Annotated in this window: 46 protein-coding genes (1 of these 46 running past the window's edge); 15 read left to right on the plus strand and 31 right to left on the minus strand. The window is 68.7% G+C overall.

All coding sequences use genetic code 11. From position 1 onward, the window contains the following. Positions 1 to 222: 222 nt before the first annotated feature. A complete protein-coding gene (ald, locus tag AVR91_RS33040; protein ID WP_063273813.1) occupies positions 223 to 1338 on the minus strand; it encodes an alanine dehydrogenase in 1116 nt (371 codons plus the stop codon). 335 nt (positions 1339 to 1673) lie between these two features. On the opposite strand from ald, the gene AVR91_RS33045 reads away from it, so the two are divergent. Then, positions 1674 to 2384, plus strand: coding sequence for a TSUP family transporter (locus AVR91_RS33045; protein WP_228708235.1), 711 nt, complete (start codon positions 1674 to 1676; stop codon positions 2382 to 2384). Between the two features lie 428 nt (positions 2385 to 2812). On the opposite strand, the gene AVR91_RS33050 is transcribed toward AVR91_RS33045, so the two are convergent. From AVR91_RS33050 to AVR91_RS33090, 9 genes are read right to left on the minus strand one after another with little or no spacing between them, the layout of a single operon-like run. Continuing rightward, positions 2813 to 4282, minus strand: a complete 1470-nt coding sequence (locus AVR91_RS33050; RefSeq protein ID WP_076857488.1) for an isochorismatase family protein — start codon at positions 4280 to 4282, stop codon at positions 2813 to 2815. Continuing rightward, entirely contained in the window at positions 4269 to 4904 is a 636-nt protein-coding gene (locus tag AVR91_RS33055) for an SRPBCC family protein (RefSeq protein WP_063271664.1), read from the minus strand. The genes AVR91_RS33050 and AVR91_RS33055 overlap by 14 nt, the downstream gene beginning before the upstream one ends. Continuing rightward, positions 4901 to 5401: a (2Fe-2S)-binding protein gene (locus tag AVR91_RS33060; protein ID WP_063271665.1), complete on the minus strand. Its 501-nt coding sequence runs from the start codon at positions 5399 to 5401 to the stop codon at positions 4901 to 4903. The genes AVR91_RS33055 and AVR91_RS33060 overlap by 4 nt, the downstream gene beginning before the upstream one ends. Further along, a complete protein-coding gene (locus AVR91_RS33065) occupies positions 5398 to 7803 on the minus strand; it encodes a xanthine dehydrogenase family protein molybdopterin-binding subunit (protein WP_063271666.1) in 2406 nt (801 codons plus the stop codon). The genes AVR91_RS33060 and AVR91_RS33065 overlap by 4 nt, the downstream gene beginning before the upstream one ends. Beyond that, the gene (locus AVR91_RS33070) at positions 7800 to 8666 is read right to left on the minus strand and encodes an FAD binding domain-containing protein (RefSeq protein WP_063271667.1); all 867 of its coding nucleotides are present in this window, start codon (positions 8664 to 8666) and stop codon (positions 7800 to 7802) included. The genes AVR91_RS33065 and AVR91_RS33070 overlap by 4 nt, the downstream gene beginning before the upstream one ends. Beyond that, on the minus strand, positions 8663 to 10051 hold the full coding sequence (locus AVR91_RS33075; RefSeq protein ID WP_063271668.1) for an MFS transporter: 1389 nt from the start codon (positions 10049 to 10051) through the stop codon (positions 8663 to 8665). The genes AVR91_RS33070 and AVR91_RS33075 overlap by 4 nt, the downstream gene beginning before the upstream one ends. A gap of 34 nt (positions 10052 to 10085) precedes the next feature. Then, positions 10086 to 11357, minus strand: a complete 1272-nt coding sequence (locus tag AVR91_RS33080) for an FAD-dependent monooxygenase (protein WP_063271669.1) — start codon at positions 11355 to 11357, stop codon at positions 10086 to 10088. Further along, positions 11335 to 12132 carry a maleate cis-trans isomerase family protein gene (locus tag AVR91_RS33085; RefSeq protein WP_063271670.1) on the minus strand — a complete coding sequence of 266 codons (798 nt, stop codon included), beginning with the start codon at positions 12130 to 12132 and terminating at the stop codon, positions 11335 to 11337. Before AVR91_RS33085 ends, AVR91_RS33080 begins: the two co-directional genes overlap by 23 nt. After that, positions 12129 to 13175 (minus strand): M29 family metallopeptidase, encoded by a 1047-nt coding sequence (locus tag AVR91_RS33090; RefSeq protein WP_016335108.1) that lies wholly within the window; start codon positions 13173 to 13175, stop codon positions 12129 to 12131. Before AVR91_RS33090 ends, AVR91_RS33085 begins: the two co-directional genes overlap by 4 nt. 195 nt (positions 13176 to 13370) lie before the next feature. Here AVR91_RS33090 and AVR91_RS33095 point away from each other — a divergent pair, with 195 nt between their 5' ends. Next, complete coding sequence (locus tag AVR91_RS33095; protein ID WP_063271671.1) at positions 13371 to 13871, plus strand: MarR family winged helix-turn-helix transcriptional regulator; 501 nt, start codon at positions 13371 to 13373, stop codon at positions 13869 to 13871. A 110-nt stretch (positions 13872 to 13981) separates the two neighbouring features. On the opposite strand, the gene bluB is transcribed toward AVR91_RS33095, so the two are convergent. The 4 genes from bluB to AVR91_RS33115 all read right to left on the minus strand — a co-directional run bounded on the left by bluB (position 13982) and on the right by AVR91_RS33115 (position 17494). Next, positions 13982 to 14623 carry a 5,6-dimethylbenzimidazole synthase gene (gene bluB / locus AVR91_RS33100; protein WP_063271672.1) on the minus strand — a complete coding sequence of 214 codons (642 nt, stop codon included), beginning with the start codon at positions 14621 to 14623 and terminating at the stop codon, positions 13982 to 13984. Positions 14624 to 14794: 171 nt separating this feature from the next. Next, on the minus strand, positions 14795 to 16213 hold the full coding sequence (locus tag AVR91_RS44460; RefSeq protein WP_063271673.1) for a WXG100 family type VII secretion target: 1419 nt from the start codon (positions 16211 to 16213) through the stop codon (positions 14795 to 14797). Further along, on the minus strand, positions 16210 to 16548 hold the full coding sequence (locus AVR91_RS33110; RefSeq protein ID WP_063271674.1) for a type VII secretion target: 339 nt from the start codon (positions 16546 to 16548) through the stop codon (positions 16210 to 16212). Before AVR91_RS33110 ends, AVR91_RS44460 begins: the two co-directional genes overlap by 4 nt. A 109-nt stretch (positions 16549 to 16657) precedes the next feature. Further along, the gene (locus AVR91_RS33115; RefSeq protein ID WP_063271675.1) at positions 16658 to 17494 is read right to left on the minus strand and encodes an alpha/beta fold hydrolase; all 837 of its coding nucleotides are present in this window, start codon (positions 17492 to 17494) and stop codon (positions 16658 to 16660) included. A 98-nt stretch (positions 17495 to 17592) separates the two neighbouring features. Between AVR91_RS33115 and AVR91_RS33120 the strand changes: the two genes are divergently transcribed. Beyond that, complete coding sequence (locus tag AVR91_RS33120; protein ID WP_063271676.1) at positions 17593 to 17991, plus strand: winged helix-turn-helix transcriptional regulator; 399 nt, start codon at positions 17593 to 17595, stop codon at positions 17989 to 17991. A gap of 9 nt (positions 17992 to 18000) precedes the next feature. Next, positions 18001 to 18714 carry a DUF1345 domain-containing protein gene (locus AVR91_RS33125; protein ID WP_076857489.1) on the plus strand — a complete coding sequence of 238 codons (714 nt, stop codon included), beginning with the start codon at positions 18001 to 18003 and terminating at the stop codon, positions 18712 to 18714. Between the two features lie 9 nt (positions 18715 to 18723). Here the strand turns inward: AVR91_RS33125 and AVR91_RS33130 are convergent, their stop codons facing one another. Then, entirely contained in the window at positions 18724 to 20325 is a 1602-nt protein-coding gene (locus tag AVR91_RS33130) for a helix-turn-helix domain-containing protein (protein WP_063271677.1), read from the minus strand. Between the two features lie 225 nt (positions 20326 to 20550). On the opposite strand from AVR91_RS33130, the gene AVR91_RS42965 reads away from it, so the two are divergent. Next, complete coding sequence (locus AVR91_RS42965) at positions 20551 to 21777, plus strand: phospholipase D-like domain-containing protein (protein WP_063271678.1); 1227 nt, start codon at positions 20551 to 20553, stop codon at positions 21775 to 21777. Between the two features lie 138 nt (positions 21778 to 21915). After that, positions 21916 to 23481: a recombinase family protein gene (locus AVR91_RS33140; RefSeq protein ID WP_083737814.1), complete on the plus strand. Its 1566-nt coding sequence runs from the start codon at positions 21916 to 21918 to the stop codon at positions 23479 to 23481. Between the two features lie 1870 nt (positions 23482 to 25351). Here AVR91_RS33140 and AVR91_RS42970 read toward each other — a convergent pair. The 5 genes from AVR91_RS42970 to AVR91_RS33160 all read right to left on the minus strand — a co-directional run bounded on the left by AVR91_RS42970 (position 25352) and on the right by AVR91_RS33160 (position 31338). Beyond that, the gene (locus AVR91_RS42970; protein WP_143254186.1) at positions 25352 to 26023 is read right to left on the minus strand and encodes a hypothetical protein; all 672 of its coding nucleotides are present in this window, start codon (positions 26021 to 26023) and stop codon (positions 25352 to 25354) included. After that, positions 26020 to 26991, minus strand: coding sequence for a replication-relaxation family protein (locus AVR91_RS33150; protein ID WP_063823135.1), 972 nt, complete (start codon positions 26989 to 26991; stop codon positions 26020 to 26022). Before AVR91_RS33150 ends, AVR91_RS42970 begins: the two co-directional genes overlap by 4 nt. A gap of 655 nt (positions 26992 to 27646) precedes the next feature. Further along, entirely contained in the window at positions 27647 to 27844 is a 198-nt protein-coding gene (locus tag AVR91_RS42975) for a hypothetical protein (RefSeq protein ID WP_143254187.1), read from the minus strand. Positions 27845 to 28217: 373 nt separating this feature from the next. Beyond that, on the minus strand, positions 28218 to 30641 hold the full coding sequence (locus tag AVR91_RS33155) for a glucan 1,4-alpha-glucosidase (protein ID WP_063271441.1): 2424 nt from the start codon (positions 30639 to 30641) through the stop codon (positions 28218 to 28220). A 106-nt stretch (positions 30642 to 30747) separates the two neighbouring features. Continuing rightward, the gene (locus tag AVR91_RS33160) at positions 30748 to 31338 is read right to left on the minus strand and encodes a TetR/AcrR family transcriptional regulator (RefSeq protein ID WP_063271440.1); all 591 of its coding nucleotides are present in this window, start codon (positions 31336 to 31338) and stop codon (positions 30748 to 30750) included. A 99-nt stretch (positions 31339 to 31437) separates the two neighbouring features. Between AVR91_RS33160 and AVR91_RS33165 the strand changes: the two genes are divergently transcribed. Further along, a complete protein-coding gene (locus tag AVR91_RS33165; RefSeq protein ID WP_063271439.1) occupies positions 31438 to 31878 on the plus strand; it encodes a DUF6463 family protein in 441 nt (146 codons plus the stop codon). Here AVR91_RS33165 and AVR91_RS33170 read toward each other — a convergent pair. Both AVR91_RS33170 and AVR91_RS33175 read right to left on the minus strand, forming a co-directional pair. Then, complete coding sequence (locus AVR91_RS33170; RefSeq protein ID WP_063271443.1) at positions 31856 to 35152, minus strand: fibronectin type III domain-containing protein; 3297 nt, start codon at positions 35150 to 35152, stop codon at positions 31856 to 31858. The genes AVR91_RS33165 and AVR91_RS33170 overlap by 23 nt on opposite strands. A 365-nt stretch (positions 35153 to 35517) precedes the next feature. Then, positions 35518 to 36435, minus strand: a complete 918-nt coding sequence (locus AVR91_RS33175) for an aminoglycoside phosphotransferase family protein (protein ID WP_063271438.1) — start codon at positions 36433 to 36435, stop codon at positions 35518 to 35520. 91 nt (positions 36436 to 36526) lie between these two features. On the opposite strand from AVR91_RS33175, the gene AVR91_RS33180 reads away from it, so the two are divergent. Then, positions 36527 to 37498 (plus strand): hypothetical protein, encoded by a 972-nt coding sequence (locus AVR91_RS33180; RefSeq protein ID WP_143254188.1) that lies wholly within the window; start codon positions 36527 to 36529, stop codon positions 37496 to 37498. An 89-nt stretch (positions 37499 to 37587) separates the two neighbouring features. Here AVR91_RS33180 and AVR91_RS33185 read toward each other — a convergent pair whose 3' ends face one another. Then, positions 37588 to 38712, minus strand: a complete 1125-nt coding sequence (locus AVR91_RS33185) for a hypothetical protein (protein ID WP_063271436.1) — start codon at positions 38710 to 38712, stop codon at positions 37588 to 37590. Positions 38713 to 39018: 306 nt separating this feature from the next. On the opposite strand from AVR91_RS33185, the gene AVR91_RS33190 reads away from it, so the two are divergent. After that, positions 39019 to 40179 carry a glycosyltransferase gene (locus AVR91_RS33190; RefSeq protein ID WP_063271435.1) on the plus strand — a complete coding sequence of 387 codons (1161 nt, stop codon included), beginning with the start codon at positions 39019 to 39021 and terminating at the stop codon, positions 40177 to 40179. 4 nt (positions 40180 to 40183) lie between these two features. On the opposite strand, the gene AVR91_RS33195 is transcribed toward AVR91_RS33190, so the two are convergent. After that, complete coding sequence (locus AVR91_RS33195; protein ID WP_063271434.1) at positions 40184 to 43633, minus strand: indolepyruvate ferredoxin oxidoreductase family protein; 3450 nt, start codon at positions 43631 to 43633, stop codon at positions 40184 to 40186. A gap of 162 nt (positions 43634 to 43795) precedes the next feature. Here AVR91_RS33195 and AVR91_RS33200 point away from each other — a divergent pair, with 162 nt between their 5' ends. Continuing rightward, positions 43796 to 44260, plus strand: coding sequence for an Lrp/AsnC family transcriptional regulator (locus tag AVR91_RS33200; protein WP_016335124.1), 465 nt, complete (start codon positions 43796 to 43798; stop codon positions 44258 to 44260). A 199-nt stretch (positions 44261 to 44459) separates the two neighbouring features. Here AVR91_RS33200 and AVR91_RS33205 read toward each other — a convergent pair whose 3' ends face one another. Then, positions 44460 to 45416 carry a helix-turn-helix transcriptional regulator gene (locus tag AVR91_RS33205; protein ID WP_228709409.1) on the minus strand — a complete coding sequence of 319 codons (957 nt, stop codon included), beginning with the start codon at positions 45414 to 45416 and terminating at the stop codon, positions 44460 to 44462. Between the two features lie 57 nt (positions 45417 to 45473). Here AVR91_RS33205 and AVR91_RS33210 point away from each other — a divergent pair, with 57 nt between their 5' ends. Beyond that, on the plus strand, positions 45474 to 47822 hold the full coding sequence (locus AVR91_RS33210) for an excinuclease ABC subunit UvrA (RefSeq protein ID WP_228709410.1): 2349 nt from the start codon (positions 45474 to 45476) through the stop codon (positions 47820 to 47822). A gap of 63 nt (positions 47823 to 47885) precedes the next feature. Here the strand turns inward: AVR91_RS33210 and AVR91_RS43575 are convergent, their stop codons facing one another. The 3 genes from AVR91_RS43575 to AVR91_RS33225 all read right to left on the minus strand — a co-directional run bounded on the left by AVR91_RS43575 (position 47886) and on the right by AVR91_RS33225 (position 49700). After that, positions 47886 to 48455, minus strand: a complete 570-nt coding sequence (locus AVR91_RS43575) for a hypothetical protein (protein WP_076857492.1) — start codon at positions 48453 to 48455, stop codon at positions 47886 to 47888. A gap of 43 nt (positions 48456 to 48498) precedes the next feature. Further along, positions 48499 to 49275: a membrane protein insertase YidC gene (yidC, locus tag AVR91_RS33220; protein WP_063271430.1), complete on the minus strand. Its 777-nt coding sequence runs from the start codon at positions 49273 to 49275 to the stop codon at positions 48499 to 48501. A gap of 68 nt (positions 49276 to 49343) precedes the next feature. Continuing rightward, a complete protein-coding gene (locus AVR91_RS33225) occupies positions 49344 to 49700 on the minus strand; it encodes a DUF6412 domain-containing protein (RefSeq protein ID WP_016335128.1) in 357 nt (118 codons plus the stop codon). A 63-nt stretch (positions 49701 to 49763) separates the two neighbouring features. Here AVR91_RS33225 and AVR91_RS33230 point away from each other — a divergent pair, with 63 nt between their 5' ends. The 3 genes from AVR91_RS33230 (at position 49764) to AVR91_RS33240 (ending at position 53726) form a co-directional block, all read left to right on the plus strand. Further along, positions 49764 to 51383, plus strand: a complete 1620-nt coding sequence (locus AVR91_RS33230; RefSeq protein WP_063271429.1) for an ABC-F family ATP-binding cassette domain-containing protein — start codon at positions 49764 to 49766, stop codon at positions 51381 to 51383. A 109-nt stretch (positions 51384 to 51492) separates the two neighbouring features. Further along, positions 51493 to 52506, plus strand: coding sequence for a YdcF family protein (locus AVR91_RS33235; RefSeq protein ID WP_083715501.1), 1014 nt, complete (start codon positions 51493 to 51495; stop codon positions 52504 to 52506). A 398-nt stretch (positions 52507 to 52904) separates the two neighbouring features. After that, entirely contained in the window at positions 52905 to 53726 is an 822-nt protein-coding gene (locus AVR91_RS33240) for a class I SAM-dependent methyltransferase (RefSeq protein ID WP_076857493.1), read from the plus strand. Between the two features lie 4 nt (positions 53727 to 53730). Here the strand turns inward: AVR91_RS33240 and AVR91_RS33245 are convergent, their stop codons facing one another. After that, complete coding sequence (locus AVR91_RS33245; RefSeq protein WP_063276664.1) at positions 53731 to 55332, minus strand: ABC-F family ATP-binding cassette domain-containing protein; 1602 nt, start codon at positions 55330 to 55332, stop codon at positions 53731 to 53733. Between the two features lie 85 nt (positions 55333 to 55417). Beyond that, positions 55418 to 55681: a hypothetical protein gene (locus tag AVR91_RS42985; protein ID WP_143254189.1), complete on the minus strand. Its 264-nt coding sequence runs from the start codon at positions 55679 to 55681 to the stop codon at positions 55418 to 55420. A 21-nt stretch (positions 55682 to 55702) separates the two neighbouring features. Between AVR91_RS42985 and AVR91_RS33250 the strand changes: the two genes are divergently transcribed. Next, a complete protein-coding gene (locus tag AVR91_RS33250) occupies positions 55703 to 56506 on the plus strand; it encodes a DUF2382 domain-containing protein (protein WP_063276665.1) in 804 nt (267 codons plus the stop codon). Positions 56507 to 56524: 18 nt separating this feature from the next. Here the strand turns inward: AVR91_RS33250 and AVR91_RS33255 are convergent, their stop codons facing one another. Continuing rightward, positions 56525 to 57671, minus strand: the 3' portion of a protein-coding gene (locus tag AVR91_RS33255; RefSeq protein WP_063276666.1) for a serine/threonine-protein kinase. 521 nt of this gene lie beyond the right edge of the window; the window shows 1147 of its 1668 coding nt (coding positions 522-1668); its start codon lies beyond the right edge, outside the window; it ends in the stop codon at positions 56525 to 56527.

The following is a 57671-nucleotide window of genomic DNA, read 5'->3' on the forward strand; positions in this document are numbered from 1 at the left end:
CGCACTCGGCGGCCACCCACCCGCCAGCCGCGTTCCCAACCTCTCAGGTCAGTACACCTAGGCCGTGTCCTGCAAGTCATGTTCGCGGTCTTCGCGCCCAGGCGGTCCCTGACGGCACGGGCGGGCTCGGCCGAGTACGACCCCGGTACGAGGCCGATCCGCCCGCACCGCCAGGAACCACCTGGATCACGAAGCCCATCGAACAGCCTTACAGGACACGGCCTAGCCGAGCACGTCGTCGAGCGAAACGGAGTCGATTCCCAGTGCCTCACCGACCGGCGCGGAGGTCAGCCTGCCGTCCACCGTGCTGACGCCGCCGCGCAGCTCCGGGCACCGCGCGACGGCGCCGGACAGGCCGTGGTTCGCCAGCTCCAGCGCGTAGGGCAGCGTGACGTTCGTCAGCGCGTACGTCGAGGTGTGCGGGACGGCGCCGGGCATGTTGGCGACGCAGTAGAACACCGAGTCGTGCACCTGGAACGTCGGCTCGGCGTGCGTCGTCGGCCGGGTGTCCTCGAAACAGCCACCCTGGTCGACGGAGATGTCGACGAGCACGCTGCCCGGCTTCATCCGGGACACGAGATCGTTCGACACCAGGCTCGGCGCCTTGGCACCGGGCACGAGGACCGCGCCGATCACGAGGTCGGCTTCGAGCACGGCCTCTTCGATCGAGTACGCGTTGGCCGCGGCGGTGCGGATCCGCCCCTGGTACATCCGGTCGGCGGCACGGAGCTTGTCGACGTTCTTGTCGAACAGGACGACGTCGGCCCAGGTCCCGGCCGCGCCGGCGACCGCGTTCATCCCCGCGACACCGGCGCCGAGGACGACCACCCGCGCCGGGGCCACCCCGGAGACGCCGCCGATGAGCACCCCGCGCCCGCCGTTCGCCCGCATGAGCGTCTGCGCGCCGACCTGCGGGGCCAGCCGCCCGGCGACCTCGCTCATCGGGAACAGCAGGGGCAGCGATCCGTTCGGCAGCTGCACCGTCTCGTAGGCCACCGACGTCGTGCCCGCGTCCAGCAGCGCCCGCGTGCACGGCTCGCTCGCGGCGAGGTGCAGGTAGGTGAACAGCAGCTGATCGCGGCGCAGGCGGTGGTACTCCTCGGCGATCGGCTCCTTGACCTTGAGCACGAGGTCTCCGGTCGCCCAGACGTCGTCGGCGCTGTCGAGCACCTTCGCGCCGGCGGCGGCGTAGTCCTCGTCGCGCACGGAGGACCCTTCCCCCGCTCCGCGCTCGACGAACACCTCGTGCCCGGCCGAAGTGAACTCGTGTACGCCCGCGGGCGTCACCGCGACCCGGTACTCGTGGTTCTTGACTTCACGAGGGACACCGATCTTCATCTCACGCTCCCGTCTGTTCCAAAGGCAGTGACGCTGAGCGTGCGGCACGGCTGGAACGGCCAGAAGTGCCAGAACCCGCGCGTTCGACGGGTCCAGTTCGCCGGTCGACTGTCCGTGAAAGCCTCACCACGGGCCGTCGTAGATCATGACCTGCTCGCGACACGTCTCTGACTCAGACCCGCCGAGCCGGAGCCGAAGGGGACTTTCCCCGCATCGGACGCGACGAAAGCCACCTTCACAACACAAGAGGTCCTTCACCGCTCATAGCGTCGGGCTATGACGTCTTCGCCAAGCGACGGCTACCGCCACGCCGAGACCGGATCCACAATGGACTCGTGGGAACCCTGGCCATGACCTCGCTCGCGGCGGCGGCCGGGGTGGTCGCCCAGCGCCTTTCCGGGATGGGGCTTTCCCTGCTGTGCGTACCGTTCCTGGCGCTAGCGCTGGGCCCGCTCGACGCCGTCCGGCTCACCCTGCTGCTCGGCTTCCCGGTCTATCTCGCGGTCGCGATCACCCACTGGCGGGCGATCAGGTGGACGCAGGTCGCGTGGCTTACGGTGCCCGCGGTGGTGTTCACGCCGATCGTCGCGCTCGTGGTCCGCGGTGTCCCCACGCGGCCGCTGCTGCTCGCCGCGGGCGGCTGCTGTGTCCTCGCCGTCGGCGTGCTGGCGAGTGGCATCACCAGCAGACGGCTGGCCGGCCGGACGGGCGCCGTCGGCGCGGGCGTGCTGAGCGCGGCGATGAACTCCGTCGCCGGGCTCTCGGGCCCCGCCGTGGCGGTGTACGGGGCGAGCGCGGGCTGGGGCGCGGACGAGACGCGCGGGACGCTGTCGATCTACTTCTTCCTCCTCGGCCTGGTCGCGTTGCCCAGCCTCGGCTGGGTGGAGGTGCCCGCGAGCGTGCTCCTCGCGGTCGCGCTCGCCGCACTCGCTGGCGATCTTCTGGGCCGAGTGCTGAGCCGCCGGGTCGGTGAACGGTCCGTCCGCTGGTCCGTTCTGCTGCTTTCGGCGGCGGGCGGTGCGCTGACGCTGGCGCACGCGGCCTGAGGCTCGGCTCGGACCCACCCGTTGCGAAAGCCACTTTCGCAACCTTCAACGTTGCGAAAGTGGCTTTCGCAACCACGCTCGGCCGGGGAGCCACTCACGACAATCGCTGACATCCGTGAAGGGCCCCTTCACTACCCTCAGGGTAGGCAAGGAGGCCTTCACGGACACCGTCGGCCAGGGAACTGCCGGGTCCCGTTGGTCGTGAGTGGCGATTCGGCTTAGAAGCCGAATCGCCACTCACGAGACCAGACCCACTCGGTACCGCCGGGTGCTGGGCTTGGCCGACGTCGCCTCCAGCCCCAGGCCCCACAGAACGGCGGCCGGAAGCCAGTAGGCACCTAAGACACCCTCGGCTAGAACCCGAATCGCCCACTCACAACCAACGGGACCGCGCACCATCCATTGCGAAAATGGCTTTCATAACCCACTCACAACAGTTTTCGCAACGCTTCTCGCAATGCGGCCAGTGCGGCCTCGGGCTCATCCCAGAAGATCATGTGCCCCGCCTTCGGGATCTCGACGAACTCGGCCGACGGATTGCGCTCGGCGGCCTCAGCCGCACCGGCGGCCGTGACGACCGGGCTCGCGCCGCCGTACAGGAAGTACGTCGGCGCGGGCACCTTCGGCCAGTCTTCGAAGAAGTCCTCGGATTCGAACCCGCCGTGCGTGGCGACGATCGCGCCGCGGGAACACGAAGACAGCCAGCGAGCCCGCAGTTCCTGCTCCCGGCGCGGCCATCGCGGCCACGATCGGGACACCTCGTCGGCGTCGGTCCCCCGGCGGGCCTGGTCGAGTTGCCCGAGGAAGGCGTCGAGTGTGGTCGGATACGGCGCCCGCCCGGGGCCGCTCAGCGGCGGATCCGCCAGCACCGTGCCCCGAAATGGCCGCGTGGTGGCGGCACGGGCGGCGATCCTCGCGCCCATCGAGTGTCCGAAAAGGATCGGATCGCGCAGCCCGAGTCCGTCCACGACCGCGTCGACGTCCGCGGCGTAGCTCGCCAGGTCGTACTCCGCCCCGTCATCCGACAACCCGCGGCCGCGGACGTCGAGCACGAGCGGGCGCACGAGATCGGTGAGTTCCCGTGCCACGAAGTCCATCGTGACCGCCGGGCTGGTGATCCCTGGCAGCACGAGCACCGGGACACCGTCGGCGGGACCGTAGTCGAGGACGTGCAGCCGGACCGCACCCGACGTCACCCAGCGGCTGGTCGCCGGAATGTCGCCGAGATCCGCCAACGCGGGTTGCCCGAGCGTGCGGCGATCCAGATCCGCGAGATACGTCAGGGCCTCGTCGAGTCCGACGACGTCCGCGTATTTCGCTTGCAGGTCGAACAAAGCGGCATCGTGGGGCCCGGCGGCGCGGTCACCGCAGGCTTCCCGGACGACGAGCGTGTCGAAACCGGACTGGACGGCGTCGACGGCGGTCGCGCGGACACATCCCGAAGTCGTCGCGCCGCAGACGACGACGGTGTCCGTGCCCAGACTCGTGAGGAGCGCGGCCAGCGAGGTCCCGTGGAAGGCCGACGCGCCCTTCTTCAGGATGAGATGGTCGCCCTCGCGCTGGTCGAGCCGTGGGTCGAGGGCGACCGCTTCGCTGCCTTCGCGAAGTGCCCGCATCCCGGGTGCTTTCCGGAGCCACGCCACGGCGTCACCGTCCGCCTCGGCCGGTGTGTAACTGATCGCGGTGTAGATCACCGGCACACCCTGTCGCCGTGCTTCGGCGACGAGGGTGGTGGTCGCGGTGACTTCGGCGGTGAGGTCGGCACCGGACGGGAACGCGGGCTCGGTGAAGCCCCGCGTCAGGTCGACCACGACCAGTGCCGGACGCGATCCGTGCGGCACGCTCGCCCCGAAACCGGCTCGGTCGTACACGCTGTCGAGGCTTTCATCGACGGCCACGCTGCAACTCCTTGATCAGTTTGTCCTGGGTGCGGATCCGGCCCAGCAGCCAGCCCTGGAACAGCCCGAGCGCCGCGGCTGCCGCGATCACGCCGTAGCGTTTGACACCCTCCGGAAGCACCATGGCGAGCCCGTCGACGGCTTCCGGCCCAGGAGCGGCGCTTGTGGCCGCGACGGGCCCCGCTCGAAGCTGGTCCGCGAGATTGCGGGCGAATTGGTCGAGCAGCCGGGTAGAGACGGCGCCGATCGCGCCCTTGCCGAATTGGGCGAGCTTGCCGCGGATCGACAGATCGGTGCGCAGCTCGATGGTGGCGCCGCCGGGTGCCTCGCGCACGGTCAGCGTCACGTCGGCCTCGGCGTCGCCGTTGCCGTGGGCGTCCGCTCCCCTGGCCACCAGCCGCAGGCTGCGGTCGGCCTCGGTGACGTCGGTGAACCGCACGGTGCCCGAGTAGGCGGCGGTGATCGGGCCGACCTTGACCTTCACGCGGCCGAGATAGGCGTCGTCCTGCCGTCCGTCGAGGGTCGCGCCGGGCAGACAGCCCGCGACCCGCTCGACGTCGTTGATCAAGGCGAAGACCTCGTCGGGTCCGGCCGGTACGGACAGCTGGTTTTCCAGGATCACGCTGTCGCCTCCTTCTGCTTGGCGTGGCATCGACGGGTCGCGGTCGCCTCGATCGCGTCCACGACCGTCTGGTAACCGGTGCAGCGGCACAGATTCGCCGAGACGGCCTCGCGGATCTCCTCGCGGCCCGCGTCCGGCCGCTGGGCCAGGAAACCTTCGGCCAGCATGAGGAATCCGGGGGTGCAGAAGCCGCACTGCAGGCCGTGGTGCTCGCTGAAAGACCGCTGCAGATCGGAAAGTTCGCCGTCCCGGCTCAACGACTCGACCGTGCGGATCTCCGCCGCCTCCGCCTGGACGGCGAACATCAGGCACGCCCGCACCGGTTCGCCGTCGACGAGGACGGTGCAGGCGCCGCACACCCCGTGCTCGCAGCCGACGTGGGTGCCGGTGAGCCCGAGGTCGTGCCGCAGCACGTCGAGCAGGGTCTTGCGCGGCTCGACGAGGGCCTCGTGCGGCTCGCCGTTGACGTTCAGGACGATCAGATGCCGGTCGCTCATGATGGAACGCTCATTTCCTTGTGGACCCCCGCGTCGAGCGCGGCGAGCACGGTCTGCGGATGCACCGGGGTCACGTCGAGTTCGACTCCCGTGTGGCGCAACGCGTCGTTGATCGCGTTCAGCACCGCGGCGGGCGCGCCGATCGTGCCGCCCTCCCCCGCCCCCTTCGCACCGTTTTCCGTGAACGCGCAAGGGGTTTCGAGATGGGTGACGGTGATGTCGGGGACCTCCGTCGCCGTCGGGACCAGGTAGTCGATGAAGCTCGCGGCCGACGGTTCCCCGTTGCCCGCGTAGGTGATCTCCTCGAACAACGCGCCGGCGATGCCCTGCGCGATTCCGCCGCGGCACTGGCCGTCGACGACCTGCGGGTGGATCACCACCCCGCAGTCTTCGACGCACGCGTAACGCAGGATCTTGATCTGGCCGGTGCCCGGATCGGCCTCGACGACCACGGCGTGCGTGGCGTTGGAAAAGGTGCCGTCTCCGGGCACGTCGAAGCTCGCCGTGGCCGTCAAAGTCGGCTCGACGTCCTTGGGCAGCAGGTGACTGCGCAGGTACGCCACATCGGCGATCTCCTCGAACGACGCGCGGCGCTCCGGATCGTCGATCTGGACGACACCGCCGTCACCGTCGAGGCGCACGTTGTCGGGGCTCGTTTCGAGCAGGTGCGCGGCGATCTTGCACAGCAGTTCGCCGAGTTTCCCGGCCGCGAGGGACACCGCCGAGCCACCGATCGTCACCGAGCGGGAGGCGAAAGTCCCCCAGCCGTAGGCGATGCGCTCGGTGTCGCCTTGACGCAGTTTGACCTGGTCGAGGTGCAGCCCGAGCCGGTCGGCCACGATCTGCGCCAGCGTCGTCTCGTGCGACTGGCCGTGGTTCATGGTCCCGCTGGTGACCACGACGGAGCCGGTGGTGTCCATCCGGATCTCGGAGATGTCGAAACCGGGGACCACCGCCATCTTCCGTTTGGCGAAGGCGCCCGAGCCGTATCCGGTCCGCTCGGAGAAACAGCAGTAGCCGATGCCGATGTGCCTGCCTTCGGCGGCCGCACGGTCCCGGATCTCGTACCAGCCCTCGTCCCGGATCGCCGCCTCGGCGAGTTCGAGCGATTCGCGGTAGGTGCCGGGGTCGTAGGTGATGGCGTTGACCCCGGTGTACGGGAACTGCGTGATCACGTTGCGCCGCCGGATCTCGACCGGATCGAGCCCGAGTTCCCGCGCGGCGCGTTCCATGATCCGCTCGATCGCCATCACGTACTGCGGACGGCTGACCCCGCGATACGGCGCCGTCGGCGCCTTGTTGCTCGCGATGGCGCGGGCACGGACGCGATACTCGGGCACCTGGTAGACGCTCGGCATCTCGGCCGACGCCATCAGCGGCTCGATCCCCGCCGTGAACGGGTAGCAGGAGTACGCGCCCATGTCGCAGACGACGTCGACGTCCAGCGCGGTGATCCGCCCGTCCTCGTCGAACGCCGCCAGCGTGCGGTAACGCTGTTCCCTGGCGAGGAATCCGGCCGTGAGCGCCTCGCGCCGGTCTTCGATCCACTTCACCGGCCGGTTCAGCCGCCGGGCCGCCGCCGCGACGGCGATCTCCTCGCGGCCGACGACGCATTTCTGGCCGAAGCCACCGCCCATGTCCGGGACGGTGACCCGCACGGTCCGTTCGGGGACCCGCAGCGAGCGGGCCATCGCCGTGCGCACCTGATGCGGCACCTGCGTGCACATCTGGACGAGCAGCTGGTCGTCGTGGTCGTCCCAGGACGCGACCACTCCCCGGGTTTCGAGCGGGAGCGCGTTCTGCCGTCCGCTCTTCGTGACGACCTCGACCACCCGGCCGCCGCCCGCACGGGCCGCCTCGAACGCCGCGTCGACCCCGGGTGTGTCGAACATCGACACGTCGACCAGCACGTTGCCCGGCGCCTCGTCGTGCACGAGCGGAGCGCCCTCGGCGAACGCCGACTCCTCCGACACGATCGCCCCGAGCGGCTCGTAGTCCACCACCGCGGCCTCGACACCGTCCTCGGCGCTGTACGGATCGCGGGCGACGACCAGCGCCACCGGCTCGCCGGTGAACCGCACCTTCTCCCTGGCCAGGATCGGCATCGCGGTCGGCGAGAACTCCTCGGGCGGGCGGTCGAGCAACGCGACGATGTCACCGAGTGCCAGGTCTTCCGCCGTATACGCGGCGACGACGCCATCGACCGCCAGAGTCGCCGACAGGTCGATCCCGGCGAGCCTGCCGTGCGCGACCGTCGAACGGACGAAGGCCGCGTGCAGCATTCCGGGCAGCTGGATGTCGTCGACGAACCGGCCGCGGCCGGTGAGCAGGCGGGGATCCTCGCGCCGGGGCACCGACGCGCCGACCCAGCGGCCCTGGCGCCCGTCGAACCGTGCGGTCATCGCGTTTCTCCTTTCTCCCAGGCCTCGTGCAGCGCCTGGGTGACGAGCGTTCGCGCCAGCCGTCGGCGGTAGGCAGCGCTGCCCGCCGCGTCGTCGGGCGGATCGATCGCCGCCGCCGCGGCCGCACCGCACGCGGCGAACAGCTCCGGACCGGGAACGCCGCCGTCGAGCAGCGCCTCGGCCTCGGGCACCCGGACGGGCGCGGGGGCCACGCCGCCGAGCACGACCCGGCCCCCGTGCTCCGGGTCGATGCTCACCGCGGCGTCGACGATCGCGAAATCGCCGTGGCGCCGGGCGAATTCGGTCAGCGCGGCCCGGGGCGACGGACGGGTGAAACGCACCGCCGTCACGACCTCGTCCGGTTCGACGGCTGTGGTGTAGAAGCCATGGAACATCTCCGCGGCCGGGATCTCCCTGGGGCCGCGCGGGCCTTCGGCGACGATCACCGCGTCGAGCAGCAGGGCGAGCAGGCACCATTCCGCAGTCGCGTCACCGTGGACGATGCTGCCCGCCACCGTGCCCCGGGACCGGATCGGCAGGTGCCCCACCCACCGCATCGCGCGGGAGAGCACGTCGAAATCCGGTCCCAGCTCGGAGATCTCCACCGCCCGATGGGTGACCAGCGCGCCGATCGTGAGGCCGGCCCCGTCACGCCGGACGGAGTCCAGCGCCGGGTCCCGGCGCAACGGTCCCAGATCCACCAGCGCCGTGGGGCGGGCGAGCCGGAAGTTCATCATCGGCATCAGGCTCTGGCCGCCGGCGATGAGTTTCGGGTCCTCGCCCGCCGCGGCGAGCTCGCCGAGCAGGCCGACGGCGTCGGTGACGTCGTGGGCCCGGTGGTACCGGAACGCGGCGGGCTTCACAGAGCCGTCCTGGTCTCGGCGGGTGGCTCGACCGGCTCGACGATCCGGTCGAGTTCGCGGCCGCGGGTCTCCGGCGCGCCCACCTTCATGAACACGACCGCGGCCACCACGAGCAGACCCAGCACGGTGAAGGTGAGCGGCAGCCCGAGCACCGGCCACAGCACGCTGCCGAACAGCAGCGGCGCGAACCCGGTGATCGCCCGGCTCGACGACGACGCCCAGCCGAATCCCGAAGCCCGCAGTTCCGTCGGGTACAGCTCGGAGACGTAGGCGTACATCACCGGGATGACCACCAGCGCGAACAAGCCGAACGCGCCGATCGCCACGACCGCCGCGGCAGGCGTGTCGAGCAGCAGGGAGAACACCACCAGCGACAGTGCGGTGAGCGGACCGGCGACCATGATGATCCGCTTGCGGCCGACCTTGTCGACCAGGAGCACGGCCACCGCGACACCCACGATGCCGGTCGCGTTCATGAGCGCGGTCGAGGCGAAGGCGGCGATCTCACCGAATCCCTGCGCCCGCAGGATGGACGGCATCCAGCTGAGCGCGGCGTAGTAGACCAGCATGACACTGATGAACAGCGACCACGCCACCGCCGTGATCCTCGGGTTGAACGCCCACACCCGGCGCAGCTGGTCGAACGCGGCCGCGACCGCGCCGCCGCGGGTGTCCTCGACCACCGCGGGTGGGATCGAGTACGGCTCCGGAGTCGCTCCCGTGCGGCGCACGAGGTCGTCGATCACCGCCCGCGCCTCCGCCTCGCGGCCCTTGCGCACCAGGTACAGCGGTGATTCCGGGACGCCACGCCGCACCCAGAACAGCAGCAGCGCGGGCAGGATCATCAACACCAGCATCCAGCGCCAGTTCCCCTCGACCGGGAGCAGCAGCGTCGCGCTGACGGCGGCCAATGTGGTCCCGATCGGCCACCAGCCGTCCATCGCGGACAGCACCCGGCCGCGATGCTTGCGCGGGGAGAACTCGCTGACGATCGCGTAGTCGACCGGGATGCAGCCGCCCAGTCCGATCCCCGCCAGGAAACGCAGGGCGAGGAACGTCTCCACGTTCGGCGCGAGCGCGCCCAGCACGGAGAACAGCGCGAACAGCAGCAGCGTGATGCTGAACGCCTTCTTCCGGCCGATCCGGTCGGCGACCGTGCCCCAGGCGACCGCGCCCACGGCCATGCCGATCAGGTTCGCGGTGGCCACCAGGCCCTTCCCGCCGGCGGACAACCCGAATTCCGTCCCGACCAGCGGGGTGAGGAATCCGTTCAACGCGACGTCCCAGGCATCGAACATGTAGCCCAGCCCGCCGATGAGGAAGATCTTTCCCTGCACGCTCCAACGCCAGGGCAGGTCCTGGACGATCTGATCACCAGTACGCATGAACCACTCCGATGCGATTGCCGGCCAGCGCGCCTCAGCGGGCGAACTGGTAGTGGATGGACTCGGTGTCGGGGTCGGTGAGCGGGCTGCCGTTCCACAGCCAGTCGTAGGACACGTCGGATTCGCCGTCGAAGCGCCGCAGCTTCTCGTCCCGCTCGCGCTGTTCGGGACCGTCGGGCAGGTGGTAGAAGTCCATGTTCTGCAGCGAGGCGTCCTGCACCATGCCCGCGTGCTTGGCGCGCCGGTCCACGTAGCGGACCAGGGCGCCGTCGATACCGTCGCGAGTGACGCGGCCCAGCTCCTCGGCCAGCACCGCGGCGTCTTCCATCGCCTGCGACGCGCCCTGTGCCTGGTACGGCAGCATCGCGTGGCACGCGTCGCCGAGCAGGGCGACCCGGCCGTCGACCCAGACCGGGTCACGGCGACGGCGGTACATCGCCCACACCGAGACGTCCTCGTCCTTCGCCTTCGCCAGCATCGTCGGTACCCGATCGTCCCAGTCGTGGTACTCCGCGGCGAGTTCGGCGGCGGTCGCCGGACCACTCCAGTCCTTGGCCACCGATTCGGTGCACGGCACGATCGCGACCACGTTGAGGTACTCCCCGCCGCGGATCATGTAGTGCACCAGGTGTTTGTTGGGGCCGTACCAGATCGTGGAGTGATAGCGGTCCACCAGGAATCGGGTGGCGGGATCCTGCGCGATCAGGTCGCCGGAGATCAGCGCCCGGTACGCCATCTCGCCGGAGAACGCGAGGGTGTCGTCGAAGCCGGCGAGATCGCGCACCGAAGACCGGATGCCGTCCGCCCCGATCACGACGTCGCCGGTGAACCGGCGCCCGTCGGCGGTGATCACGGCGGGCCGGTCCGGCACCGTCCGGTCGAGGTCGACCACCCGCGCACCGGTCGCCACCCGCACCACCGGGCCGGTCCCGTCGGGATCCAGGCAGGCGTCGAGCAGGACTCCGTGCAGGTCTGCGCGGTGGTAGTGCCAGTAGGGCGCGCCGTACTGGTCCGTCACCCGGCTGCCCAGCTCCAGCTGGGCGATGATGCTGCCGTCGGCCCAGCGACGGCGCACCTGGTCCTGCGGCTCGGTCCGCACCCGCTCCAGCCGGGCGCGCAGCCCCAGCCCGATGAGGATCCGGCTGGCGTTCGGCGCGGTCTGGATCCCCGCGCCGATCTCGCCCAGCGCCGGGGCGGCCTCGACCACGGTGACGCGCAAACCCCGCTGCCGCAAGGACAACGCGGCGCAGAGCCCACCGAGCCCGCCACCGACGACAACGACCTCAAACGACTGACTCGCGGCCATGCCCGCCTCCCGTCTTCGTCAACGCTTCCGCGCCGCTGAGCAACCTCCCGGCGCCGGGCACCGTGGGCTCGACGCCGAGTTCCGTCAGGATCCGGAACGCCGTCGCCGTCGCCGCCGACAGGACCGGGATCCCGATCTCGTCCTCCACCGGCTGGATCGCGGGCAGTGAAGGCATCTGCACACAGGCGGACAGCACCAGGGCGTCCACATCGGACAGATTCAGTTTGCGGTGGTGCTCTCGCAGCCCGGCGGGGTCCAGCCGGGCCACGGCGAGGTTGTCCGGCACCTCCAGGGAAAGGGCGTCGGCGACCTCGACCCCGGCGTCCTCGATGTAGTCCGCCACCGCCTTGGTCAACGGCTTCAGGTACGGCGTGATGATCGCGACCTTGCGGGCGCCGAGCGCGCCGAGCCCGGACAGCAGCGCACCGGCGCTGGAGACGACCGGCGCGTCGCAGCCCTCTTCACGCAGCACGCGCGTGATGTCGTCTTCGGCGGTGCAGTGGTAGCCGGGTCCCTGTGCCATGATCGCCACGAGACACGCGGTGGCGACGACGTCGGGTTTGGCGTCGGCGAGTTCGGCCGCGGCGCGTCCGGCCTGGGCGTTCATCGCCCGCAGCTGTTCGGGTTCGACGTGCCGCATCCTCGCCCGCGCGGAATGGAAGACGAACCGGTCGCCCGGATCGGCCTCCTCCCTGGCGCGCAGCATCCGCGGCAGCTCGGTCTCCATCGTGAGATTCGAGCTGGGGACGATCATCCCGATGTGGTGGTCGGTCATCGGCGGGCCGCCGGACGCATCTCGGCGACGGTCAGCTCGCCGTTGTCGACGATCAGTTCGTCGTCCAGGTAAAGGGAATTGCCGCGCATCGGGATGTCGAAGTGGCACGGGGTGTCGTTCGGGCCGCCGAGCTCGTTGTTGGGACCGATGGAGAACATGACGTTGCCGTAGAAACTCCGCAGTTCCATGCCCATCCCGCCGGGGAACTGGGTCAGGCCGTGCCAGTGCGCGCGCTCGTCGAGCCCCCAGCCCACGTGGCTCATGCCGTAGCCGCGAGGATCGTCGAAACTCTCGATGTAGGAACGCAGCAGATCCGCGTCCAGCCCGGACGATCCGGCGCCGCCGCGGATGTCCCGGATGAAGCCCTGCTCGATGGTGATCTCGACCGGGGTCTGTACGTAGGTGTTGAACGGCAACAGGACGTCGCCCGGCGACAGCACGATCTTCCCGTCGACGCCGTCGTCGGCACCGCCGGTGAACACGAACGCCGCCGGCCAGTGGTCCCAGCGGCCGGGCGTGTCGGTGTAGCCGTATTCGGACAGCGTCGGGTACACGCCGAGCTGATAGGTGACGTCGGTACCCGCCGGGCTGGTGATGCGCATCGTGCCGGCCTTGGCCAGGAGTTCCGCGCCGATCTCCACGCGCTCGCGCAGTTCCTTCGTCGGCATGAGCCTGGCCAGCAGCTCGGGCGGCTCGACGGCGGTGAGGATCCGGGTCCCCGCGTCCTGGATGGCGAACTGTTCCTTGCTGAACAACAGGAACGTGCAGTCGACCACCATGTCGACGCTCTTGAGCGCCTCGACCGCCAGCGGGATGTTCCCGAGCCCCGAGTCGCCCACCGCCCACGCGCCCGCCGCGCTGACCGGCGAGGGCAGCCGCATGTGGTAGGCCGAAGCGCCCAGCTGCTGGGCGGCCCACAAGAAGGCGTCGGCGTATTCCGCCCGCTCACCGCCGCGGGTCAGCACCACCACGGTCTCGCCCTCGTGCACCCCCGAGAACGTCAGCTGGCGCAAACAGATGTCGTTGAACAGGTTCCGGTCCATCGCCGACCACCTCCATATTGATCCGAGCACGTACTATCCGGGTACGGAAGACCGGCCTTCATACGAACACGTACTATCCGGATACGCAAGAGGTGACGGCGGCAGATCTCGGCGGCCTTCCCGTGAGCGACCGTCCGGACACGTAGGATCACCGCGGGGGCCCGGGCAGCGGGTTGGAGCCGACAAGGAGTAGCGATGGGTGAATCGGCGCGTACGAGCAGGCTCAGGGGCGACACGCCGGTCGTCACTCCCGCGCCGCCGTCGGACCTGCTGGCGGCCCCCGGCTACGGTGCCCGACGGCTGTATCAGGCCTACCTCGCCGCGTGGAACCGTCACGTGGACCCGGTGCTGACCGGTCCGCAGTTCGCGGTCCTGTCCGCGGTCCGCGCCTACCCGGGGAGCGACCAGAGCTCGCTGGCGGGCGCGGTCGCCCTCGACACCTCGACGATGGCCGACCTGTGCCGCAGGCTGGAGCGGCGGGGGCTCATCCGGCGCGTCGAATCCCCGCACGACGCGCGGCGCAAACTGCTTTCGCTCACCGACGAGGGCAAGTCGGTGCTGAGCCAGGTCAACCGCCGCGCCCGGCGGCTGGACAAGGCACTCCTCGACGGCGACGACGACATCGACATGGCCGCGCTGCTCAACGCGCTCGGCGCGCGCTGGGAGCGGATCGCCGAAATCGACAAGCTGCGCTGACCATCGGCCGCCGCTTGCGGGCCGAGCCGTTGCCTCGCTGCGCCCACTGTGGCATTGGGGACGCCCACCGTCTCCAATGCCACATTGGGCGCGCGCAGAGCACGCTTGCGTTACTTCGAGTACTGCTCGAAGTGCAGCACCGCGTCGAGGGGAAGCCGTTCCCGCCAGCCGTGCCGTTCCAGATCGGGCACCGTCGGCAGGTCCCGCACCGGCCCGACGCACAGCCACGCCACCGGACGCACATGTTCGGGCAACCCCACCAAATCGCGCAAGTACTCTTCGCGGTAGAAGCTGACCCATCCGACGCCGAGCCCTTCGGCGGTCGCCGCCAGCCAGAGGTTCTGGATGGCCAGGCACACCGAGTACAGGCCGGCGTCGGCGATCGCGTGCCGCCCCAGGACGTCCGGCGCACCCCGTGACGGGTCGTAGCCGACCACGATTCCCGCGGACGACGCCACGATCCCTTCGATCTTGATCGGCGCGAAGACGCGGGCCCTCTCGGCATCCAGCCGTCCTTCGAACACTTCGCGTTCGGCCAGCACGTGCTCACGGAACTTCTTGCGAAGGTCCATATCGGACACGACGACGAAATCCCATGGCTGGGACAGGCCGACGCTCGGTGCCGCGTGCGCCGCGCTCAACACGCGACGCAGTACGTCCGCCGGAATCGGCTCTCCGGTGAATTCACCCCTGGTGTCCCGGCGCCGGAAGATGGTCTCGTACAACGAACGGTCGTCTGTGTCACGGGTCATGAGCCGTGATCATGCCTCACCACCATCGGTTACCCGCCAACAGGCGTTCCTTTCCCTTGCGATAAAACGCTTTCTGGTCGGCTTGTCCCGAATCGGGAGGCGGGTCACCGGTTCAACGAGGCCTGGGCCATCGAGGGGCCAGGGCGGGCCGAAGCGCTCCCCCGCCGACGATCAGGGGATCTCGTAGAACTTGTCGTAGTGGCCCGGCGCGTAATAGAACTTCCCGTTGTCGTCCTTGACGATGCGATCCGGCTTCGGCCGCTGGTTCTCCGGCAACGGTTTCCCGTTGAAGTCGGTGTACTGGTCGGCGTCCCTGATGGGTTTGTTGTCGTACCGAGGCGTCGGGTGGACGTCGAATTCGTAGTACTTGCCGTCGTACGGTTTCATCGGCTTCCCGTCCGGGCCGAGCGGCTGATCGGCGGGTTTCTTGCCGTCGCTCGTCTTGCCGTTGTGCGGCAACCGGCCCTCGTTCCCGAACTTGCCGCCGGCCTGACCGTGGTTCCCGTAGATCCTGCCGCCCCAGGTCGAGCCGGGGCCGGGGACGGGGCTGTTCCCCAAGCCGAGCGAGTTGAGCTTGTTGTCGTCCACACCGTTGTGCCAGGCGCCGAACTGGCCGCTGTCCTTGTGGTCGCGGATCCACTGTTTCATCTTGAGCGCCGCGTCCTTCTGCGCCTGGGTCAGCTCGTCGAACTTCCCGAGGTTCGGGGAAAGCCCGGGCGGCTGCTCGGGTTGCGGCTTGGAATTCTTCCCCTTGCCGCCTCCGCCGCCGCGCGTGCCGCTGTACTCGCCGCCGCCCGGTTTCGGGCCACGGGGTTTCCCGGCCGGGCCGGTCTTGCCCGCGTCGATCTTGCGGAGCGCCTTCTCCGCCTCGGCGAAGATGTTCTTCGCCTTCTTCATCAGGGGCGCGAGCGCGCTCATCGCCTTGACCAGCTTGGTGACGACGGTGGCGATCTTGGAGGCGGTCTTCGCGATGGCGGCGGTGACCTGGGGCAGGACCCAGGTCATGCCGAGGCCGAGCGTCGCCAGCACCTGCAGGGCCCAGCTGATCAACCGGCCGATCAGTTCGGCGATGGTGTCGCGGACCAGCGTGCGGACCGCGGTGACCACCTCGCCGCCGATCCGGGTGCCGGACGACGCACCACCGGCGGCCTGCTGGCAGGCGCCGATCAACGCCGCGACGTCCGCTCCTCGCGTGCGGTAGGCGTCGCCCGCGGAGCCGGCCCAGTTCGCGGTTTCGGCGACGACCATCGCGTCCAGGTCGGCACTGATGGAGCCGAGTTCGACGGCCACGTTCTGCCAGGTTTCGGCGTGCGCGGTGATCTCGTCCGGTGCTCCGGCGAGGGCGTCGAGCGCCTCCTTCAGCGGTCCGACGTGCTCCATCAGCCAGCCGACCCCGGCGGCGAGGATGGTGCCGAACGGGTCGAGGGCGGCGGACACCGCGTCCATGGCGGTGCCGACCGCGCCGAGGGCGACGGACGCCCAGTCACCGCTTTCGATCGACGCCTTGAGCTCGGTCGCGGACTCGAGCAGGGGAACGCCGGACACCGCGGTCGTGGAATCCTTCGGTGTGGCGACGAGCGGATTGGTCATCGCCGCACCTTCTCCTTCGGCGCCGCCGGGATCGCGGCCTCGTACTGCTTGAACATCTCGACACCGGTGGCGTCCTGCTCGGTGTAGGACCGTTCGGCCGTGCGCAGATTGGCGGCGGTCGCCTTGACGCCGTCGATCGCGGCCTTGATCGAGTCGATCGTCTTCTCCTCCGCCGGGTTGATGAACGGCGGGACGAACGCGCAGATCAGACCGTAGGCCTCGTCCGACATGGCCGCGGTGTTCGCCGCCGACAGCACCGTGCCCAGCCGCTCGGCGATCCCGTCGACGTTGGCCGCGTGCTTGCCGATTTCGGCCGGTACGACCTGAAAACTCATCTGCCATCCCTTCGAGGGGCCGGGGCGTCAACGCCGACACGATGCCAGCCGCCGGCCGTCCGCGTACGGGCTCTGTGCGGACAGACAACGTTCCTTGCCCGAAAGGGCACTATCCACTGTGGACACACACCGCCGTCAGCAGGCGGAGCAGCTCCCCTGGCTTGTCCAGCGGGATGATGTGGCCGCAGTCCGGCAGCAGATGTGCGGTGAGGTCGTCGGTGACGGGACGCAGCTGCCGTTCCAGCGCGCGGCCCACCGGATGGGCACCGATCGCCATCGTGGGCACGGTGAGACGGCGGGTCGCGACCGCCTCGCCGATCTGACGCGCGCTGACCGGCATGGCGCGATAGTAGGAAAAGGCGCAGCGCAGGGCTTCCCGGCCGGTGTAGGCGTCGACGAAGGCATCGCGGATCTCCGGCGCGACACCACGTCCGAGGGTGCCCGAGGCGAGAAACCAGTCGACGTACTCCGCCTCGTGTCCGATGAGGACCGTTTCGCCGAGCCCGGGAACGGCGTGGAAGCCGAACCACCACGGCGGGCCACCGGCGAGGAAGTCCTCGGCGCCGGGCAGCGAGCCCAGCATCGACTCCATCAAAACGAGCCGCCGCACCAGATCCGGCCGCCGCAGGGCGAGAAGGAAGGCGACCGGGGTGCCGGCGTCGATGGCGACCACGGCCGCGTTGGGCTCACCGAGCGCCTCGAGAAGGCCCTCGACGTCCGAGGCCAGTGTGCCCGCGTCGTAGCCGTCGGCGGCGCGGGTGCTGTCGCCGAACCCGCGCAGATCCGGGGCGATGACCCGGTGGCGCTCGGCCAGCGGGCCGATGATCTCGCTCCAGAGCCGCCACGTGTGCGGGAACCCGTGCAGCAGCAGGACCGCGGGCCCGCTGCCCGCGAGCGCCACGTTGAGTCGGATGCCGTTGACGGTGATCCGCCGTGTCGAGGGCACGTCGCCTCCAAAGTGGTTACCATTGGTTACCAGGAAACCGTAGGTAACGTCAGCGATGCCGCCAAGACGGCACTTTCGACACAGGTGGTGAGCTCCAGGTGACCACACGGCGCGGCGATCTCTTCGACCCCGAATGCCCCACCCGCCGCCTGCTGGACCGCATCGGGACGAAATGGACGTCGATGGCGGTCAAGGTGCTCGCGGAGGCGGCTCCGCACGAGGTGCGGTTCGCCGAGCTGCGGCGCCGGATCCCCGGCGTTTCCCAGAAAATGCTGTCGGTGACCTTGCACAGCCTGGTCCGCGACGGCCTCGTCGCCCGCCGGGTGGAGCCCACCGTGCCGCCCCGGGTGCATTACCGGCTGACCGACCTGGGCCTGTCACTGGAATTGCCGCTGGCGGCGCTCCGGAACTGGGCCGAGGAGCACATGGCGGCGATCGACGAGGCGAACGCGGTCAGCGACGCGGCGATGAAAGGTTCTGCCACCGGATTGGAGTAGCGTGCTCCGGTGCGACGTGCGCGAAGGGAGAGGGCACTGTCTCGGGAAACGGCTCGGATCTGGTTGTCGGAGCGGCGCCGCAGCGCCTTGAGCCTCGCGTTCGCACTGCTCGTCGCCGCGTTGGCGTTCGTGTTCGGCGACGACGTGCTTTCGCTCGCGTCGGTGGACGGCGGCGTCCTGGTTCTTCTCGCCTACCTCGTCGGCTATCTCGTCGTGACGGTGGCCGCGTTCGGCGCGGCGACCTCGGAGCAGATCCGGGACTGGGCGCGCCGGGAGAGCCGGGGCACGTTCGTGCAGCGCTACGTCTTGGGGACGGCGCCGGGGCCGGGGGTGTCGATCTTCATCGCCGCGGCCGCGCTCGCGGTGGCGGTCGTGTGGATGCCGGGGCTGGGCGGCGAAAGCCTGCCGGCGGGAATGCGCGTGGGGGTGGCGGTGGCCCTGGTCGTCGTCGCGTGGATCTGTGTCCTCGTGTCGTTCGCGATCGCCTACCACGCGGACAACGTGGTCGAGGCGGGGAAGGCCATGCGGTTCCCCGGCGACGGAGCCGCCGAGTGGTCCGACTACCTCTACTTCGCGGTGTCGGTGATGACGACGTTCGGGACGACCGACGTGGACGTCGTCTCCCGCGAGATGCGCAGGACGGTGACGACGCACGCGATCATCGCCTTCGTCTTCAACACGGTGACCGTGGCGGCGGTCGTGTCCGCCCTGAACAGCGGCTGATGCCCGGCCTCAGCCGAGCCGGAGCAGGATAGGGCTGCCGGTGACGGTGACGTCGGCACCGGGTTCTATCGGCATGCCGGTCCCGTCGAGCCGTTCGACCGAGGTGGTGCCGGGCGCCGACGGGATCCGATCGGATCGGTCGATGGTCCACCAGATCAGGAAACCCCTGCCGCCCTGGTCGAAGCGGCACTGCCAAAGATGGTCGGGCAGCCCGGCTTCGCGTCCTTGCCCGCAGGAGTGGATCCGGCTGCCCTTCAACCACTCGTTCAGGCGTTCCACGTGTCGCGCCGCCTTCGTGTGAGGACCGCCGACGGGTTGCAGCACGATCGGTATCTTGGCGCTGCCCCAGTTGTAGAAGTACATCCGGCGGTATTGCGCGTACAGCCCGGAAAGGAAGAACCGGGCCGCGTGCTGCGCTCCCCGGTCGGCGTCCACGGGCTGTTGCCTGTTCACGTCGTAGGCCGAGCCTGTGCTCCACAACCTGACGCCCGCGCCGGCTTCCTGCAGTGCCTTCTCGATCTCCCACGCCAGCGGAAGCATCGTCTCCGGCGGGTCGGAGTCGTTGCGGGGAGCCAGTTTCACCGCGGCGGCGGCGCAATGGTCGTAGCCGCCGAGCCGGGCGAACTGCCGCAACTCGTCGAACGCCGCGGGATCCCAGAGCTCACCCATGGACGGGCACACCACGGTGGCGTCCGGGTCGGCGGCTTTGATCGCCTGGCTCGCCAGCCGCGTCATCTCCACGAGTTCGGCCATCGAACCGGAGAAGAAGTCCTGGTGATTGGCCATGTCCCACAGCTCGTAGGCGTCGATGCGGCCCCGGTACTGCTCGGCGACCGCACGCACGAAACGCTCCCAGTCCGCGAGGTCGTCCGGCGGGCCCGTGCGGGAGTCGTCGGTGTAGACGGATTTCGGGCTGTTCGGGCTCGCCCAGAGCGGAGTGCCGCCGAAGGTCAGGGTGACCGGAAGGCCGGCCCCGCGAGCGCCGGTCACGAGCCGTTCGAGTGTCGCCCAGTCGTAGCGGCCGCGGGAGGGCTCCAGGTTCTGCCATCGGGTGCGGGTGTTCCACAACCGGACGGACCCGACCCCGAACGACGGCATCTGCCCGGTGTTGGAGTTCGCCGTCACCCCGACGAATTCCGGCTCGATCGCGCGTGGCGCGTTCGTCCACATCGCCGCCTGGACGACGGGGATCGTGCCGGACGCCTGCCGGTCCGGCGGATTCGCCATGGCGCCTCCGGCGAGAAGGACGACCCCGAGCACAGCGGCGAGTGCGACCTTGGGCAGCGGCCGCCTCCGATCGGGGACGGCCACGCCGGCTTCCCGGACGACGGTGTCCGTGCCGAGGGTGGTGTCCCGGATCGCGGCGTCGCCCAGGTCCGCGCGTTCCCACGACCGGTACAGCTTCGCAAGGTCGTCCCGGCTCGCGCCGCACGCCGTCGCGATCGCCTCGATCGGCGCGAACGTCGCGGGGACGTTCCGTCCCGTGCAGTAGCGGTGCACGGTCGACCGGCTCGAATGCACCTTGCGTCCGAGCTGTTCGTAGCTCAGGCCGCTCCGCTGTTTGTGCTCGGTGAGAAGTGCCGCCAGCCTGGCAGCCGCCTCACTCGCCATCCCGCTGAGCCCCCTCCGCGCCACGTTCCGACCGGTTCTCAGTGTCCCATCGCGGGCCTTTCGCCGCGCGAATTCGCGAGATCACGTCTCCCGGCTCGGTGTCGTCGCAGGTCAGCGGGCGGGTTTCGTCTCGGCCTCCCATTACGGGCGGTTCCGCTTGCCACGACGCCCCGCGGTGGAGAGCGTGGAGCCGGCAGCAGATCCGGCCATGGGGAGGAATCGGAAATGGAACCGCACAGGACGACCGCGTCCGGAGGGAAGTCGCGGCTGCGGCTCGGCGCACTGGCGGGCGCGCTGCTGATGGCGGCGACCGGGGTCCCGGCCGCCGCCGCGGCAGCGCCGTCGAAGCTCACCACCCGGGCGGACTTCAACACCCCGGGTGGCGGCCAGATCGTCGAACACCTCGAAAAGCTGATCCGCGGCGCGCCCGCGAACTCGACGATCAAGACCGCGCAATACCTGCTGCGGGACGCGCCGATCACGGACGCGCTCGCGGACGCCGCGGAGCGCGGGGTGCACGTCCAGGTCCTGGTCAACGGGAAGGCGACGGACCACCCGAACTACAAGGAGATGAAGAACCGGCTCGAGAAGACCGGTGACAGGAACTCGTGGGCGAAGCACTGCAAGAGCGGCCGAGGGTGCAACGGCGGCAACGCGATGCACAACAAGTTCTTCCTGTTCGACCGGACGATGGACGCGTCCACGGTGGTCGCGACCGGCTCGGCCAACTTCAGCGAGAACACGACGGGCGGCAAGGGCGGCTGGAACAGCTACTACACCGACGTCGGCAACGCCGCCCTGTTCGCCAGGTACAACGACTACTTCGGCGACTTGCGCAGGGTCGCGGACGGGGGCACGGCGAACCCCGACTACTACGAAGCCAACCCGCCCGTCGTCACCGGGAACACCAAGAGCTACTTCTACCCGAGGCTCAAGGACGCGGGCAACGACACCGTCGAGAACTCCTTGAAGGAGGTCGGCTGCACGAGCGAGAAGAGCAAGATCCGCATCGGGGTCTGGTCACTCACCCGCATGAAGATCATCGAAAGGCTGCGGATCCTGGCCGCGCAGGGCTGCTCGGTGGACATCGTCGCCTTGCGGATGACCGAGGGCTCGTGCGAGGCGCTGTTGAAGGGGAAGCCGGATCGAGTGCGGCTTCGCGGGTTCAAAGCCGGAAACGAGGCCGGTATCCACGAGAAGAACATGATGATCGAAGGCGACTACCTGAAGCCGGGTACCAAGGTCGTCTTCACCGGGAGCCAGAACTTCAACAACCCGTCCCTGCACGAGAACGACGAGAACGTCATCCGGGTCTTGAACGACAACGCGATCTACGAGAGCTTCGTGAAGAACTTCGAGCAGGTGGCCGATGCCACCGACCAGGAGATCAAGTCGCCCGGGGACTGCGTGAAGATGGTGCCGCGCGGCGATCCCGCCCCTGCTGAGGGTTGAGGGCCGCCGCAGGTGTGTCGTCCATCGGATCACGTGTGTCGTCCGCTCAAGCACGCGAAGCCGCCGTTCCGTACAGGTGGTCGTGAGTGGTAAGGGCTGTTCTAGCTAACCCTGCCTTATGTACCTACTGTGGATGACATGGGTTTCAGTCATCAGGTTAGTGCAGGTCAGGGCGGGCGTCAGCCGATCTTGGACTCGTACGCGCGGCTGTCGCGGAACCAGGCGGGGAAGCTGGAGAAGTGCGAGACCCAGCACGTCGACAACCGGGACGTGATCGCCCGGTTGGGCGGCGTGCTGGGTGAGGAGATCTCGGACCCGAAGCTGTCGGCGTGGAATCCGAAGGTTCACCGCCCGGGGTGGGAACGGATCATGAAGCGGGTCGCGGCGCGGGCGTCGGATGGGGTGGTGTTGTGGAACACCGACCGGGGTTGGCGACGTTCGCACGATCTTGAGGACCTGTTCACGCTGTTGGAGTCCATGGCGTACGACTCGTTCACGGTGGCGTCCTCGCACGGCCGGTATGACCTGTCTGACTACAACGACCGGTACCAGTTGCGGCAGGAGGTCGCGCACAATCAGCGTAACTCCGATGAAGCGTCCCAGCGGATCACTCGCCGCTTCACAGTGCTGCGCAAGCGGGGCATCCCTCATCACCAGGGGCGCCGATTCGGCTTCCCCGGCCTGGACCGGACTGTGTCGCGGGAGGAGGCGTTGGACGCGGATGGGAAAGACACCCGCAAGCTGATTCCGGCGGACTTGGTGGAGCGGGAACGCAGGGCGTTGCGCGAGGCCACGGACGCGATTCTGGCGGGGGTGTTTCAGTCCACGGTCGCGGATGAGTGGAACGCGGCGGGACTGCGCACGACGACGGGTAAGACGTGGTTGCCGCAGATGGTGGGTGAGGTGTTGTTGCGGCCGATCAACGCCTGGCTGATCGAGCATGACGGCGAGGTGCAGGGCACGATGGCGGGTGAGCCGATCGTAAAACCAGAGCAGTTCGCCAAGCTGCGCGCGTTGTACGCGGGGCGGACGCAGGGGCAGTGTCCGAGTGGGACCTATGTGGGGTCGGGGATCCTGCGGTGTCCGTTGCGTGGCAAGGGGTTGACCGGGCGCCCGCATACGGGGAACTACCCCGACGGGGAGCGGCGGCGGCAGTACGCGTGCGTGAAAGGTTCCGGCGGGTGCGGCAAAGTCAGTGCCGATTTCCGGCGGGTGGATCGCGAACTCGGCGCGCTGGTGGTGTCGCGGCTGTCCGATGCGAAGTACGCGGCGGCGATCCGGGCCGCGCGTGCCCGTGTCTCGGAACGGCTGGCCGAAATTCACACCGAGATCAACGAGTGTGAGCGGCTGTTGACATCGATCGCGGCGAAACTCGGTGCGGGGAAAATGACCGAGGGCGCTTACGACGCGGCGAATGAACCGCTGATGGCCACACGTGCGCGGCTGGAAGCGGAGCGGGACGAACTGACCGGCGGGAATCCGGAGGGGCCCACCGAGGCGATGAGCCGTGAGGACGCGGCAGCGCAATGGGACGCGGGTGAGTTCGACGAGCGGCGCGCGATGCTCACCGACGCGTTGGGACGCGACACCCTGTATCTCGACCCTGCCGCCAAGACCGGCAAACGGCAGTTCGACCCTAAGCGTGTGCGCATCGAGCCGTACAAGCCTGCCACGGGCCGCAAGCGCGGCCAGTACGTGGCCTGATAGAGCAGCCGACCGTGGCCACACCATCCCCGGGGCATTCCCGTCAATGTCATGGCTCCGTCGGCGTGGGACTCAACTCGCGACGATGAAATCGCGATACAAGCTGGCATCCAAGCTCGGAATTTCTCCTAATACCCCCAACTTGCAACGAATTCAGGAATTTCACATTAGCCATCAGTGTTTCACCCAGATAGACGCTGACATCGCGATCCGTGACCATTAGATTGCGAAGTGAGCTGGGGATGATCTAGGCTAATGGTCGGCATCTTGCTCCGTTTGAAACTCTCGGCTCGCGCCTTGATGCCATTTTATCGGGGAGGGAACTGATGATTCGAAGACTTTTTGTTGCCATTCCTTCTGCGCTTCTATTTTTATCTGCACTGCCTGGAATGGCAGAGGCAAGCACGAGTCAAGACGATGCCGTTGTCGTATCAATCAAAAAAGAGTCCAGGGTCAACATTTCACTCTCACACGTGAAATCGACGGTTTCCAATGGGGCACTCGCTGATATCCCACCCCAGGGTGGATGTGAATATAATGTAGGGTTCAACGGAACAGCGTACTACCTCAATGGCGTGCTGGAAAGTGTTGACATCCCGTTTTCTAGCACCATCAACTGTGTGACAACCGGCGATGGGCAATCGATGCGATATCTGTTTGCCTCCGCCGAGATGTACCTAAATGACAGGTTGCGGCAGCCTGTTCCCGACGATCGGCAATGCTCCCGCGAGAACTCCAGTCAGCCTGCATGTTTAGGTGTAGCCGCGTCTGGTCGAATGCAATGCTTCTCCATATCGGAGAATTGCTCTGGCTATTATAACGAGATTGGCGGCCTAATCTTCCTTCTTCCCGAGGGGTTCTCATGGGCATCTGCCCCCGAGGGTTGCGTGATATCCGCACCGCCCGAAATTACATGCACCCTTAAGACTGATAGCTGGTTTGTGCCGCCGACACGCTGACGACCCGTAGTCGGGTAGACTTGGCCTTGTCGCAACTACTTCGATTGCGACAAGGCCAGGCTCTTTGAAAGGGGAATCGGCGCCATGAAATTCTTTGACGAGATACACAAAAATAGATCATGGAAACTTGCGGCAGACAACATACCCGCAATGTCGTTCGCCCCGCGTGCCACATATCTCCCCTACCGGCTGCCCGAGGGGTGCGTTCTGGCTCGAACCGAAAATCTGTGCGTAGCCCTTGACTCCGTTGCCTGCTGGCCGGAACACTTTAGCTTTGAAATTGCCGTTTTCTCCAAAACCAAACCTTCGGATCCCGAAGAATTCTTCCCATTCCCCGGAGGATTAAGAGAACCAGGAGAACGCTTTAATGTTCAAGGACTCAGGCTGGGGATACAGTTCTCGGACGGGCGAACCGCAACGAATCTCATAACGCCAAGCATGCGATGGGGGGACCCGGCGGGGCGAAATGCAGGCTCCCCTTTCATGACTCCCCAGGGCGGAACAGGTGGCGGCGGCGGAAGTGCCGAATCGGGTGAATGGCGATATGTGCAACGTATCGACCTATGGCCATTGCCTCCGGCCGGAAAAACCATAATAATCCTTGACTGGCCGGACAAATCAATTTACGAGGTCGCGCACGAGTTGCCTGGGAGCCCGAATATCGAGGGATTAGGCAAGAAGTCTATTCCAATATGGTAGCCGCAGCCATGGGGCACGTCCATCGGGCTGCCTTCTATACCGATTACAGGCGGCCTGCACCGAGCCTGATAGAGCAACGACCGAGGCCACACCACACCTCGGACAAGCGGGGTGGGTGTGTCCTCGGTCGTCGGTGTGTCAGGCCGCGCGGCGGCCTTCGTCGTTCCTTTCAGTGTCGGCGGTGCGTCGGCGTTTGTCGATGCGGTTGAGGATCACCGCGAGTGAGGTGATCTGGTCATCGGTGAGCGGCGGTAGGTCGGCGACGATGGCCGCCCACCTATCGAGCGCTTCGGCGTCGAGGCGGGCTTGTTGTTCGGCGTAGGTTTCCTTCCTGCGGGTGTCTGCTTGGGTGGCCTTGAAGTGGCGGAACGGGCGTGGTTGCCGGGTGGGCATGGTGGCGGTGTCCTCTCGGCGCGTGGTGCGGGAATCGGCGGTTTGGGTTCGGCTGGCGTCTCCTTTCCTGGGGTTGCGGTGACAGGTTCGGCGGGCACATCGATGCATGCCCCGGTCGCGAGGTCGTAGACGGACAGCTGGCGGGCGGCGCGCCCGTGGTCGAGTGCTTCGGCCAGGGTGGGCACCACAATGGACACATCCAGGTAGACGCGTCCGTTATCGGGGTTGTGCCAGCCGCCGAACGCCCTTCCTGCCACGGTCAGGATGGGCGCGTGGCGGGTGAGGTAGGCGGCGAGATCAGCGGCGGTCGCGGGTGCGTCGGTGACGTGTTCGTACTGCGGGTGCACCGACACTGCGAACCCCGCACGCGGCGTGACACCGGTGATGGGGTCGACCGTGAACCCGCCGTCCGGGACGTCGCAGGCGGCGGCCAGTTCGGCCAGCCGCGCCACCGTCAGCTCGTTTTTGGCCACCGTGATGTCGTCGCTCACGCGGACCTCCGGGGCGTGAGACCGGACGGGGAGTCCCACCACACGGGTTCACGCGGCGGCGGCGCAGACGCGGCGGCGCTGAGGAGCGACACCGTCGCCGGGTCGGTCGGCGCGAACGCCGCTTCCCCGTACGGGAGTTCCGGGGCATGGTGGCGCACCCTGGGCCCCCGTTCAGGCAGGTTCGCCAGAGTGAGCCGGGTGAGCGGGCCGTGGTCACGGCCCGACCACAACCCCCACACCTGTCCGGACGGATCGTCGGCGCCCGGCAGGTCCCGCGCGGTCGTCGCGATCACCACGCCCGGATCGTGTCCACCGAGGAATTTCACCAGCCCGGCCCGGAACTCCTGTTCTCGCCGCACGGAGTGCAGGGAGAACAGCAGCACCCCGAACCGATCGGTATAGAACGCGCTGTAGGCGGTTATCTTGTGGGCCAGCACCCGCAATGACTCGGTACCGGTGTCGTATTCCAGGAAGAACCGCACCGCCCGCCCGTCGGACTCCCAGCAGCCGTAGCCGTCCGGACGTACCCGCGCTTCACGCCCGTCGGTCCCATGGTTGGTCCAGAAGAACTCTGCCGAGCGGCGTTCCGGCCACCACTGCGTCAACCGCCCCACCCCGCCGCCGGTGCGGGTGGGGTTGGAGTGCGCCGCCAGTCCGCAGAAGAACCCGTTGACCCCGAGCTGGTGGGTGAGGGTAGGCAAGAACGCGAGCCGTTCCAGCCGTTGCATGTGTGCTTTCGCGGTCGGCGGGGTCACCGCCCGCGCAGCGGCGATCAGCCGCGCCCCGGAGTAGCCGAGCGCGTAGCGGGCCTCACTGGTCCCGCCGAACATGTACGAGTCACGGAACGCGAACAGCACACCCAACGACCGCAACCGCGCCAAACGATCCTGCGCGCGGCGCCGTGATGAGAACTCCACCGACGCGATCTGCCCCGTGGTCAGGACCTGGTGTTCGGCCAGCAGCCACAACAGACGACGATCGCGTTCGACCAGGCGGAACCAGATCCCCGGATCGGGTTCGCCAGGCCTGGCCGACCTCGCCGGCGACCGTCCCGCGACCTCGCCGGCGACCCCGCGGACCCCACCTTTTTCCGGGTGGATGATGACTCACACCCACTCAGTCGGCCTCCCTCACCAGGCCGCCGAACCCACGCCGTACCAGGGGAGGCGTGACCAGCACCCCCGGCATTTGGGGCGGCGGACATAGAACGCCGGGCCGACGCCGAAGCATCCGCCGAACCAACCGCCACCCCATCCGCACCGCCGCGACCACGACCACGACCACGACCATGCGAACCATTGCCGGGCGGAACCGAGCCCTGCGGCGTGTGCGTAGTTTTCCTGTCAGACATGAGAAACAACCTCTTTCGTGAACCGTGCGACGAACCAGGCGAGACGAAATAGAGCTAATTAGTTGCCCCTCGCTATGGGCCTTCGGCGATCACCTCCTAACGCGGAAACCTGTCACCTGTTAACTCCAAAAAAACGCTGTTTTGGGACATTGCATTGGCGAATACTTCGTTTTCCCTCGAATGGGGGCGGGTCGGGCTCCCGTCTGCCGGGCCCCTCAAGCGGCCTCGCCAGCGGCTCAGCCGCCGCCTTCCCATCGGATGGAGCGGCACAGTTACGACGCCGACCATGCGCCACACCATCCGCCGGACACCTTGTTCACCAGGGCAATACCGAGAAAGCAGCGCTTCTGCGACACGGTTTGGCCAAGAACTTCTTTCACGTTCAGGCGACGCGGACGCCTTGCCACCTCCTTTCGCTGCAAAAGGCCGGTTTTCGGGCCGTTTTTCGACACCGGGTACAGCGCGATCACCCGAAAGCACCAATGCCTGGGCGCGATTGATGGCAGCGACAGTGCGGGTCGACGACGAACCGGGGGTACGCTGGTCTGGTAGTTCTCCGCGTGCGACTCCGCGGATGAGGGATGCGAAATGTCCTCACCGATCGGCAACAGGCTACGAGAGCTTCGTAAAGCTCAAGGCAAGTCGCTAGCGGTCATCTCCGGGCTGGCTGGCATTTCGCCGTTGCTGTGGTTGCTGATGCACCTGCGGCGACCCTGAGGGTAGTGAAGGCCTCGTTCACTACCCTCAGGATAGGCAAGGAGGCCTTCACGGACCTGGCGTTGCGAAAGCCACTTTCGCAACCTTCAACGTTGCGAAAGTGGCTTTCGCAACACCGGCAAGCCGTCAGGACCGCCAGGTGTCGTTCAGCGCCAACGTGCAGCCACCCGAAGCGGTACCGACACGATTCGCACCCGACTCCCAGGTCACGGCCCCGCCCTCCTTGCGAATGTACTTGTACTGGAACGCGGCACCCTTCGGCAGCGCGACCTTCCCCGTCCACAAAGGATAGTTCGCGGACGACAACGGGACGGCGTTCGCCGGGTTCCACGCACCGAGTTCCGCACGGTCACCGACGACGAAGATGTTCTGGCCCCACGAAGTCGTGGCGTTCACCGTGAACTCCGCCGAAACACCGGAGCACGCCGCGCTGTACCGCTGCTTGACCACCGACGGCGTCTCGACCGGGGCGCCGGCGTCGATCGAGTGCGCCAGCCGGACGAACTGCGCCATCGACCACGCCAGCGGCGTCGCCGCGCCGGTGCCTTCGCCGAAGGTGAAGCCCGCGGCGCTCGGCCGGTCCCAGACCTGTTCCGGGATCAGGAAACCGGCGTTCGCCGAGGCCGCCATGGTGGCCAGATGCGTTGTCGCCGGGCGGCCGTTGGCCAGTTCGTATTCGCCGCGTTCACCGGTGAGCAGCGGCCACAGCCGTCCGACACCGGCGCCGGTGTAGGGGCCGCCGGACGCCGTCTCGCCGTAGCCGTCGTGGTTGTACCGGTACCACATCGGGCCGTTCGGTGTGTCGACCTTCAGCGTGGAGTCCACTTCGGACAGTGAGGCCGCGACGTCCGGATCGGCCGCCGGCTTCACGCCGAGGCGCACGAGGTCCAGGAAGCCCGCGTCGATGATGGCGCGCTCGTCGTGGTTCCCGCCACCGTTCTGCAGGAAGATGTTCTGGCCGTCGTTCGGATTGCCGTTCCCGTCGATGCGATGGAAATACCGTCCGTCACCGAGCGGACCGGACGTGGTGAACGTCCACGCGCTCACCTGCGCCTGCCACTGGTCGGCGAGCTGGCGATAGCGCGCGGCGCTCGTGGTGTCCCCGTTGCGTTCCGCGATGTCGGCGGCGCAGATCAGGCCGGCGATCTCCGCGGCGATGGTGGACGGCGAGTAGCCGCCGTTCTCCTCCCAGCGTTCCTGCGGGGTGGAAGGACCACGCGCGACGAGGAAGTCCGCGGACTTCTTCACCTTCGCCCACATTCCCGCGTCGAACCGGTTCAGCTGCCACGCCAGCACGATCGGGAAGGCGACCTCGTCCATCTGCAGGCTGGTCCAGCAGTTGGTGCCGTCGAGCCGGGTGTTCTGCGGGAAGGAACCGTCCGGGCGCTGCTGCACGGTGAACAGGTAGTCGACCGAGCGGTTGGCCGCCGCCGAGTCTCCCGCCGCGATCTGCGCGGTCGAGACCTGGTAGAGGTCGCGAGACCAGACGGCGTGGTATCCGCAGTCCCCCGTGCCGTTCCCGTCCTTCGCCTCACCCCACGGATTGGTGAGCGAGGCGACGTTCGCCCCCGGGTAGGTCTTGTCCTCATGGGCCTTGAGGGTCATCAGCGCGACGTTGTATTGCGTGGTCAGCCCGGCACCCGAGATCGACCGGGGCACCGCGGCCAGCGAGGAGAGGTAGCCGCTCCAGCCCGACCGGTACGCGGTGTCCGCCGCCGCGAAACCGCCCGCGAGCGAGGCCGACGCGTTCGCCGACGCGGCACCGCGATCGCTTCCGAAACCGACCGCCAGCGTGAAGGTCGTGTCCGTTCCCACGGGAATCTGCGCCAGCTGCACCAGGTTCCCCGGCGTCGAGGCCGAGTCGTACTGCGCGCCGAGGACGTGGTCGCCGCTCAGGTCGACGTAACCGTCGCTCGCGGTTCCGCTGTAGCCGCTGGTCGCCTTGACGAACCCGGTGGAGGCGGCCAGCGCGCTCGACACCGGCCCGTCCGAAGCGACCAGTTGCCCGCCGGAGGTGGCACCCGTGTCCCCCATGCCGCTGTTGTTCAGCGAAGGGTTGTACAGCGCGTACAACTGCAGCGGACCACCGCTGAGCACCTCGAACCTCGTCTGGATCAGCACGGTGGACCTGGCCGGGTCGGCGGTGTGGGTCTTGGTGATGCGATACCGGCCGTTGGTGGCGGTGTTGATCTGCCGGTAGCTCAGCGAGCGCGGATCGGTGAGCTCCAGCCGTTTGGTGGTGTGATCGCGTTCCAGCTGCGTGAAGCCGGCACCGTCGGACACCACGTACTGCAGATCTTGGACGTTGGCGGTGTCCACGGTCGGGTAATAGATCTCGTGGCTGATCCCCTGGCCGAGGGTGAACCACACCTTCGACGCGGCACCGGCGGCGGTGCCGAAACCTTCCTTGCCCCCGGTAGTCCAGGCCGCTCCGGTACCCGGTGCGCCGGGCGCGTCCGCCAGTGGCGCGGCGCTCACCGGCGTGGCGGCCAGGAGCGCCGGCACGGTCAACAGCGCGACTATCGCGCGACGCCGTTTCGGTGACTTCATGAGGGTCCTTCCCACAGGCTTCATCGACGGCAGGATTTGTTGTTAGCGGCAACTTATTACCTGAACCGCCGCGTCCGGCAGGGCCGATCGGAGTAACCCGGACCAGTTACGCCGGTGGTCCGGTGAAGCGGCTGGGATCGCTGGGCGGACCACCGAGAATGAGGTCGGCGGCGCGGGCGAGAACCTGGACCCGGGTCTGCCCCGGGTGGTCCGCGGCGAGAAAGTGGTTGCCGATGGCCGCACAGAAGGCAAGCAGCGCGCGGGCTTCGATCTCGTCGGGGTCGTCGCAGAACGTGGCGATCCCGTCGCGGGCCAGCTGCATGCGCCGGTTGTCCACGCGCCGCAGGCGTTCGGCCACGGCGTCGTCGCGGCGAGCCCAGTCACGAACGGCCAGATCGATGGGCAGCAACCGGCCACCGGAGAAAGTCAGCCGGCCGGCCAGCCGGACCTTGTCCCGCGCGTCGCACCCCTCCCGCTCGACACGAGCGAGGACCTCGTCGACGCTTTCGTACTCCCAGGCGTCCAGCATCGCCTCCAGCAGAGCCGCGCGGTCGGCGAAGTAGCCGTAGAACCCGCCCTTGGTCACGCCGAGCGCCTTGGCGAGAGCCTCGACGCGCACCGCGTCCACCCCACCCTCCGCCAGCGCCCGCAGACCTTCTTCGACCCACTTCTCCCGCGGTGTGCGCAATGCGCCCATGCCGTGGCCCACCTCACCTCTCCACTGGTTGTACGCCACCGTATAACCGGTCTAGCCTGACGTTATACGCAACCGTATAACAAGACCTGGGGAGTTGACATGATCAAATGGGCGGGTTGGCTCATCACGTTCTTCGGTACGGCCCACACCTTGGGCGCCCTCACGGTGATGAAGGCCGCCGGTCACGCCGGCACGTGGTTCGGCGGAGGACTATGGCGCGACGACCTCGCCGCCATGAGTCCCGCGAACAGCGCCTTCTGGCTCAGCGCGGCCAGCTTCGGCGTGCCGCTCGTCCTCGTTGGCCTGACCGTGCTCTGGCTGGAGCGTCGCGGCATCACCCCGCCTCTGTTCCTCGCCTGGGCGCTGGGGATCTGGACTCTGCTGATCGCCGCGGTGCTCCTGTTCACTCCGTGGCCGATCCTCCTCGTCGCGACCGCGCTGCTGTTCGCCGGAATCCGGCGCAGCGATCCGGCCCCGCCGCGAGGTGCGACGGGGCCGGATCAGGTGGTGCGCGGGATCAGCCGACCGGACGCGGCTTGAGGTTCACCTCCACCGTGTTGCCGGGGCCGGAGGTGACGGCGGTGATGATGTCGTTGAGGAACCCGCAGCCCTGCAGCGGCGGCAGGGTGTAGGAGCCGGTGAGCTTGCCACCGGCCAGCGGATCGAAGCTCGCCTTCGACTGGAGCGGGATCTGGGCCGGCGTCTTCGTCTGGCACTTCGCGCTCGCCGAGACCGGGAAGCCGAAGACGCTGATCCGCGGCAGCTTGACCGTCACCGCCGAGGTCGACTTGAGCACGCCGTCGGCCAGCGTGCCGGTGGTCTTGCCCGCCGACGCGAACTCGATCTTCGCGTTGACCGGGACGAAGCCCCAGAGCGTGAGGTTCGCGCTCGTCGGGTTCAGCGTCAGGTCGGCCTCGAAGGTCCCGTTCGCCAGACTGATCGCGGCGTTGATGCCACCGCGCAGGTCGATCGGGCCGGAGAGCTTCTTCAGCTGGGTCTTGCCGGCCAGGTCGTAGCTGTACTTGACGATCGGGGACGTGTTCGGCTTCGTCTTCGCCGTGACCGGCGCGCTGGCGGCCGACTTGTTCCCCGCGGCATCCTTGGCGACCACGGTGAAGGTGTACTCCGTGTCGGCCGTGAGACCGTCCACAGTGGCCGAAGTCCCGGTCACGGACTTGACGACCTCGGTGCCCTTCAAGACGTCGTACCCGGTGACACCGACGTTGTCCGTCGCCGCGTCCCACGCGAGGCTCACGCTGGTCTGCGTGCTCCCGGTGGAGCGCGGGTTACCCGGCGCCGCGGGAGCCACCGTGTCGGGCGCGGCCTGCGTCCGGACGGTGATGGCCGCACTCGGGGTCGACGCGTTGCCCGCGGCGTCCTTGGCGACGACGGTGAACGAGTACTCCGTGTCCGGCGCGAGACCGTCCACAGTGGCCGAAGTCCCCGTCACCGACTTCACCAAAGTGCCGCCATTGAAGACGTCATAACCGACGACACCGACGTTGTCCGTCGCCGCGTTCCATTCGAGATTCACGCTGGTCTGCGTGGTCCCGGTGGAGCGCGGGTTGCCCGGTGCAACGGGAGCCTGCGTGTCGGGAGCTGCCTGCGTCCGCGCAGTGGCGGCGGCGCTGGGAGCCGACACGTTGCCCGCGGCATCCTTCGCCACCACGGTGAACGAGTACTCCGTGTCCGGCGCGAGACCGTCCACAGTGGCCGAAGTCCCCGCCACCGACTTCACCAAAGTGCCGCCATTGAAGACGTCATAACCGACGACACCGACGTTGTCGCTCGACGCGGTCCAGGACAGCGCGACGCTGGACTGGGTGATGTCGGCCGTGGCGAGACCGGCCGGAACGCTGGGCGCTTCGGTGTCCGGAGCGGTCGCGGTCCGGGCGGTCACCGGCGCGCTGGGCGCCGACTTGTTCCCGGCCGCGTCCTTGGCCACCACGGTGAAGGTGTACTCGGTGTCGGCGGCGAGACCGTCGACGGTGGCGCTGGTTTCGGTCACCGACTTCACCAGGGTGTCGCCGTTGTAGACGTCGTAACCGGTCACGCCGACGTTGTCACTCGACGCGTCCCACGCCAGCCCGACGCTGGAGGCCGAGGTTCCGGTCGAGCGCGGGTTGCCCGGCGCCCCCGGAGCCTGCGTGTCGGGCGCCGCCTGCGTCCGCGCCGTGACAGCGGCACTCGCCGCCGACGCGTTGCCCGCGGCGTCCTTGGCGACCACGGTGAACGTGTACTCGGTATCGGCCGCCAGACCGTCGATCGTGGCCTGGGGTTCGGTGACCGACTTGACGACCTCGGTGCCCTTCAAGACGTCGTAGCCGGTGACACCGACGTTGTCACTCGACGCGTCCCACGCCAGCGTCACGCTGGTTTGGGTGGTTCCGGTCGAGTGCACGTTCCCCGGCGTCGTCGGCGCCTGCGTGTCCGGGGCCTTCGCGGTCCGGGCGGTGGCGGGCGCGGTGGCCGTGGAGACGTTGCCCGCCGCGTCCTTCGCCTTGACGGTGAAGGAGTACTCCGTGTCCGGGGTGAGACCGTCCACAGTGGCCGAAGTCCCCGTCACCGACTTCACCAGAGTGCTGCCGTTGAACACGTCGTAGCCGGTCACGGCGACGTTGTCGGTGGCGGCGCCCCAGGACAGCGCGACACTGTTCTGGGTGACGTCACCGACCGTCACGGCGCCGGGAGCCGACGGCGCGGTCGTGTCCGCCGCCGCGGTGACGGTGAACGTGTGCAGCACGTTGGCCTGGCCACTCGCGGGAGTGCAGTCCGCGACGAACGTACCGAGGCCGGTCTCCGCGCCGGAAGCCGTCAACGGCGTCATGGTCAGCACCAGATCGTGCACCGACAGCGTCGCCGTCCCCGGCTGGTCGAACCGCAGCGACGGGGCGGAACCGGTCGCGTTGATCACGAGGTCGTTGCCCTTGGGCGGGATGGGTTGCTGCGGAACCGCGGTCGGCACGCCGACGGCGAGATGCCCCTGCGGGCTGGAGACCAGCGAGGTGGCCAGCGCCGATCCCTTGATGGTCTCGGCGCCGACGAGCCGGAGCCCTTCGGTCGCGGTCGAGCCCGCGTTGGAGACGGCCTTGATGTCTATCTTGGGGGTGAACTGACCGACCGGGATCGAATCGGGCAACGTCGCGTTGATGTCGACCGTGACGTCCTGGTTGCCGATCAACGGGAACGGGCAGCTGTAGACCTGCTTCAGCGGCGGGCGGTTCCCGGTGCCCACAACGGCTTCCGGGGTGACCGGCGAACCCGTCACCGTGTAGGTCTGCAGGACGGTCTCGGCCCCCTCCGCCAGCGTGCAGTCCGAGGTGAAGGTGCCGAGACCGGTCTCGGTGCCATCGGCCTTGAGCGGAGTCATCACCAGCTGCAGGTTTTTCACCGCGAGCGTCGCGGTGCCCGGCTGATCGAACCTCAGCGCCGGCGCGCTGCCCGTGGCGTTCACGACCAGGTCGTTGCCCGCCGCCGGGATGGGCTGCTTCGGCACATCGGAGTCGACCTTCACGGTCATCGTGCCCTGGCTGCCGGGCATCGTCACGGTGGAGGTCGCCTTCGCGGTGCCCTTGATGGACTCGGCACCGACGAGCCGAAGGCCTTCCGTCGCCGTCTTGCCCGCGTTGGACACGGCGGTGATCTCGATGGCGGGAGTAAGTTTCCCGGTCTCGATCGTCGAAGGTTGCGTGGTCTTGATGGTGACCGAGACGTTCTGATCACCGATCAACGGGAACGGGCACGAGTAATTCTGCGTGAGCTCACCCGGAGCGGCGGCACTGGTGCCCGAGCCGATCGTGAGACCCAAAGCCACCAAGGCCGCCGTGCTCACGACGGCGATGCCCCCAGCCAGTCTTCGACTACGTCTTCTGTGTTTCACAGGTCCCTCTCCAACACATAGACCACACCCGCCGAAACCATCGGACAAACGATTAATGCCCGCTTTCGCGGGCTCTTCCCAGCGGGCGCGTGCGCACATTTACGGGTATGCCACAGGGAATTAACACACCCGCGAGCCTCGGCAGGCAAGCAAAATCACAGCGGCCGCGCGACCATTCTTCGTCTTTGTCATACGCGGCCGATTCACCGTTCGCGAATCTGTCAGCCACGCCCCCAAAACGTCCGCCGCCACCCCCGTGGGGGTGGTTACTGGCCAACAGGGCCGCGATCAGGTCAGGCTCAGCGGGCGCCGGAAGGACCTGCCAGGATCCCCGCCAGGACGCGGCGTGCGTTCACCGCTTCCTCGTCGACGCGGCCCCGCGTCCGAGCGCAAGTGATCAAGGCCTTCCACAGCGCCCACCCACGTCCACGCTCCCATTCGGAATCGTCGACCGTAAGCCGCTCACGGAACGCTTGCCTGCCGTCGGCGGTCAGCGACGTCCACGCGACCGCCAGGTCACAGGACGGATCGCCGACGCCACAGGTGCCGAAATCGATGACGGCCGCCAGTTCCCCGCCGTCGAGCAGGAGATTCCCCGGCGCGATGTCGCCGTGGAACCAACGGTCCGTTCCGTCCCACGGGCTGTCGAGTGCGGCCTTCCAGATCTCGCGGGCCGGACCGGTGTCGATGTCGCCGTCCAGCGCCGCGAGCGCGCGCTCGGTCTGCGCGTCGTAGGTGCGCAGACCGGCGCCCCGGAACCAGTTGTGCTTGCCCGGCCGCGGGCCGCCCGTGGTGTCGATGGTCCGCAGCACCGCCAGGAAACCGGCGAGGTCGACGGCGAACCGGACCGGGTCGGTGATCCGGGCGGCGGTCGCGGGTTCCCCGGCGAGCCATCGGTAGACCGACCACTCGAAGGGGTAACCCGCGCCAGGCCGCCCCTTCGCCAGCGGAATCGGGACGGGCAACGGCAGCCGGGGAGCGAGCAGCGGGAGCCAGCACTGTTCCTTGTCCACCGCCAACGCGTACTCGGCGGCGCTCGGCAGCCGCGCCAGCATGTCGTCGCCGATCCGGAAAGTCCTGTTGTCCCATCCGGATTCGGCCACCGGCCGGACCGGGAGACCGGCCCACTCCGGGAACTGCTCGTCCAGCAGCGCGCGCACCTGCGGCGCGTCCACGGCGATCCGCCGCGGCATCGGGCCCAGGTCCGGAGTGCTCATCGCTCGACGGGAATCCACACACCGAGTCTCGTCGTGCCGTCCAGTGGATATTCGGCGGACTTCCGGCGCGGAGTCGGGCAGTCTGAAGTCCGTGCGAGAAATTCGACGCGAGGTCACCGCTGTCGCGGGTACGAAGGCGCTGGTCTGGATCGGAGAAACACTCCACCACGTGTCACCGGATTCGACGTTGTTCGGCGAGTACTGCGAAACCTTCGACACGGTGGCGATCTCTCCCCGCCGCGACCTGATCGCGCTGATGACCGATACCGGCACGACCGGGCTGATGCTCTCGCCGGACGGCCGTCCGATCCGCGAGCTCACCCGCAGCGGTTACAAGGCCGATGCCTACCGCTATCCGCTGGTGTTGTGCACCCTTCCTGACGGCAGGACGGGTTTGATCCACTGTCCCGACGAGTACAACCGGCTCGAAGTCGAAGTCGCCGCTACCGGCGAGCGTCTCACCGGCGGATCCGAGCGTGAGCCGAGCGACTTCTTCCATTCGCGCTTGGCCGTCTCGCCGGACGGCAAGTACTTGCTCAGTGCCGGCTGGGTCTGGCATCCGTGGTACAGCTTGGCGGTCTACGACCTGGAGACGGCGCTGGCCGACCCCACGACGCTCGACTCGGTGGGAGACGTGTTCAACCAGATCGGTCTCATTCAAGCCGAGGTCTCGGGCGCTTGCTTCGTCGGCGAAGACATCGTGATCAGCACGTCCACGGAGGAAAACGACCCGGACGGCCCCGACGACCTCGGCCCCACCATGCTGGCCCGGTGGTCACTCGCAGACCGGTCGTTCGCCTGGCGTAGTCAGCTGGACCAGCCCGCGGGCGACGTCGTTCCCTTCGCCGGCGATTTCCTTGCCCTGTACGACCATCCGCGTCTCTACGACGGGGCCACCGGAGACCTGATCGCCGCCTGGCCCGATCTCCCGACCGGTCACGCGGAAGGCCCGATCGTATGGGACAGGTTCTTCTCGGGGCCCAGACGCGTCGCCGTCGACGAAATCCGGCGACGCTTCGCGGTGACCGACGGAGAACGGACCACGATCGTCCACCTCGGCTGACCGGCGGAGCTGCCGATATCCGGTGTCGCGAAAGCCACTTTCGGGACATCTGACGTCTCGAAAGTGGCTTTCGCGACGCAGACCTGCCCCTAGTCGAGGGTCCAGTACACCGCGTGCGACTTCCCGGCCGCGTTCGAGGCGGTTCCGACGACACGGCCGTTGTCCGTGATCCGGTAGCCCCGGCTGCGGGTACCGCCCGGCAGCGTGCCGAGCTGCCTGCGTTCCCCGTCCCGGAACCAGACCGTCGCCTGGTTCCGGAAAGTACCCGCCACCGTGCCCTGCGAATCGACAGCTTCGGCATCGGCACCGAGACCGTCGTCGGGCAGTGCGATGACGCCGCCGTCGAGGTCCCAGAGCAGGGCCGATCGGCGCGGCGGGTTGAGGTAGCCGCTGCCGACCACGTAACCGGTGGAGCCGATCCCGTAGATCCACACCGAGTGCGGGCTCGGCCAGTCCAGGGGATCGATCACGCCGTCCCGGTCCCATTTCGCCGGGATCGGGGGTCCGCTACCGGTCTCCCGCAAGGTTCCGGCGGCCACACCGCCCTTGTTGATCCGGCTCGCACCGCTGCTCACGCCCTGCGGCGCCAGCTCGGTGATCGGCCCGCCGTTCACCCACCGCACGGCCTGGTTCGCCGCGGAGCGGACGGCGCTGCCGACGACGATGGTGCCGTCGCCGGAGATGCCGTCGGCCATGCTCCAGGTCTCGCCGGGCAACGTGCCCAGGTCGGTGGCCGTGCCATCGGGATCCCAGCGGAACCCGTGGTACTGCTCGGCCGGTGTCAGCCAGGCCCCGACGACGACGCCGGTGTCGCTGATCGCCCACGCGGTGGCGTTGTGATAACCGGGCGGAAGCTGCAGCAAGGTCGCCTGACCGGCGGCGTCCCAGCGAGCGGGTACGGCGGTGGTCGCGGTCAGGACGTACCCCGCGGACACCCCGAGGCTGTTGATGTCGCGTACCTGCCCCTCGGTGCCTCCCGGCGTGGGCAGCGCCATGATCTGGCCGTCGGCGTCCCAGCGGACCGGATGGCTGCGCTTCGGTGTCGGGCCCACGAGCGACAGGCCCACCATCTCCCCCGCCTCGTTGACCGCGAGGACCGTGCTCTCGTCGTCCCCCGGCAGCGTGCCGAGATCCACCGGCCCCGTCGTGGTGGCCCGCGCGGTCCCCGTCACCGCGCCGGTGGCCACGGCGAGCGCCGCCACCAGAGTGAACATTCGTCTTCGCGCGACCGGCACACGATTCCTCTTCACGATGACTCCCCAATCCCGAGCAGTGGATGCGCGGACCCCGCAGCGACACTAATGCACTCGCCTCACGAATCGCGCACCTTCCACACGAACAGCCGACCGGAGCCCACCGGGACGCGGAACCTCTTGACAGAAGCCAAATTTGGCGGTCGCGCAGGCCTGTCGCCGAAACCCGGCACATTTTTGACACAAGAAACGCGGACGATCCGGAAAAAGCCGTCAGGAAATACAATCGGGCCGCGGCATTGGTACGTTCGGCAGTATCCTTCGGCGATGCGTCTCTTCTTCTCCGCCGGAGCGGGTTACAGCCATATCGCCCCCTTGCTGCCGCTGGCCGTGGCGGCGCGGGAGCGGGGCCACGACGTCGTGTTCGCGACCGGGGAGAACGCCGTCGAGCACTCGCGCGCGCACGGGGTGCCGACGATCGGTGTGGACGGACGGGGCGACGAGGCGGCCGCCCGCCGGGCCTGGAGCAGGTACTCGCCCGCCGAGCTCGCCGGGATGTCGCCGGACGAGAAGCTGGCGTACGTCGTCAGCGTGATGGCCGAGACCGGGGCCGGGACGCGGGTGGACGGGATGCTGGCGTGTGTCCGGGAGCGGCGACCGGATCTGGTGATCGCGGGCGCCGCCGAGTTCGCCGCCCCCGCCGCGGCGGCCATCGCCGGTCTGCCCTACGTGGTGCACGGGATCGGCGCACCGAAACCCGCCTCGATCATGGCGGGCGGCTGGCGGGCGCTCGACCCGATCGTCGGCCGGTTCGGTCTCGACCGGTTCCCCGCGCACGACACCGTCCCGTATCTGGACATCTGGCCGGAACCCTTGCGGCCACCGGGAATCACCTGGGATCACCCGATCCGCCAGCCGCTGCGCCCCGAGGGGGTCCTTCCAGCGGACGGCCGCCGCCCCGAGGTACTCGATGGGCTGCCTTACGACAAGACCGTCTACGTCACGGCGGGAACGTCGCACAACACCCGTCCGGGCGTGCTGGAGACCATGATCTCCGCGTTGCACGACGAGCGGGTCAACGTCGTCGCGACCATCGGCCGCGACGGCGACCGGAAACGGTTCGGAGCGCTGCCCGATGGCGTGCGCGTCGAGAACTTCCTTCCGCAGCAACGAATACTTCCGTACGTCGACGCGGTCGTCTGTCACGCGGGGGCGGGCACCGTGCTCGGCGCGCTCGCGCACGGGGTGCCGATGGTGGTCTCGCCGCTGGCCACCGATCAGTTCGACATGGCCGCCCAGGTCGACGCCGCGGGCGCCGGCGTGCTCGCCGATCCGGGCTCCCCCACCCGGGCCGGGATCCGCGACGCGGTCCGCACGGTGCTCGGCGACCCCGCCTACCGCGCTTCGGCCGCATCCCTGGCCGCGTGGGTCGCCACCATGCCGGATCCCGCGTCCGTGCTGGATCGGCTGCCGGAGTACGCGAACTGACGCGTCAGGTGTTCGCGCCGAGCCGGTCCGCCTGGACGAGATCGGCCAGGAGCGCCGACCGCTCGCGGCGGTAGGCCTCGACGTTCGCCAGTTTGACCTCCTCGTAGCCGCGAACCAGGTCGGGCAGCTCGGCCAAGGCCAGGAGCCTGCCGCGATCGGCGTCCTCGGTGCCGAAAGCGGCGAGGATCGTCTCCCGGTACTGCCCCACGAGTTCCCGCTCCACCTTCCGGACGTGTGCCTTGCCGAACGGGTCCCAGCGGGTGCCGCGCAGCTTCCGCGCGGCGCGCAACGCGACGAACACCGGACGGAACTTAGGGCCCAGCGCGATCTTCCGCTTCATACCCATCGCGCGCAGGAAGGGTGGGTGCAGCCGGTAGGCGTACCGGCTCCCGACGCCGAACTCCGCCTCGATCCCGGCGAGTACGGCGGGATCGAGCGAAAGCCGCGCGACCTCGTATTCGTCCTTGTAGGCCATCAGTTTGTGCAGATTCCGCGCCACCGCTTCGGTGATGGCGGTCGAATCCCCTTCCAGCACCCGGACACGCTCGACGAACTCGGCGTATTCCCTCGCGTAGCGAACGTTCTGGTACCGGACGAGTTCGGGAACGCGGATGTCCAGCAGGCGCGCGAGTTCCGAGCCCGGCTCGGCGTGCACGAGCGCGCGGGCACGCAGGGCGCCCGCCGACGGAGTGGGGCTCGCGGCGACGGCGGGCGGGGCGACCACGGCGTGCAGCGCGCCGGGATCGGCGACGAGTTGCCTGCCGCGCCGGAACGCCTGGAGGTTGCCCGCGACGGCGACCCCGTTGAGTTCGATCGCGCGTTCCACGCTGGCCGCGTCCAGCGGGATGGCGCCGGTCTGGTGCGCCGCGCCGAGCTGGAGGATGTTGGCGAACTGGTCGTCGTCGAACAGGATCTCCGCCAGCTCCCGCGCGTCGAGCGCCACCGTCCGCGCCGCGTTGTCCGAGATCGCCCCGCGCACGGCGGCGGCATCGGGGAAGGACACCGTGGTGTCCACGACCATCCGGCCGGTCGGCACCTCGGTCGTGGAGACCACGGCCGTGGTCCTGCCGGGATCCGTCACCGTCAGATACGCGGGATCCGCGCCGACGAGGACGTCGCAGGCCAGGTAGAGATCGCACTCCCCGGCCGCGAGTTTCGGGGCCTGCGGCGTCGGCTCGGTGGTGATCTTCAGATCCGAGACGACGGCGCCACCCTTCTGCGCGAGCCCGGTCTGGTCCAGTGTCCGGACCTGTTTTCCTTCGAGCACGGCCGCCGTGGCGAGGATCTGCGCGACGGTGACCACGCCGGTCCCGCCGACGCCGGTGATGCGCACGGTGAAGTCGGTGCCGGAGGTCTCGGGGGCGGGCAGTTCGGCCGCGGTGATCTCCCCGGCCTTCCGCCGGTGTTTGCGGCCGGTGGGCACCACGGTCATGAACGAGGGGCAATCCCCCGCCAGGCAGGAGTAGTCCACGTTGCACGACGACTGGTGGATCGCGGTCTTGCGGCCGAATTCGGTGCTCACCGGCTGCACGGACAGGCAGTTCGACTTCTCGCCGCAGTCGCCACAGCCCTCGCACACCCGCTCGTTGATCACGACCTTCGTGGCCGGAGTCTCCAGCTTGCCGCGACGGCGTTTGCGGCGCTTCTCGGCGGCGCATTCCTGGTCGTGGATGAGCACGGTCACCCCGGGAACGCGGGCCAGTTCCTCTTGGGTGCTCAGCAGTTCGTCGCGGTGCCGGACCTCGACGCCGTCCGGCATCCGGACCCCGCGGAGCCGTTTCGGCTCGTCACTGGTGATGACCACCTTCGCGACGCCTTCGACCAGGAGCAGTGACGCCAGCCGGTCCACCGACAGGCCGCCGACGGCGTCCTGCCCGCCGGTCATCGCGACCGTCGCGTTGTAGAGGATCTTGTAGGTGATGTTCACCCCGGCGGCCACCGCCGCCCGCACCGCGAGGCTGCCGGAATGGGTGAACGTGCCGTCACCGATGTTCTGCACGAAATGCGAGGCGTCGACGAACGGCTCCATCCCGAGCCACTGGGCGCCCTCGCCGCCCATCTGGGTCAGGCCGACCACGTCCCCGACCTGTTCCGATTCCATGAACAACGCCATGGCGTGGCAGCCGATACCGCCGCCGACCACCGTGCCCTCGGGCACCTTGGTCGACGAGTTGTGCGGGCAGCCGGAACAGAAATACGGCGTCCTGGTCAGCAACGGTACGGAGATGCGCTCGCGGCGGCGCCGCTGCCGCCACGCGGTCACCGACGGGATCTCGTGGTGCTCGCCCAGCCGGGCGGCCAGCACCCTCGCGATGGCGTCCGGGTCGAGCTCGCCGAGTTCGGTGCACAGGGTGCGGCCGTCCGGGCCGGTCTTGCCGTACACCGGCGGCGCGCCGGCGGTGCCGTACAAGATTTCTTTGACCGCCGATTCGACGAAGGAACGCTTTTCCTCCACCACGACGATCTCGGCGAGGCCGTCGGCGAACCGGCGGACGATCGACGGTTCGAGCGGGTGGATCACACCGAGCTTGAGGATCCGGATCCCGTGCCGGGACAACGCTTCGGTGTCCAGGCCGAGCAACCGCAGCGCCTGCATCAAGTCCAAATAGGACTTTCCGGCGGTGACGATGCCGACGCGGTCCGCCTGCCCTTCCTGGACGATCCTGTTGACCCCGCTCGCGCGCACGTACTCGACGGCCAGCGGCAGGCGTTCGGTGTACAGGCTTCGTTCGAGCGCCATCAACGTGGTGCCGAGCAGCCGGGTGCTGGGCTTGTGCCGGTACTCGGGCAGCGCCAGCTCCGGCGCCGTCCAGGTCGGCCGGACCTGCGCGGTGCTCGCGGCGTCGGCGACGTTCGCCACGAGTTTCATCGACGACCACAGTCCGCTCGCCCTGGACAGCTCCACGGCGTGCAGCCCGAAGTCCAGCACGTCCTGGGAGTCGGACGGGAAGAACACCGGCATGGCCAGATCGGCCAGCGCGAGCTCGGAGGCGCACGGCACCGACGAAGACTTGGCGTTCGGATCGTCGCCGACCAGCGCCACCGCGCCGCCAGCCGGGTCGGTACCCGCGAGATTGGCGTGCCGCAGCGCGTCGGTCGCGCGGTCGAGGCCGGGTGCCTTGCCGTACCAGAACCCGGTGACCCCGCCGCGCGACGAGCCGACCGACGCGGTGAGCTGGCTGCCCATGACCGCGGTCGCGGCGAGCTCCTCGTTCAGGCCGGGACGGTGCACGACGTCGTGCTTCTCGAGCAGGTGGGAGCGGCGGCCGAGCTCGAGGTCGTAGCCTGCCAGCGGCGAACCCTCGTAGCCGGAGACGAACACGGCGGGGGCCGCCCCGGCGGCGCGATCGTGCCGCACCCGGTCGAACAGCATCCGGACCAGGGCCTGGACGCCGCTGAGGTAGACGGTGCCGTCCTCCCGCAGATACCGGTCCTCCAACGTGAACTGCTCCACCAGACCTGCCTCCTTCGGCACCCCCGCGTGACGTCACGACAGGAGACCCGACCGCGCGGGCCGTCGCAACAGGCGGCAGTCTATTGGCACCTGGCACGCAAAAAATCCGGCCCATCTCCACCGCTGGCCGATATCCGTTGCGTCTGCGTACCATCCTGGCTCATGGCGGACCAGCTCATCGACGAGACCGATCGCGAGATCCTCGAACTGCTGCGCGAGGACGCGCGGCGCACCCTTGGCGACATCGGGGCCCGTGTCACGCTGTCCACCGCGGCGGTCAAACGCCGGATCGACCGCATGCAGGAGAACGGCGTCATCGTCGGCTACACCGTCCAGATCGACCACGCCAAACTCGGCTGGGGCATCGAGGCGTTCACCGAACTGCGGTTCACCGGGACCACCAAGGTCGGCGAGATCGTCCGCACCACCACCCGGATGCCCGAGGCCCAGGCGGTGTTCACCATCGCGGGCGACCCGGACGCGCTCGTGTGGCTGCGGGTGCGGGACATGGGCCACCTGCAGCGCACCATCGACGAGATCCGGCGGCATCACCAGGTGACCGGTACGAAGACGCTGATGGTGCTGGACTCCTGGACGCGGGGGCAGCAGTGGCCTCAGCCCTCTTGAGTGGCGAGCGGTAAGTACGTGAAGGCCCCCTTCACTGCGCTAGACGCAGTGAAGGGGGCCTTCACGCGCAGTCGGTGTGACTCCTGGTGCGCGTGGGGCGCACGTGTCGGGCCCTCGTTCCGTGAAGGCCTCCTTGAGGGACCCAGAGTCCCTCAAGGAGGCCTTCACGGACTCGAGCTCGGACTGACAACAGCAGGGCCTATCGGGTGGCGCCCCGCAGCAGCCGCTCCCCCGTCCGCGCGAGGTACTCGCCGAATTCCGCCGGTTCCTCCACCGTGAACCCGATGTCGGTCAGCGTCAGGACGACCGCCAGCCACTCGAAGGAATCGACGTACGCGACATACCGGCACCTGTCGTCCCCAAGAGCCTCGAAACTCCCGTCGACCCGGTGAAGCCGGGCGGCGGCCTCGGCCGCGCCGACCTCCAGGGTCAGCGTGATCCGGACGGATTTCGGGCTGTGAAAGCGTTCCTGAAGATGCGCGGCGACATCCTCGACGGGGAGCGCGCGCGGCTCGAACACCACCTCGGTCATCGACGGCGCGCCGATCCGGTCGAGCCGGAAGCTCCGCCAATCCCGTCTGCCGAGGTCCCAGGCGTAGAGGTACCACCGCGTGCCGAGCTGGACGAGCCGCATCGGCTCGACCGTCCGTGACGACGATCCGTCCTTTCCCGTGTACGCGAACTCGAGGCACCGGCGAGCCGCGATCGCCGCGGCCAGGACGTTCAGGACGCCTTGGGCGACCCGCGGCTGTTCACCGGTCCCGAACTCGACCGCGGCGAGCATTTCGTCGGTCCGCCGCCGCAGTGCCGGCGGCAGGACACGCCGGAGTTTCGCGGCGGCGCGGTCGGCCGATTCGGCGGTCAGGTCCACGCCGGTCCCGCCCGCCGCGGCGAGCCGCAGGCCGAGCACGGTGGCGATCGCCTCGTCGTGTTCCAGCATCAGCGGCGGCAACGCGGTACCCGCGACCAGCCGGTAGTGGCCTCCCGGACCGCGGCTGCTCTCGACGGGATAGCCCAGCCCGCGAAGGTGGTCGATGTCCCGGCGCAGGGTGCGCGGCGGGACTTCCATGGCCGTCGCGAGTTCGGCGGCGGGCCACGCCCGGCCGGACTGCAGGAGCGACAACAGCCGCAGCATCCGTTCCCGTGGTGCCGTCACGACGCCTCCCTATAGTTGTGGCCGTAATCCGGCCACATCTCATCGTAGCCTCGGTTCATGGCGAAAGTTCAAGCTGACCGTGGCCGGTGGATCACCGTGGAAGGAGCCCGCACGCACAACCTCCGCGACATCTCGGTCCGGGTACCGAAGCACCGGCTGACGGTGTTCACCGGCGTGTCGGGGTCCGGGAAGTCGTCGCTCGCGTTCGACACCATCGCGGCCGAAGCCGAGCGCCTGGTCACCGGCACCTATCCCGCCTTCGTCCGGAACCGGCTTCCCCAGCATCCGCCCGCCGACGTCGACCGGATCGACGGACTGGTCTTCACCACGATCGTCGATCAGCGGCGGTTCACCGGCAACGCGCGATCCACCGTGGGCACGGCGAGCGACATCGCGCCGCTGCTGCGCCTGCTGTTCTCCCGCCTCGGAAAGCCGGGCGCCGGGTTCTCGCCCGCCTACTCGTTCAACGACCCGGCCGGGATGTGCCCGCGTTGCGAAGGGCTCGGCTCGGTCGACGACATCGACCTCGACCGGCTGCTCGACCGTTCGCGAAGCCTGCGCGAAGGCGCGGTGCGGTTCCCGACGTTCGCCCCCGGGACCTACCGCTGGAAACGGCTCGTGCATTCCGGGCTGGTCGACCCCGATGTCCCGTTGGGACGGTTGCCGTCGGCGAAGGTCGAGACGCTGCTGCACGCCGAAGCACTCCCCCTCGACGACCCCGGCCCCGATTACCCCAAGCACGGCCTCTTCGACGGCATCGTCCCGCGCCTGCGGGATTCGTACCTGCGCAAGACGCCGTCGCGGCTCACGGCCGAGGAACAGGAGGGGCTCGCCGGAGTCGTCACCCGCGGCGTCTGCCCGGAGTGCGCGGGAACCCGCCTTTCCGAGGCGGCACGCGGAAGCCTGATCGACGGGCGATCCATCGCCGACTGGTCCGCCATGCCGGTCGGCGAGCTGCGCGACGTCGTTTCGGCCGTGCGCGATCCGTCGGTCGCGCCGCTGTCGCAGGCGATCCGCGAACGCCTCGACGCGCTGGATTCCGTCGGACTCGGCTACCTCAGCCTGTCCCGGGAGTCGAGGACGTTGTCGGGCGGCGAAGCGCAGCGCGTCAAGATCGTCCGCCATCTCGGGAGCGCGCTCAGCGACGTCTGCTACGTGTTCGACGAGCCCAGCACCGGCCTGCATCCACACGACGTGCACCGCCTTCTCGAACTGCTGGCCAGGCTCCGCGACGCGCACAACACGATCCTGGTCGTCGAACACCATCCCGCGGTCATCGCGGCCGCCGACCACGTCATCGATCTCGGCCCCGCCGGCGGTGAAGGCGGCGGGCGCATCCAGTTCGAGGGCGCCCCCGGCGAACTCGTCACGGCCGGCACCGAGACCGGGCGGCTCCTCGGTGCCCCGCTTCGCTTCCGGGAGCGGACCCGCGTCGCGCGAGGCGCCGTGACCATCTCCGGCGCCACCAGCCACAACCTCCGCGACGTCACCGTCGACGTTCCGCTCGGCGTCCTGACCGTCGTCTCGGGAGTCGCCGGCTCCGGCAAGAGCACCCTGATCGCCGGCGAACTTCCCCGGCGGCATCCCGATTTCGTCGTCGTCGAACAGGCGCCGCTGCGCGGTGGCATCCGGTCGACACCCGCCACGGTGCTCGGCATCGCCGAACCCATCCGCGAAACCTTCGGGAAGGCCACCGGAAAACATCCGTCGTGGTTCAGCGCCAACGGCCGCGGGGCGTGCCCGGTCTGCAAGGGAAAGGGCGTCATCATCACCGACCTGGCGTTCCTCGACGACGTCCAGACCGCTTGTGACGCCTGCGGCGGCACCCGGTTCAACCCGGACGCGCTCGCCGCGCGCCTGCACGGCCGGACCATCGCCGACGTACTGGCGATGAACCCGGCGGACGCCGCCGCCCTGTTCGGTGAACGCTCTCCCATCGGGCGACGGTCGCGCTGGCTGCACCGGGTCGGGCTCGGCTACCTGACGATCGGGCAGAGCCTCGACACCTTGTCGGGCGGGGAAAGGCAACGGCTGCTGCTCGCCCGGCACCTCGCCGACGCCGGCCCCGCGCACGAACTGCGCCTGATCCTCGACGAACCCACGGCCGGGCTGCACGGCAGCGACGTCGACCGGTTGCTCGCGCTCTTCGACGAACTCGTCGACGGCGGCGCGACCCTCGTGCTGATCGAACACGACCAGCGGGTGATCGCGCACGCCGACCATGTCATCGACATCGGGCCGGGCGCGGGTGCCGAAGGCGGGACGGTGGTGTTCGAAGGCACGCCATCGGCGTTGGCCGAGGATCCCGTGTCGGTCACCGGACGTCATCTGCGAACGCGTTCCCGGCGCCGGACGGCGCCGGGAACACCCACCCGCCCGGGAACAGTTCCCGGGCGAGCGCGATGATTCCCCATCGGGCTTTGCCCGACACGCCGGTACCGAACAGTTCTTGGCCCTGGTTCGCGTGATCTAGCCGACAAGTTCGCAGGTTTTCTCGGCCTTCATCGCCTGATCGAGCCCCGGCACGTCGCCGGACTTGATCCCGGGCACATGTGTGACCAGGTCGATCCCGATCACGTCGAGGGACGCCTTGGCGTATTCGACCCCGCCTCGCGGCAGCAACGTGCGGGACTTGGTCACGTCCCCGTGGAGCTTCCGGTAGAACGCCAGCTCGCCGGCGGCCAGCTTGGTGGCGTCCTGAGCCGGCGGGGCGACCTGTGGGAGCTTCTCCAGCCCTGATATCGCCGTGGTCAGCGCGGTGTCCAGCTTCTTCAGCGAGTCCGCCGCCTTGGGCAGATCCGCCTCCGTCTTGATGTCGTATCCCTTGACCATGGTGTAGACGATGAACCGCATGTCCTTGACCGCGCCGCAGTATCCGCCCGCCCAGGAGACCAGCGCGGGATCCGGGCCGGTCGGCGAAGGGGGTGCCGGCGGCGGTGCGGGCGCGGGTTCCGGCGGGTTCGAACCGCAGCCCGCGAGCAGGCAGCCGACGGCCAGCGCCACGGTCACTCGAAGGCGCATCGCCGTCTGGCTCTTCATCCGGCAGAGCGTAAAGCCTTCGGATGGGACCGGTCCCGGCCGGTCAGCGGCCTGCCTCCTCCCGGTCGACGACCTTGGTGAGGAAGTGCTGCTGCCCCAGTGTCCACACGTTGGTGGCCAGGAAGTACAGCAGCACCCCGATCGGCACCGGGAAGAACGCCCCCGACACCAGCATGCCGACCGGCGCCAGGTACATCATCAGCCTGGTGATCCCGGCCGACTCGGGAGAGGCCTGCCGCGCGAGTCCCGACCGCATCGACAAGAACGTGGCCAGGCTCGCGATCAGCATCAGCGGCACCCCGACGGCGATCATGTGGACGTGGTCCGTGCCGAACGCGGCCAGTTCCGCCGCGGGTTGCGAAAGCCAGTTGCCGAGCTTCGCGCCGAACAGGTCGGCGTTCAAGAACGACCGCACACCGGCGTGGTCGAAAACGTGGTTCGAAACGGCTCCCGGGGTGAAATCGCGCAGGACCCAGTACAGCGACAGGAACACCGGAAGCTGGATCAGCGCCGGCAGACAGCCGCCCAGCGGGTTGGAGCCGGTTTCGGCGTGCAGTTTTTGGATTTCTTTCGCCATCCGCTGGCGGTCTTTGCCGTACTTCTCCTTGATCCGCCGCATCTCCGGGGCGAGCGCCTGTATACGGCGACCCGCGCGCAACGCGCTGAGCGCGGGTTTGACCAGCAGGAGGCGCAGGGTGAAGACGAGGAACACGATGGCCAGCACCCAGGCGATGCCCGAGTCGGGGCTCGACACGGCACCGAAGACCTTGTGCCAGAACCAGAGAATGGCGGAAACGGGGTACAGGAAGACATCGAACATGACCAGGTCACTCCGTCGGTCGAAGGTATGCGGGCAGGAGTGACTGCCTCACCTTCGAACGAGAAAGGTCAGGCAGTCGCGATGCCCGGTGACGGAGCCCTTGGCCGGACGCGGCCGCGCGCGTCGGGGTCGCGCAGGCTCAGGAACAGCTGCGCGCGTTCGCGCAGGCTGATGGCACGCACCCGCATCGCGGCGGCCGCCGGTTCCAGGCGGAAATGCACCGCGAGCGCGAGCAGGACGGCGGCGAGGGACGCGGTCAGGGCGGCGGCCAGCCCGAGCGGGTTGGCGACCGCCACCGACGCCGTCAGCGCGGTGGCCAGGCTCAGCGGGTTGATCCCGCCGACGACCGGGAGCACGACGAACAACTCGGGCAGGAACAGCGCAAGCATCAGCTTGAGCCGCACGCCGAAGTAGGTTCGCTCCACGTCACCGACATTACCGGAGATATTGCGTTGCGTGATTTCCGAGCGCACGGGCAGTCTGTCGCCATGGGTCATGTGGAGGTCGCGCACGTCGAGTACCACCTGCCCGACGGACGGCTGCTTCTCGACGATGTCTCGTTCCGGGTCGGGGAGGGCGGTGTCTGCGCGCTCGTCGGCGCCAACGGGGCGGGCAAGACGACGTTGCTGCGGTTGATCTCGGGGGAACTCTCCCCCAGCGCGGGCTCCGTGACCATCAGCGGCGGGCTCGGGGTGATGCCCCAGTTCGTCGGGTCGGTGCGCGACGAACGGACCGTGCGGGATCTGCTCGTCTCGGTGTCGCCGGACGCGCTCCGCGCCGCCGCGCGTGCCGTCGACGAGACCGAACTCGCCTTGATGGAACGCGACGACGAGGCGAACCAGATGGCGTACGCACAGGCGCTCGGCGACTGGGGCGACGCACGCGGCTACGAAGCCGAAGTCGTGTGGGACAAGTGCACGACGGCGGCACTGAACCTACCGTACGAGAAGGCGCGCTGGCGCGAAGTGCGCACGCTGTCCGGCGGCGAACAGAAACGGCTGGTGCTGGAGGCGCTGCTCCTCGGCGGGGCCGGCGTCCTCCTGCTCGACGAGCCGGACAACTACCTCGACGTCCCCGGCAAGCAGTGGCTGGAGGAACGGCTGCGCGAGACCCAGAAGACCGTGCTGTTCGTTTCGCACGACCGGGAACTCCTCGCGCGGGCGGCGAAGAAGATCATCAGCGTCGAACCCGGGCCCGCCGGTGGTGACGTCTGGGTGCACGGCGGCGGCTTCGACACCTATCACCAGGCGCGTGCGGAAAGGTTCGAACGCTTCGAGGAACTCCGCCGCCGGTGGGACGAAAAGCACGCCCAGCTCAAGAAACTCGTCGCCGACATGCGCCAGTACGCCGCGCGCAGCGACGAGATGGCCTCGCGCTACCACGCCGCGCAGACGCGGCTGCGTAAATTCGAGGAGGCCGGGGCGCCCGCCGCTCCCCCGCGCGAACAGAAGATCACCATGCGCCTGCGCGGCGGCCGGACCGGGGTTCGCGCCGTCACCTGCGCGGGGCTCGAACTCAGCGGCCTGATGAAACCCTTCGATCTGGAGGTCTTCTACGGCGAGCGGGTCGCGGTGCTCGGCTCGAACGGCTCCGGCAAATCGCATTTCCTTCGGCTGCTGGCGGGTGAGGACGTCGCGCACGATGGACAGTGGAAGCTCGGCGCCCGCGTCGTCCCCGGTCACTTCGCGCAGACGCACGCCCACCCCGAACTGCTCGGGCAGACGCTCGTCGACATCCTCTGGACCGGCTACGCCCGAAGCCGCGGGCCCGCGATGAACATCCTGCGCCGCTACGAACTCGACGGGCAGGGCGACCAGCGGTTCGAGAAGCTGTCCGGCGGCCAGCAGGCGCGGTTCCAGATCCTGCTGCTGGAGATCGGCGGCGCCACCATCCTGCTGCTCGACGAACCGACCGACAACCTCGACCTCGCTTCGGCGGAAGCACTGCAACAGGCGCTGGAAGCCTACGAAGGCACCACTGTCGCGGTGACGCACGACCGCTGGTTCGCGCGCTCCTTCGATCGGTACCTCGTGTTCGGCTCGGACGGGCAGGTGCGGGAAACGACGGAACCGGTGTGGGACGAGCGTCCGGTGCAACGCGCGCGGTGACCCTCTCGGGTCAGTAAGGGCGACACACCAACGGGAGGTGCCTTCGGCGGCTCTGTCGTGTGCTTGAATGCCGCCGCCCGCCCGCATCGTCCCAAGGCTGGAGTTCCCCGTGGAGGCCGCTGCCATCCCCTTCGCCATCGCGGCCCTGTGCTGCGCGGCGTTCCTGGTGAGCTTCCTGCGCGACCGGCGCAAGTTGCGGAACGGTTTCTACCTGTTCTTCGCGCTGCTCTTCCTCGGCGTGACGTTCATCGCGCTGCTCGCCTCGGTTTCTCCCGAAGCGGCGGGTTTCGTCGCGGTCGGCGTGATCCTGCTGATCATCCCGACGGTCCTCGCGCTGACCGTCTTCCTGATCTGCAACGGGATCACCATGCTCCGCCGGGAGGGGCGCAGGCTGGCCAACGTCCTTTCGCTGCTGACGGGGATCGGCATCTGCGCGCTGATCGTCTTCAACGCGACGGTCACGCAGCTGGCTTGGGAACCCCTCGACATCGTGCGGGGGATCCTGAACGGACTCGTCGTCTACTTCTCGTTCCTATTCGTGTGTTTCCTCCTGTACTCGATCGTCTACGGCCGCATCCGCACCGAGAAGGGCGTGGACTTCGTGGTGGTGCTGGGCTCGGGGCTGCTGGACGGTCACCGGGTCCCGCCGCTGCTGGCCGGCCGCCTGGACCGCGCCCGGCGCGTACTCGACGCCGAAGCCCGCCGCGGCGGGGAACCGATGGTGGTCACCTCGGGTGGGCAGGGCCCCGACGAGGACCTGCCCGAGTCCCACGCCATGGCCGGGCATCTGGCCGGAAACGGGGTACCGAGGGAGCGGATCCTGCTCGAAGACCGGTCGCGGACGACCTTCGAGAACCTCACCTTCAGCGCCGAGATCATGCGGCAGCGGAAGGCGGACTATCGCTGCACGGTCGTCACGAACAACTTCCACGTACTCCGCGCCGCCCTCATCGCCCGGCGCGCCAAGGTGAACGGCCAGGTCATCGGGTCGCCGACGGCTTGGTATTTCTGGCCGAGCGCCACGATTCGCGAGTTCGTCGCGATCGTGGTGGAGCACAAGTACAAGAACCTGGTGGTGTGCGGGCTCATCGTGCTCTCGCAGGTTTCCCGCGCCTTCTCGTGAGCGGCAGACCGGTGCCTGTCTACCTGTCCTGCCATCCAAGCCGGGCTGTCGACTGGCGTGTTGCGAAAGCCACTTTCGCAACGTTGAAGGTTGCGAAAGTGGCTTTCGCAACGTTTCCCGCGCCTTCTCGGGAGACCGCACTCACGTGATCGAAGCCGTAACTCGCGTGATTGAAGGCGGAACACGCGAGTGCGGCCTCCAATCACGTGAGTCACGTCCCTAGTCACGCGAGTGACGGCCCTGATCACGCGAGTCACGCCTTCGCGCACGCCGCGACTGTGCGCCAAGTCCGGATTTTGACACCCCCGGCCGAATTCCCGCCGCCCCTACTCAAGCCCGCATGACAAATCCCGTCATCCGTTTGACAACAGCGTTTTCACCAGGCCATCGTCCTGCGCATGAGCGCTTACACCCGGCAGGCGATGGCGCGGCTGTTCGACCGGACGGCGGAGACGTACGACGCGCTCGGCGTCGACTTCTTCGGCGTGTTCGCCGAAGAACTACTCGACCGGGTCGCGCTCGTCCCCGGTGAGCGGGTGCTGGACGTCGGCTGCGGCCGGGGCGCGGTGCTGTTCCCGGCGGCCGAGCGGGTCGGCGCGAGCGGATCGGCGCTAGGGATCGACCTGTCCGCGGAGATGGTCGAGCGCACCGCGAGAGACGTCAAGGCTCGCGGCGCGAACGCCTCGGTTTCCCTTATGGACGCCCAAGAACCGACCCTGCCCGACGCCGCCTTCGACGTGGTCCTCGCGTCGTTCGTGGTCTTCTTCCTGCCCGACCCGGTCGCCGGGCTGCGGTCTTGGCATCGCCTCCTCGCACCCGGCGGCCGGCTGGGCGTGACCACCTTCGGCGCCGACGATCCGCGATGGGCCGCCGTGCGTGAGGTGTTCAAACCGTTCGTACCGCCGGAGCTGGCCTGGACACTCGCCATCAGGTCGGGGCTCTTCGCCACCTTCGAGGGTTTCGGCCAGGCCGTGGAATCGGCGGGCTTCACCGGTGTCACGTCCGTGGAACGCGTCTATCCGGTGAAGTTCGCCGACCCCGCGCACTGGATCACCTGGTCCTGGTCGCACGGCCAGCGGATGTTCTGGGAGCTGATCCCGGAAGACCGGCTCGACGCCGTGCGCCGGGCCGTGCTCGCGGAGCTCCAAGCGCTCCGCGAGCCCGACGGGAGTGTGGTGCTGGCGCAGACCGTGCGCTACACCCTCGCCAACCGCGAGTGACGGTTCACAACGCGAGCCTCGGCCAGGACGCCGTGTCCCGGGAAAGCTGCCGGTCGTGCGTCGCGATCACCACCGCGGCCGGTGTCGTCCCGAGCGCGGTGGTCAGCTCGTCGACGAGCGCGGCGGACAGGTGGTTGGTCGGTTCGTCCAGCAGCACGACGTGCGGGCGAGCGGCCAGCACGAGCGCCAGGTCCAACCGCCGCCGGGCGCCGACCGACAACTCCTCCACCGGCCGGTGCCGGTCGTAACCGGCGAGCAGGCCCAGTTCACCCAGCCCCGGGCCGGAGATCCCCGTCCTGGCGAGCCGTTCGTCGTACAGCTCCATCGCCGTCCGCCTGCCCGGCAGGTCGGATTCCTGTCCCAGCCGCCCGATCCGCGCCGACCGCGAGCGGGTGACCGTGCCCGTGTCCGGCTCCAGTTCCCCGGCCAGCACGCTCAGGAGCGTCGACTTGCCCGCTCCGTTGGGACCGGTGACCACCAGCCGATCGCCGCTTTCCAGCGCGACGTCGACCGGACGCGCGAGCCGCCCGGCCACCGTGATCCCGGTGGCATGGAGCAGGACCGCGCCTCCGTGTGACGGCAGTTCGGGCATGGAGAACCGGGCGGGCGGCGGCGGGACGGCCACCACGTGCCCCTCCAGCTCTTCCTGCCGCCGGTGGACCGCGCGGACCAGCCCGGGCGCGCGGGTGGCACGCATATGCCTGCCGGTGCCCTTGGGCGGGCGCCAGTTGTCCCGCAACCGGTTCCGGGCGGCGGACAGATCGTCGGCCAGCCGTTGCCGCTCGGCGATCTGCTCGGCGTGCTCGGCTTCCCAGCGGGCACGTTCGGCATGGCGTGCCTCGACGTAACCCGCGTATCCACCGCCGTAGACGCGCGGCCTGCCGTCGCTCGACGGATCGAGGTCGATCACCGTGGTGGCGACGTCCGCGAGCAACGCCCGGTCGTGGCTGACCAGGACGACCACACCCGGATGCGCGCGCAACCGCTCGGTGAGGTGGTCGAGGCCCGCCGCGTCGAGATGGTTCGTCGGCTCGTCGAGCAGCAGGACCGGATGCCCGGCGCCGAGCAGGCAGGCCAGCCGGACCCGGTGGCGCTGCCCGACCGAGAGTGTCCCGAGTGGACGGTCACGGTCGTCCACGGCGTTCAAAGCCGCCAACGACACTTCGACGCGCCTGTCGGCGTCCCACGCGTCGAGGGCTTCGGCCTGTTCCAGCGCGGCGGCGAAAGCCTCGTCCGCGCCCGGAAGACCGTCGCTGAGCGCCTCCGTGGCGGCCTCGAGGCGAGCCAGCGCATCGCGGACGGCGGCCAGTTCGAGGTCGATCAGCGCGCCGACGGTGTCGGTCGGGCCGAGCGGGATCTGCTGATCGGCGACGCCGACCGAACCCGAGCGGTGCACCTCGCCGCGATCGGCGGGCAGGTCGCCGGCGAGCACCCGGAGCAGGGTGGTCTTGCCGCGACCGTTCTCCCCGACGATGGCGACGCGGTCCCCGGCCGCGGCGACGAGATCGACGCCGGAGAGCACGGGCCGTCCCCCGAAGGAGAGGTGGACGCCGGACAGGCGGACGTGCGCCGCGCGCACAGGCGCGGGCGAAAGAGGGGAATGCATGAAGGAACTGCCTCCGGTGAAGGTGATGAGCAGGAAGAACGAACTCCGGTACCGCGGCTCGCGGTACCGGTGGAGGCGTCGTTCCTCAGAGGAACAGCAGTTGCTGCATCACGCTCACGAGGGTAGGACACGGCCGGAAGGCCTCGCATCCGATTTTCGGAATCACACCTTCGCGCCATCCCCCAGGCGTGCCCGCCACCACCCGGACACCCGCTTCGACCTGCGGCAAGGCTTCGTTCCTAGCCCGCGAACAGCGCTTCAAACCACCACTTTCCGGGGTCACCCACAGGTGCACCACGACGGTTGCCATGATCACCGGTCCGGCCGACGGTGGGCTTCTCAGCAGCATCTTTCGAGAGGAGCAGGACCGATGGCGAAGACCATGCAGCCGCAGGAACTCATCGACAGTGCCGTGGTCGACCCGACCGGCAACAAGCTCGGGAAGGTGGGCAACGTCTACCTCGCCGACGCGACGCGCCAGCCGGAATGGATCACCGTCAAAACGGGCCTGTTCGGCACCAAGGAGAGTTTCGTCCCGCTCTCGGGAGCGCATACGGACAAGGAAGGCGTGCACGTCCGTGTCGACAAGGACGCGGTCACCGACGCGCCCCGTATCGAGGCCGACGGCCACCTGTCCGCGGAGGAGAGCGCGCAGCTGTACCGGCATTACGGGCTGCCGATGCCGCGGACTTCGCCGGACGGCCGGATGGACGACCGGGCACAGGGCCGGGGCGACACCGGTCGAGGCAAGGCCGGTATGGACCCGGGCACACATGCGGACACCGGCAGGCGGGATCGGGACACCGATCCCGCCATGACGCGCTCCGAGGAACGGCTGAACGTCGGCACCGAGCAGGTCGAGACCGGCCATGTCCGGCTGCGCAAGTACGTCGTCACCGAAGAGCAGCAGGTCACCGTTCCGGTCAGCCACGAGGAGGTCCGGATCGAGCGGGAACCGATCACGAAGCCGGGCGGCGAGCGGGCCGAGATCGCCGAGGACGAACAGGAAGTCGTGCTGCACGCCGAGAAACCGGTGGTGGACAAGGAAACCGTCGCGGTCGAGCGGGCGAGGCTCAAGACCGAGACCGTCACCGAGGATCAGACGATCTCCGGCAAGGTGCGCAAGGAACAGTTCGAGGTCACCGACGACGAGGGCAAGCACCGCAAGTCGTGACCCGCGACGGTCCAGGCGTCAGCGTGCGCGCCGGACGCGGGCGGCCGCGACCACGAAACCGGTCGCCACGGCACCCGCGATCGAGCAACCGACGCCGAACTGGACCGCGGGCTCGTGCAGTCTCAGCACCGAGACGCACAGCCACGCCGTCGCGCCGAACAGCAGGCCGAGCACCGGCCCGCCGGCGAGCGCGCCCCGCCAGCGGTGTCCGTTCCGGATGGTGCGAAGCCCGGATTCCAGGTACGCCAAGGCGAACAGGGCGAGGATCAGGCTGCCCGCGCCGAGCGCGCTCGCGAGCGGATGCTGTTCGGTGACGACGGTGAAGGTCCGCGGGACACCGTCCGCGGTCAGGGTCGCGGTGACGGCGCCGCCGGCGATCCACCGGGTGAGTCCGGGGAAGGCGAGATCGGCGCGGAAGCCCTCGCCCTCGGGTTTCGGTACCGCCGACGCGGAACCGAGCGGGATCCCGGCGGCGGAAAGGGCGAGGGTGACCTGCCCCGGGTTCCCCTCCCCGGTCACCGCGAACGTCTTGCTGAGGTCGAGGGATGCCGACGAGGCCGCGACGCCGTCGATCTTCAGCGTCGTGGCCTCGTGCGAAAGCCGCTCCGGCGTGAGCAGGGTGAGCACCACGAGCACGATCGCGGCGGCCACCGCGGCGAGCCGGAACCAGAGCACCGTGCCGGAGCGTTTCCGCGGCTCGAGATCCGCGCGGGTCGCCGACACCGTCGGATCCGGTGCGGGACGGCGGACCGGCCGGGTCGGGCCGTCACCGGCAGGCGCCGGTGCGCCGATCGCGGAGATCACCCTCGGGGTGAGGTGCCGGACGGGCACGCGGGAGCGTTCGAGCCAGCCCGGCCCGTACACGGCGGTGGCGGCGGAGGCGAGGTCGGCGGCGAAGGTCTCCGCGTCGCGGTACCGGGAGTCGAGTTCGCGCGAGAGACTGCGCATCACGACCCCGGCGAGCGGCGACGGCACACCGTCGATCGGACGCGGATCGGTGAACATGTGCTGGCGCATCATGCTGATCGCGCCCCGGGTGTTGTCGAACGGCAGCTTCCCGGACAGCAGTTCGTAGAGCACCGTGCCCGCCGAGTAGACGTCCGCCGCCGGGCTCAGCGCGTTGCCCATCGCCTGCTCGGGCGCGATGTAGGCGGGTGTGCCGAGG

It is taken from the genome of Amycolatopsis keratiniphila subsp. keratiniphila (assembly GCF_001620365.2).
Lineage (GTDB): Bacteria > Actinomycetota > Actinomycetes > Mycobacteriales > Pseudonocardiaceae > Amycolatopsis > Amycolatopsis keratiniphila.

Bases quoted from the DNA above. Each gene is read 5' to 3' on its own strand.
- AVR91_RS33095 (WP_063271671.1), top strand. From the start codon at position 13,371: ATGGGTGAATCGGCGCGTACGAGCAGGCTCAGGGGCGACACGCCGGTC.
- yidC (WP_063271430.1), bottom strand. From the start codon at position 49,275: ATGTTCGATGTCTTCCTGTACCCCGTTTCCGCCATTCTCTGGTTCTGG.
- AVR91_RS33210 (WP_228709410.1), top strand. From the start codon at position 45,474: ATGGCGAAAGTTCAAGCTGACCGTGGCCGGTGGATCACCGTGGAAGGA.
- AVR91_RS33090 (WP_016335108.1), bottom strand. From the start codon at position 13,175: ATGGACCGGAACCTGTTCAACGACATCTGTTTGCGCCAGCTGACGTTC.
- AVR91_RS33080 (WP_063271669.1), bottom strand. From the start codon at position 11,357: ATGGCCGCGAGTCAGTCGTTTGAGGTCGTTGTCGTCGGTGGCGGGCTC.
- AVR91_RS33230 (WP_063271429.1), top strand. From the start codon at position 49,764: ATGGGTCATGTGGAGGTCGCGCACGTCGAGTACCACCTGCCCGACGGA.
- bluB (WP_063271672.1), bottom strand. From the start codon at position 14,623: ATGACCCGTGACACAGACGACCGTTCGTTGTACGAGACCATCTTCCGG.
- AVR91_RS33075 (WP_063271668.1), bottom strand. From the start codon at position 10,051: ATGCGTACTGGTGATCAGATCGTCCAGGACCTGCCCTGGCGTTGGAGC.
- AVR91_RS33060 (WP_063271665.1), bottom strand. From the start codon at position 5,401: ATGAGCGACCGGCATCTGATCGTCCTGAACGTCAACGGCGAGCCGCAC.
- AVR91_RS33200 (WP_016335124.1), top strand. From the start codon at position 43,796: ATGGCGGACCAGCTCATCGACGAGACCGATCGCGAGATCCTCGAACTG.
- AVR91_RS33160 (WP_063271440.1), bottom strand. From the start codon at position 31,338: ATGGGCGCATTGCGCACACCGCGGGAGAAGTGGGTCGAAGAAGGTCTG.
- AVR91_RS33155 (WP_063271441.1), bottom strand. From the start codon at position 30,641: ATGAAGTCACCGAAACGGCGTCGCGCGATAGTCGCGCTGTTGACCGTG.
- AVR91_RS33250 (WP_063276665.1), top strand. From the start codon at position 55,703: ATGGCGAAGACCATGCAGCCGCAGGAACTCATCGACAGTGCCGTGGTC.
- AVR91_RS33185 (WP_063271436.1), bottom strand. From the start codon at position 38,712: ATGTTCACTCTGGTGGCGGCGCTCGCCGTGGCCACCGGCGCGGTGACG.
- AVR91_RS33245 (WP_063276664.1), bottom strand. From the start codon at position 55,332: ATGCATTCCCCTCTTTCGCCCGCGCCTGTGCGCGCGGCGCACGTCCGC.
- AVR91_RS33140 (WP_083737814.1), top strand. From the start codon at position 21,916: ATGGGTTTCAGTCATCAGGTTAGTGCAGGTCAGGGCGGGCGTCAGCCG.
- AVR91_RS33190 (WP_063271435.1), top strand. From the start codon at position 39,019: ATGCGTCTCTTCTTCTCCGCCGGAGCGGGTTACAGCCATATCGCCCCC.
- AVR91_RS42965 (WP_063271678.1), top strand. From the start codon at position 20,551: ATGGAACCGCACAGGACGACCGCGTCCGGAGGGAAGTCGCGGCTGCGG.
- AVR91_RS33165 (WP_063271439.1), top strand. From the start codon at position 31,438: ATGATCAAATGGGCGGGTTGGCTCATCACGTTCTTCGGTACGGCCCAC.
- AVR91_RS33110 (WP_063271674.1), bottom strand. From the start codon at position 16,548: ATGAGTTTTCAGGTCGTACCGGCCGAAATCGGCAAGCACGCGGCCAAC.
- AVR91_RS43575 (WP_076857492.1), bottom strand. From the start codon at position 48,455: ATGAAGAGCCAGACGGCGATGCGCCTTCGAGTGACCGTGGCGCTGGCC.
- ald (WP_063273813.1), bottom strand. From the start codon at position 1,338: ATGAAGATCGGTGTCCCTCGTGAAGTCAAGAACCACGAGTACCGGGTC.
- AVR91_RS33175 (WP_063271438.1), bottom strand. From the start codon at position 36,435: ATGAGCACTCCGGACCTGGGCCCGATGCCGCGGCGGATCGCCGTGGAC.
- AVR91_RS33240 (WP_076857493.1), top strand. From the start codon at position 52,905: ATGAGCGCTTACACCCGGCAGGCGATGGCGCGGCTGTTCGACCGGACG.
- AVR91_RS42985 (WP_143254189.1), bottom strand. From the start codon at position 55,681: ATGCTGCTGAGAAGCCCACCGTCGGCCGGACCGGTGATCATGGCAACC.
- AVR91_RS33085 (WP_063271670.1), bottom strand. From the start codon at position 12,132: ATGACCGACCACCACATCGGGATGATCGTCCCCAGCTCGAATCTCACG.
- AVR91_RS33130 (WP_063271677.1), bottom strand. From the start codon at position 20,325: ATGGCGAGTGAGGCGGCTGCCAGGCTGGCGGCACTTCTCACCGAGCAC.
- AVR91_RS33065 (WP_063271666.1), bottom strand. From the start codon at position 7,803: ATGACCGCACGGTTCGACGGGCGCCAGGGCCGCTGGGTCGGCGCGTCG.
- AVR91_RS44460 (WP_063271673.1), bottom strand. From the start codon at position 16,213: ATGACCAATCCGCTCGTCGCCACACCGAAGGATTCCACGACCGCGGTG.